This window comes from Clostridium sp. RTP31139st1_H3_RTP31139_211217, from assembly GCF_040227035.1.
GTDB classification, from domain to species: Bacteria; Bacillota; Clostridia; order Clostridiales; family Clostridiaceae; genus Clostridium; species Clostridium saudiense.
In genome coordinates this window covers 1-50,074 of record NZ_JBCOAB010000029.1, presented here as the reverse complement: position 1 = coordinate 50,074, position 50,074 = coordinate 1, and the positions used below count along the sequence as shown (strand labels likewise).

At 28.6% G+C, this 50,074-nt stretch carries 46 protein-coding genes, 1 tRNA gene and 1 other annotated feature; of the genes, 15 read left to right on the top strand and 32 right to left on the bottom strand.

Features of this window, described 5'->3' with window-relative positions; genetic code table 11:
• Positions 1-373 precede the first annotated feature (373 nt).
• The 10 genes from ABUA17_RS12440 to ABUA17_RS12395 all read right to left on the bottom strand — a co-directional run bounded on the left by ABUA17_RS12440 (position 374) and on the right by ABUA17_RS12395 (position 10,233).
• Positions 374-1,315 (bottom strand): glycoside hydrolase family 25 protein, encoded by a 942-nt coding sequence (locus ABUA17_RS12440; protein WP_349818023.1) that lies wholly within the window; start codon positions 1,313-1,315, stop codon positions 374-376.
• A 327-nt stretch (positions 1,316-1,642) separates the two neighbouring features.
• Positions 1,643-2,554: a D-alanine--D-alanine ligase gene (locus ABUA17_RS12435; protein ID WP_042398460.1), complete on the bottom strand. Its 912-nt coding sequence runs from the start codon at positions 2,552-2,554 to the stop codon at positions 1,643-1,645.
• Positions 2,555-2,750: 196 nt separating this feature from the next.
• Positions 2,751-3,392 (bottom strand): endonuclease III, encoded by a 642-nt coding sequence (gene nth, locus ABUA17_RS12430; protein WP_042398463.1) that lies wholly within the window; start codon positions 3,390-3,392, stop codon positions 2,751-2,753.
• A gap of 64 nt (positions 3,393-3,456) precedes the next feature.
• Positions 3,457-4,161, bottom strand: a complete 705-nt coding sequence (locus ABUA17_RS12425) for a lysophospholipid acyltransferase family protein (RefSeq protein WP_055291861.1) — start codon at positions 4,159-4,161, stop codon at positions 3,457-3,459.
• Between the two features lie 64 nt (positions 4,162-4,225).
• Entirely contained in the window at positions 4,226-5,200 is a 975-nt protein-coding gene (queG, locus tag ABUA17_RS12420) for a tRNA epoxyqueuosine(34) reductase QueG (protein WP_055291863.1), read from the bottom strand.
• A complete protein-coding gene (epsC, locus tag ABUA17_RS12415; RefSeq protein ID WP_042398473.1) occupies positions 5,201-5,794 on the bottom strand; it encodes a serine O-acetyltransferase EpsC in 594 nt (197 codons plus the stop codon).
• Positions 5,795-5,847: 53 nt separating this feature from the next.
• Positions 5,848-6,756 (bottom strand): cysteine synthase A, encoded by a 909-nt coding sequence (cysK, locus tag ABUA17_RS12410; protein ID WP_042398477.1) that lies wholly within the window; start codon positions 6,754-6,756, stop codon positions 5,848-5,850.
• Positions 6,757-6,810: 54 nt separating this feature from the next.
• Positions 6,811-7,052, bottom strand: a binding site (T-box leader).
• A gap of 76 nt (positions 7,053-7,128) precedes the next feature.
• Positions 7,129-8,382: a magnesium transporter gene (locus ABUA17_RS12405; RefSeq protein ID WP_042398480.1), complete on the bottom strand. Its 1,254-nt coding sequence runs from the start codon at positions 8,380-8,382 to the stop codon at positions 7,129-7,131.
• A gap of 252 nt (positions 8,383-8,634) precedes the next feature.
• Complete coding sequence (locus ABUA17_RS12400) at positions 8,635-9,054, bottom strand: hypothetical protein (RefSeq protein WP_052330668.1); 420 nt, start codon at positions 9,052-9,054, stop codon at positions 8,635-8,637.
• A 288-nt stretch (positions 9,055-9,342) separates the two neighbouring features.
• Positions 9,343-10,233: a YegS/Rv2252/BmrU family lipid kinase gene (locus tag ABUA17_RS12395; protein ID WP_042398483.1), complete on the bottom strand. Its 891-nt coding sequence runs from the start codon at positions 10,231-10,233 to the stop codon at positions 9,343-9,345.
• Between the two features lie 219 nt (positions 10,234-10,452).
• Here ABUA17_RS12395 and pssA point away from each other — a divergent pair, with 219 nt between their 5' ends.
• Entirely contained in the window at positions 10,453-10,974 is a 522-nt protein-coding gene (pssA, locus tag ABUA17_RS12390; protein WP_042398486.1) for a CDP-diacylglycerol--serine O-phosphatidyltransferase, read from the top strand.
• 50 nt (positions 10,975-11,024) lie between these two features.
• On the opposite strand, the gene ABUA17_RS12385 is transcribed toward pssA, so the two are convergent.
• The 7 genes from ABUA17_RS12385 to recQ all read right to left on the bottom strand — a co-directional run bounded on the left by ABUA17_RS12385 (position 11,025) and on the right by recQ (position 19,098).
• Positions 11,025-11,423 carry a hypothetical protein gene (locus ABUA17_RS12385; protein WP_042398488.1) on the bottom strand — a complete coding sequence of 133 codons (399 nt, stop codon included), beginning with the start codon at positions 11,421-11,423 and terminating at the stop codon, positions 11,025-11,027.
• A 167-nt stretch (positions 11,424-11,590) separates the two neighbouring features.
• The gene (locus tag ABUA17_RS12380; RefSeq protein WP_042398490.1) at positions 11,591-11,983 is read right to left on the bottom strand and encodes a hypothetical protein; all 393 of its coding nucleotides are present in this window, start codon (positions 11,981-11,983) and stop codon (positions 11,591-11,593) included.
• A gap of 13 nt (positions 11,984-11,996) precedes the next feature.
• Positions 11,997-12,539: a rubrerythrin family protein gene (locus ABUA17_RS12375; protein WP_042398491.1), complete on the bottom strand. Its 543-nt coding sequence runs from the start codon at positions 12,537-12,539 to the stop codon at positions 11,997-11,999.
• A gap of 116 nt (positions 12,540-12,655) precedes the next feature.
• On the bottom strand, positions 12,656-14,026 hold the full coding sequence (locus tag ABUA17_RS12370) for a SpoVR family protein (protein WP_042398494.1): 1,371 nt from the start codon (positions 14,024-14,026) through the stop codon (positions 12,656-12,658).
• Positions 14,026-15,201 carry a sporulation protein YhbH gene (yhbH, locus tag ABUA17_RS12365; RefSeq protein ID WP_042398497.1) on the bottom strand — a complete coding sequence of 392 codons (1,176 nt, stop codon included), beginning with the start codon at positions 15,199-15,201 and terminating at the stop codon, positions 14,026-14,028. The genes ABUA17_RS12370 and yhbH overlap by 1 nt, the downstream gene beginning before the upstream one ends.
• A 5-nt stretch (positions 15,202-15,206) precedes the next feature.
• Positions 15,207-17,129 carry a PrkA family serine protein kinase gene (locus ABUA17_RS12360; protein WP_042398500.1) on the bottom strand — a complete coding sequence of 641 codons (1,923 nt, stop codon included), beginning with the start codon at positions 17,127-17,129 and terminating at the stop codon, positions 15,207-15,209.
• Positions 17,130-17,343: 214 nt separating this feature from the next.
• Positions 17,344-19,098 (bottom strand): DNA helicase RecQ, encoded by a 1,755-nt coding sequence (gene recQ / locus ABUA17_RS12355; protein WP_042398504.1) that lies wholly within the window; start codon positions 19,096-19,098, stop codon positions 17,344-17,346.
• A gap of 126 nt (positions 19,099-19,224) precedes the next feature.
• On the opposite strand from recQ, the gene ABUA17_RS12350 reads away from it, so the two are divergent.
• Positions 19,225-19,311, top strand: a tRNA-Leu gene (locus tag ABUA17_RS12350).
• 27 nt (positions 19,312-19,338) lie between these two features.
• Here ABUA17_RS12350 and ABUA17_RS12345 read toward each other — a convergent pair.
• Positions 19,339-21,297: a sensor histidine kinase gene (locus tag ABUA17_RS12345; RefSeq protein WP_195951398.1), complete on the bottom strand. Its 1,959-nt coding sequence runs from the start codon at positions 21,295-21,297 to the stop codon at positions 19,339-19,341.
• A gap of 100 nt (positions 21,298-21,397) precedes the next feature.
• Positions 21,398-22,234: a PHP domain-containing protein gene (locus ABUA17_RS12340; RefSeq protein WP_195951397.1), complete on the bottom strand. Its 837-nt coding sequence runs from the start codon at positions 22,232-22,234 to the stop codon at positions 21,398-21,400.
• Between the two features lie 253 nt (positions 22,235-22,487).
• On the opposite strand from ABUA17_RS12340, the gene fba reads away from it, so the two are divergent.
• A complete protein-coding gene (fba, locus tag ABUA17_RS12335; RefSeq protein WP_042398511.1) occupies positions 22,488-23,351 on the top strand; it encodes a class II fructose-1,6-bisphosphate aldolase in 864 nt (287 codons plus the stop codon).
• 42 nt (positions 23,352-23,393) lie between these two features.
• Here the strand turns inward: fba and ABUA17_RS12330 are convergent, their stop codons facing one another.
• The 4 genes from ABUA17_RS12330 to ABUA17_RS12315 all read right to left on the bottom strand — a co-directional run bounded on the left by ABUA17_RS12330 (position 23,394) and on the right by ABUA17_RS12315 (position 28,097).
• Positions 23,394-24,212, bottom strand: a complete 819-nt coding sequence (locus tag ABUA17_RS12330; protein WP_042398514.1) for a hydroxyethylthiazole kinase — start codon at positions 24,210-24,212, stop codon at positions 23,394-23,396.
• Positions 24,213-24,849: 637 nt separating this feature from the next.
• On the bottom strand, positions 24,850-25,728 hold the full coding sequence (sdaAA, locus tag ABUA17_RS12325) for an L-serine ammonia-lyase, iron-sulfur-dependent, subunit alpha (RefSeq protein WP_288161177.1): 879 nt from the start codon (positions 25,726-25,728) through the stop codon (positions 24,850-24,852).
• 1 nt (position 25,729) lies between these two features.
• A complete protein-coding gene (gene sdaAB / locus ABUA17_RS12320) occupies positions 25,730-26,407 on the bottom strand; it encodes an L-serine ammonia-lyase, iron-sulfur-dependent subunit beta (protein ID WP_042398521.1) in 678 nt (225 codons plus the stop codon).
• A gap of 193 nt (positions 26,408-26,600) precedes the next feature.
• A complete protein-coding gene (locus tag ABUA17_RS12315; protein WP_042398524.1) occupies positions 26,601-28,097 on the bottom strand; it encodes a nucleoside kinase in 1,497 nt (498 codons plus the stop codon).
• A gap of 316 nt (positions 28,098-28,413) precedes the next feature.
• Between ABUA17_RS12315 and ABUA17_RS18825 the strand changes: the two genes are divergently transcribed.
• The 9 genes from ABUA17_RS18825 to argF all read left to right on the top strand — a co-directional run bounded on the left by ABUA17_RS18825 (position 28,414) and on the right by argF (position 38,118).
• On the top strand, positions 28,414-29,322 hold the full coding sequence (locus ABUA17_RS18825) for a YetF domain-containing protein (protein ID WP_042398527.1): 909 nt from the start codon (positions 28,414-28,416) through the stop codon (positions 29,320-29,322).
• Positions 29,319-29,699 (top strand): DUF4363 family protein, encoded by a 381-nt coding sequence (locus tag ABUA17_RS12300; protein WP_042398531.1) that lies wholly within the window; start codon positions 29,319-29,321, stop codon positions 29,697-29,699. Before ABUA17_RS18825 ends, ABUA17_RS12300 begins: the two co-directional genes overlap by 4 nt.
• A gap of 341 nt (positions 29,700-30,040) precedes the next feature.
• On the top strand, positions 30,041-31,264 hold the full coding sequence (locus tag ABUA17_RS12295) for an argininosuccinate synthase (protein WP_288161178.1): 1,224 nt from the start codon (positions 30,041-30,043) through the stop codon (positions 31,262-31,264).
• A gap of 1 nt (position 31,265) precedes the next feature.
• On the top strand, positions 31,266-32,666 hold the full coding sequence (argH, locus tag ABUA17_RS12290; RefSeq protein ID WP_221697907.1) for an argininosuccinate lyase: 1,401 nt from the start codon (positions 31,266-31,268) through the stop codon (positions 32,664-32,666).
• Positions 32,654-33,688: an N-acetyl-gamma-glutamyl-phosphate reductase gene (gene argC, locus ABUA17_RS12285; protein WP_288161179.1), complete on the top strand. Its 1,035-nt coding sequence runs from the start codon at positions 32,654-32,656 to the stop codon at positions 33,686-33,688. The genes argH and argC overlap by 13 nt, the downstream gene beginning before the upstream one ends.
• Positions 33,689-33,707: 19 nt before the next feature.
• Positions 33,708-34,937, top strand: a complete 1,230-nt coding sequence (gene argJ / locus ABUA17_RS12280; protein ID WP_042398542.1) for a bifunctional ornithine acetyltransferase/N-acetylglutamate synthase — start codon at positions 33,708-33,710, stop codon at positions 34,935-34,937.
• 107 nt (positions 34,938-35,044) lie between these two features.
• The gene (gene argB, locus ABUA17_RS12275) at positions 35,045-35,899 is read left to right on the top strand and encodes an acetylglutamate kinase (RefSeq protein WP_042398544.1); all 855 of its coding nucleotides are present in this window, start codon (positions 35,045-35,047) and stop codon (positions 35,897-35,899) included.
• A 49-nt stretch (positions 35,900-35,948) separates the two neighbouring features.
• Positions 35,949-37,085 carry an aspartate aminotransferase family protein gene (locus ABUA17_RS12270; RefSeq protein ID WP_042398603.1) on the top strand — a complete coding sequence of 379 codons (1,137 nt, stop codon included), beginning with the start codon at positions 35,949-35,951 and terminating at the stop codon, positions 37,083-37,085.
• A 112-nt stretch (positions 37,086-37,197) separates the two neighbouring features.
• Complete coding sequence (argF, locus tag ABUA17_RS12265) at positions 37,198-38,118, top strand: ornithine carbamoyltransferase (protein ID WP_042398547.1); 921 nt, start codon at positions 37,198-37,200, stop codon at positions 38,116-38,118.
• A gap of 26 nt (positions 38,119-38,144) precedes the next feature.
• On the opposite strand, the gene ABUA17_RS12260 is transcribed toward argF, so the two are convergent.
• Complete coding sequence (locus ABUA17_RS12260; protein ID WP_042398551.1) at positions 38,145-39,185, bottom strand: nucleoid-associated protein; 1,041 nt, start codon at positions 39,183-39,185, stop codon at positions 38,145-38,147.
• 68 nt (positions 39,186-39,253) lie between these two features.
• Positions 39,254-40,153 (bottom strand): LysR family transcriptional regulator, encoded by a 900-nt coding sequence (locus ABUA17_RS12255; RefSeq protein ID WP_042398555.1) that lies wholly within the window; start codon positions 40,151-40,153, stop codon positions 39,254-39,256.
• 234 nt (positions 40,154-40,387) lie between these two features.
• Here ABUA17_RS12255 and ABUA17_RS12250 point away from each other — a divergent pair, with 234 nt between their 5' ends.
• Positions 40,388-41,617, top strand: coding sequence for an MFS transporter (locus tag ABUA17_RS12250; RefSeq protein ID WP_042398557.1), 1,230 nt, complete (start codon positions 40,388-40,390; stop codon positions 41,615-41,617).
• 210 nt (positions 41,618-41,827) lie between these two features.
• Positions 41,828-42,076 (top strand): hypothetical protein, encoded by a 249-nt coding sequence (locus tag ABUA17_RS12245; RefSeq protein ID WP_042398560.1) that lies wholly within the window; start codon positions 41,828-41,830, stop codon positions 42,074-42,076.
• A 162-nt stretch (positions 42,077-42,238) separates the two neighbouring features.
• Here the strand turns inward: ABUA17_RS12245 and ABUA17_RS12240 are convergent, their stop codons facing one another.
• The 6 genes from ABUA17_RS12240 to ABUA17_RS12215 all read right to left on the bottom strand — a co-directional run bounded on the left by ABUA17_RS12240 (position 42,239) and on the right by ABUA17_RS12215 (position 47,933).
• Positions 42,239-42,763 (bottom strand): DUF308 domain-containing protein, encoded by a 525-nt coding sequence (locus tag ABUA17_RS12240; RefSeq protein ID WP_055276316.1) that lies wholly within the window; start codon positions 42,761-42,763, stop codon positions 42,239-42,241.
• A 166-nt stretch (positions 42,764-42,929) separates the two neighbouring features.
• Positions 42,930-44,204: an MFS transporter gene (locus ABUA17_RS12235; protein ID WP_042398567.1), complete on the bottom strand. Its 1,275-nt coding sequence runs from the start codon at positions 44,202-44,204 to the stop codon at positions 42,930-42,932.
• Positions 44,194-44,994, bottom strand: coding sequence for an ABC transporter ATP-binding protein (locus ABUA17_RS12230; RefSeq protein WP_055276320.1), 801 nt, complete (start codon positions 44,992-44,994; stop codon positions 44,194-44,196). Before ABUA17_RS12230 ends, ABUA17_RS12235 begins: the two co-directional genes overlap by 11 nt.
• Positions 44,995-44,996: 2 nt before the next feature.
• Entirely contained in the window at positions 44,997-46,004 is a 1,008-nt protein-coding gene (locus ABUA17_RS12225) for a FecCD family ABC transporter permease (RefSeq protein WP_042398573.1), read from the bottom strand.
• Positions 46,004-46,996, bottom strand: a complete 993-nt coding sequence (locus ABUA17_RS12220; protein ID WP_042398576.1) for a FecCD family ABC transporter permease — start codon at positions 46,994-46,996, stop codon at positions 46,004-46,006. Before ABUA17_RS12220 ends, ABUA17_RS12225 begins: the two co-directional genes overlap by 1 nt.
• Positions 46,983-47,933, bottom strand: coding sequence for an iron-hydroxamate ABC transporter substrate-binding protein (locus ABUA17_RS12215; RefSeq protein ID WP_055276325.1), 951 nt, complete (start codon positions 47,931-47,933; stop codon positions 46,983-46,985). The genes ABUA17_RS12220 and ABUA17_RS12215 overlap by 14 nt, the downstream gene beginning before the upstream one ends.
• Positions 47,934-48,208: 275 nt before the next feature.
• Between ABUA17_RS12215 and ABUA17_RS12210 the strand changes: the two genes are divergently transcribed.
• Positions 48,209-49,213 (top strand): helix-turn-helix domain-containing protein, encoded by a 1,005-nt coding sequence (locus tag ABUA17_RS12210; RefSeq protein WP_042398582.1) that lies wholly within the window; start codon positions 48,209-48,211, stop codon positions 49,211-49,213.
• A gap of 33 nt (positions 49,214-49,246) precedes the next feature.
• Here ABUA17_RS12210 and ABUA17_RS12205 read toward each other — a convergent pair whose 3' ends face one another.
• Positions 49,247-49,786: a flavodoxin family protein gene (locus tag ABUA17_RS12205; protein ID WP_195951392.1), complete on the bottom strand. Its 540-nt coding sequence runs from the start codon at positions 49,784-49,786 to the stop codon at positions 49,247-49,249.
• Positions 49,787-50,074 lie beyond the last annotated feature (288 nt).

Sequence of the window (50,074 nt, the reverse complement as noted above, 5' to 3'; positions counted from 1 at the left end):
ATGAACGTACCCGTATGGGTTATTTTTTTTGCAATTAATTAGTGTTGCACTTGATATTGTAATTTATCATATAATAAAAAACAACAATAAAAATGGCTTTCTTTATCGTTTTACATTCATTTATTATTTGTAAATTCTATTTTTATATGCAAAACAATGTGAAAGCCATTCTTTTTTTTAAGGGAAGCTCCTCCTTAACCGTCGGATGAGTACACTAAAGTGTACTTTCAGCTGGCCAAATTGAAAATTTGGAGCTTCAAGCAAGTTCGCTTAACTAAATCGAAGATTTAGAAGCATTTTTCAAATGAAACTCCTCCTCCTAACCGTCGGATGAGTAAGTTCGCTTAACTAAATCGAAGATTTAGAAGCTCACTTATATTATAAAACTGCTTCTATTTTTTGATGTTTCACCATCTTTATCAAAGGCTTCAATACTTATTTTTATTGTTCCTTTTACGGTAAATGGTAATTGATTTATATTAATTGAAAAACTAGTATCCTTTGCATCTACTGTTCCTATCCAGTAATTATTTGCAAAAATATTATATCCAACTAAATCAGCGTCAGTATTCTTTTTCCAACTAACATTTAAAATATTTCCTTTTCTACTAACAGTAAGTCCTGCAACATTTCTAGGCTGAGTTAATAAATCTATACTATCTGGTCCCCAATTGGCATCTACTTTACTAGTAACTCCTCCTACTGTAGCTGATTCACTATATTGCCATACTCTCCATCTTGTCCATCCCCCTACATCAGGTGGAACTGGTGCATTGCCAGGAATTGCAGTATAATGAGCAATCCATAAAATCATATTCTTTAATGGATATCCTTCATTAGGTATATAAAAATTATTATACATTTCCACAAAGAATACACCTGTATAAAGCATCAATCTTCTTCTAGTCTTTTTCTCGAATCTTTTTCTAAATCTATCAATCCAATTTATCAATGCTGATGTAGAAATTGAGTTATCAGTAGGTGTTTCAACATCTAGTACTGGAAATAAATCTCCATAATCTTTTTCTCCAAATCCCTCTTGAAGTATATTTATAAAATCATCACATTGAGAATCAGCTGTAGTTAGATCATAACTAGGTACTCCAAAGTGGTATGCTCCAACTGGTATTTTAAAATTTCTAGCTTTACCTGCAAATTCCAAAAATTTCTTATCAACTCTAAACCGTCCTGAGGCTGACCCTGAAGATCTTAGGTATAAAAAGTCTATAGTTGTTGCAAGAACAGAAAAATCCACCCCTTGTGAATATTCATTAATATCTATACCAAATAGACTTTTATCAGTTCTATTTTGCATAAGCCCTCCAATAAATAAAATTCCTTAGTATTATACTATTTTAAAATTTATTTATTGTTACAAAGTTTTGATAGTTAACAGTTAATAGTGAATAATTAATAGTTAAGGTATAAACTCCTAATGGAGTTTTTAAAATATATATTTTTTAATTCAACTTATCTAAATTTACTCATTAACTACTAATTTAAAACCCATCTACCTTGGCCGCTAGAATCTTTCCGGAACCACAGGTCTGACCTGTGGTATTCTAAATACAATAAAAAAACTAGAATCATAAAAATATGATTCTAGTTTTTTTACTTAATTAACTCAAAACTATTAACTATCTTAATGACTTCTTTTTACTTTCATAGATGTTTCTATAATCTTATCTAATAATCCAGAATAACTAATATTTATTGCTGCAGCACTCTTAGGGAAAAGACTTGCTGGAGTCATTCCTGGTAAAGTATTGACTTCTAATATATATGGTATTCCATTTTTATCTACTATCATATCAACTCTAGCATAAACTTGACATTTTAATGCCTTATAAGTATCTAATGCCATTTTCTCAACTTCTTTATGAAGATTTTCTTCTAGTTGAACAACAATTTCATCTGCTCCATCTGCTGCGTATTTTTGAGTATAATCAAAGAAATCTGAATGTGGTTTTATTGCTATAACAGGCCACATTTCACCATCAAATACAGGACAAGTTATTTCTTCTCCTTCAACAAACTCTTCAATCATTACTTCACAATCCCATTTTAAGCCTTCTTCAACTGCTGCTCTTATTTCACTTTTTTCTTTTACTTTAAATGTTGCAACACTTGATCCTCCATTAGTAGGCTTAACAAATACAGGATATCCCATTTCCTCAATCTTATCATAATCAATTTCATCAACAGACGAAACATTTATCCATCTAGCTGTTCTAATATCATTTGCTTTTAAAACTCTCTTTGTAAAATCTTTATCCATACATACGCCTGAACTAATTGGTCCACATCCTGAATATGGTATATCTAAAGTTTGAAGTACAGATTGAACAGTTCCATCTTCTCCAAATTTTCCATGAAGAGCTAATAAAGCAAAATCAAGGCCTTTAACTTTTGTTATTATATCTTCTTTATTATCTATTACTACAGGTATTACCTCATATTTAGTTTTATCTATTTTTTCTACTATAGAATTACCGCTTTTAAGTGAAATTTCTCTTTCTGATGAAATTCCTCCCATTATTACTCCAACCTTCATTCATTTCCTCCTACAATTGCATTTAATTTAATAATTATCTCTTTTAGAGCAAAATATATCTTTCTGAGTTTATATAAAATTTTATATATTATAAAACATATTTTTGAATTCTAAAAAGAAAATAATTCTTTAATAATTATATCATATAAAACTTTTTATAATTACAAAGCTTGTAATCAATATATGCTTATAACATTTAATGTTTTTTTGCTTTTTGCTCTTTAAAATATTTGCATCTATTAGTAAATGGACACTCTCCACACTTTGGATTTCTTGCTATACACATTCTTCTACCATGAAATATCAACAGATGATGCGTAAGACTCCATTCCTTTTTAGGCAATTCTGCTTGTAATTGCTTTTCAACTTCAAGTACATTATCTGAATCTGCAAGTCCTAATCTATTAGACACTCTAAACACATGAGTATCAACAGCAATTGAAGGAACTCCAAATGCATTTGATAAAACTACATTAGCTGTTTTTCTTCCTGCACCTGCTAAACTCGTTATTTCATCCATAGTTCTTGGAACTTCCCCATTAAACTTACTTTTTAACTGATTGCACATAATTAATATATTTTTTGCCTTACTTCTATAAAGGCCTATTTGTTTGATTTTATTTTCTAACTCATCTATCGATAAAGTTAAAAATGCATCCACGTCTGGATACTCCTTGAATAAATCTTCAGTAACCTCATTTACCTTCTTATCAGTTGTTTGAGCTGATAAAATAGTTGCAACTAATAATTGAAATGGAGTTTCATGATTTAATTCACACTTTGCATCAGGATACATTTTTTTCAACTCTTCTAATATTATTTTAGTCCTTTGTTTCACCTTTCATTTCCTCCATTAATCTATAAATTTCTAGACTTAATGATCCACATATTAATATCTATAATTATTTATAAACGCCTCTATATTTCTCTGGAAGACCTTTTGCTATAGCCTTCATTAAATAATTCAAGCATCTCTCATCATAATCATGCTTAGATTCTTCCTTATCTTTTTTAGGAATAATTACAGGCTCACCTATATTTACATTTACAACGGCATTATTCCATTTTTCTTGAGACATATCACCCTCTTTATTAATAGGTAATAATTTTTCCGTCCCACTTAATGAAATCGGAATTATGTTAGCTTTACTCATTCTAGCAACAAGTATAACTCCTTTTTTGGCTTCGATCATACTTCCAGTCCTACTTCTTGTTCCTTCTGGAAATAATACTAAATTCTCGCCATCTTTAAGAATTTTTATCATTCCCATTATTGCATCTTTATCTGCTGTATTAGGTTTTATTGATATATGTTTAACTACTTTTGTCCCTAAATTTGTTACAGGATCATTACTTAGCTTTACTCCAGCTACAAATGTTGGATCATAATCTTCCTTCAATACCTTTTCTAATATAAATCCATCTGAATTACTTAAGTGATTACAAATAAATATTTTAGCCCCATCTACTTTTTTAATATTTTCATATCCATTAACTTTTATCTCTGCATATTTATCTAAATATCCATCTATAGCTTTTCTAGCTATTTTAAACACTACTTTGTCTGGTAAAAATCTCATTAATTTTGCAGAATTTTTAGAAATCACATTTATTCCCCCTCACATAATCACTACTTATATTATATTTTATATACTAAAACTAAACAATTCTTTACTTATTTAATCTTTCAATATAATCATTTAAATAAGGTGAATCCCCTTTATATTTCTTTATATCTCTACCCTCATTATGTAATCTTATTATAGCATTTCTTTTAATTATATTTTTCCCCCTCCATCCACAGGAAGTAATTAATATATTTTCCTTAAATGCTTTATTATTAATTCCTGCATATATCTCACAATTTGATTCTTCCATAAAATCTAAAGGCTTAAATTCACCTATATTAGAAAACTTTACATCTTCATTATATGGACATTTATTTTGACACATGTCACATCCAAATATTTTTCCTTTTAAAAGCTTTATTTCTATATCTGAAAGATCCTTCTTTTGAGTTATATAAGATGAGCAAATATTTGGATTCTTTTTTATTTCATTTATAGATTTAGTTGGACATTCCTTATAACACATATCACATTGCCCACATTCCTTAAATTTTTCTATTTCATTAAAAACTCTTTTGTCTTTATCAAACAAAGTTAAATCTGTTATTATTTCTCCTAAAAAAACATAAGATCCATAGTCCTTAGTTATTATCATATTATTTTTTCCAATAAATCCAATACCAGCTAAATATGCAATATATCTTTCTGGTAATGTATTACTATCAACAAATGAAATTGCTTTCCCACCATTTTCACTTATCAACCTGCAAATTTCATCTAAATATTTTTTTACAACCCTATGATAATCAAGACCCTTTGTATATTTAGAAAATCCATTTTCAATATAGTTATCAACCCAAAGATAGGGAAAAGCTATTGAAATAATAGTTTTCCCCTCACTCATATACCACTTTGGATTTATTCTTTTTTCTATATCACTTTCTTCAAATTCATTTTCAAGCTTGTTATTTTTTCTATAATCGTAGAAATCATATAATTCATCAAATCTTCTACACTCAATAAATCCTATATTTTCTATTCCTATAGAATTACAATATCTTTTGATTTGTTCTTTCACCTATATCACCATATCATTATATATTTCTTTTTTTCTTCCTCTATAATCTTTGATTTCTATTATTTCTGATTTTTCTTCTTTAATTTTGATAATATTTTTAGCTGGAATACCTACTGCTGTTGCTCCTTCAGGCACATCCTTTAGTACTACAGAATTTGCCCCTACCTTAGAGTTACTTCCAATATAAATTGGTCCTAACACTTTTGCTCCAGCCCCAATAACAACATTATTACCAAGAGTAGGATGTCTCTTTCCTTTATCTTTTCCAGTGCCACCTAATGTTACTCCATGATATAAAAGAACATCATCTCCTATTTCTGCAGTTTCTCCTATTACTACTCCCATACCATGATCTATTACTAATCCTCTACCTATTTTGGCCCCTGGATGAATTTCTATACCAGTAAAAAATCTTGATATTTGGGATATAAGCCTAGCTAGGAAAAATAGTTTTTTAGTATAAAAATAATGTGCTATCCTATATGCAATCAGTGCATGTATTGTTGGATAAAGCAAGAAAACTTCAATTTTACTCCTAGCTGCTGGATCATTTTCCATTACTTTATTTAAATCATATTTTAAGTTTTTAAACAATATTTGCACTCCTTTCTTTCGTTAAAAATATTTGCAAAGCCTCTTTTAAAATATTAATCATAAATTCCCATAGAAATATACTTTTCTCCTCCATCTGGAGATAAAGCTAAAACTTTTTTTCCTTTTCCTAACTTTTTAGCAATTTCTATTGCTGTATATATTGCTGCACCTGAAGATATTCCAACTAATATTCCTTCTTTTTTAGCAAATTCTACTGCTGTTCTTATCGCATCTTCATCTGTAACAGGAACTACATTATCTACATACTCGGCTTTGTAATTTTGTGGTATAAACCCAGCTCCTATTCCTTGTATCTTATGAGCTCCTGGCTTCTTTCCTGCAATCACTTGTGAATTACTTGGTTCTACAGCAACTACTTGTATACCATTTATTTTTTCCTTTAATCTTTTTCCAACACCAGTTGCTGTACCACCAGTTCCAACTCCTGCAACAAATACATCTAAATCATTAATATCATTAAATATTTCATCAGCAGTTGTTTCATAGTGCTTTTCTGGATTAGCTATATTTTCGAATTGTTGTGGCATAAAATATCCTTTGTTTTTAACTAATTCATTTGCCTTCTCTATGGCTCCTTTCATTCCTTTTGACCCTTCAGTTAATACTAATTCTGCTCCATAAGCTTTTATTAAATCTCTTCTTTCTTTACTCATAGTTTCTGGCATTACAATTACTACCTTATAACCTTTAAGTCTTCCTATCATTGCTAAACCAATACCTGTATTTCCACTTGTAGGTTCAACAATTACTGAACCTTCTTTTAATATTCCTTCTTTTTCAGCTTTTTCTATCATTCCTAAAGCAGCTCTATCTTTAACACTTCCACCTGGATTAAATTTCTCTAATTTTACATACACATCTGCACAATTTTCATCTACCATGCTTTTCACCTTTAATATTGGTGTGTTTCCTATTAATTCAATTGCTCCATTATAAATCATTTCTCTACCTCCTAGAATTTAATTTTTAATAAATAAAAAAACTCCGTCTCTATATATAGAGACGAAGTATATTCGCGGTTCCACTCTAATTAAACCATCATAATAACAATGATTTCACTCATTCTACGGTACAATTAATACCTGAGCGCTATAACGGGCGCTACCGTAAAACCTTACTATTATTTCAGGCCTAAACTCCAAAGGGCACTTCATATAAATTACCGGTGAAAAGATCCCAGCTTCCTTTTCTCTCTGTAACCATCCTTTATACTACTTTCCTTTTTCATAGTTTTAATTCCGAGTATTTAACTAAACTTTATAATATAATTATATGCTTATCCCTTAAAATGTCAACAGATAATTTGAAATTTTTTACTTATTTTTCTTTTTCCACATTGGATATAGTACTTCATCTATTAAGTCGTGAGTATTTACAACTCCTATTAATACATCACTATTATCAACAACAGGAATAGCCATCAAATCGTATTTTGATGCTATTTCAACAGCCTCATTAATAGATTCATTATGCTTAAGTATATTTATATTTTCATTCATTACTTCTTTAGCTTTAACATTTGCTGAATTTAAAATAAGATCTTTTAATTCTATAATTCCAATTACCTTTTCATCTTCATCCTTAATAAAAATCGAATTTAATTCTTCATCTTCCGGATTACTTTCTCTTAATATATCTATTATTTCACCAATTGTTATATCTAAGTTAAAAGAAATAAAATCTTTACTCATTATACTTCCAACTGTTTCGTTTTCATATTTAAGAAGTTCTTTAACCTCTTCAGCATCTTCTGTTTCTAAGTTAACTAATATTTTTTCTCTTTCTTCATCATCTAACTCATCTAAAATATCAGCAATTTCATCATTAGGCATATTCTCTAATACCTCAACAGCCTTTGCTTCACTTAAATCTTTAATGATACTACTTTTATACTCTGGTTCAATTTCCTCTAAAGTATCTGCAGCTAAATCCTCATCTAAAGACTCAAAAATTTGTTTTCTAGAGCTTGCATCCAAGTTTTCTAATATATCCGCTAAGTCTGCTGGATGCAATGTTGATAATTTTTTATATGGTACTGAAATTTGAAGATTTTTATTAACCATTTCTAATGACTCAACATCATCCCACATTAATACTTTATCTTCATAATCCTTATTTATAATTTTATAAAAGAACTTACCTAATCCTTGACAATTCATCCTTCTAAATTTAGCAAGTGGTCCAGTTTCAACTGCTATTACTCTGTATTCACCTGCTATTTCAGCTATTCTTAAATCATCAACTCTAACAACTTGCTTACCATTAATATCAACAATTTTCTTATCTAATAAATTTCTTGATAATAAATACGAGTAAGTTCTTGGTAGTATTTCTTTGCTTCCTCTAGTCATAATCTTAACTTTATTATCATCACTATAAAAGCCTATACTCCTAAATTCATAGTGAAAAGTAACTCCATCCCTCTTGACTTTATAACCAATTACCCTTGGATAACCTTGCTCTGTTGTTACATAAATGTCTTTTAATTCCCCTAGTACATCATCGAATTCATCATATATCTTCTTTCCTAATATACTAGTAAACAAAAACACTGATAATCTTTGCATAAAAATCCTCCTCAACTAATAGAGGAGATTTAAAATATTAAATGTGTGTTTCCCCTCTATTACTTCTTATATTCAATTTTCTTAATTTAATACTCTGAGGGACACCCTCCATTTAATCTCACCACCATTTTTTGTATAAATTATAACTTTTTATTCGCAATAAAAAAGCCCTTCTTCGGGCATTATTATATATACTAATATTATATTAATCTCCCTCTAAAAGGCAATACTTTATATGATTATTATTTAATTTTATTTCTTAAAAGTTGATATAGCTTTATATGAACAACCAATCATTGCAAATTCACCCAATACTGGGTAAGGGAAAAGCTTTATTCCGCCCAAAAATAGTATAAATTCTACCACTGTTATCGCTAAAGAAATTAATAAAAATACCATTCCACTTTTATTACTATACGGCTTATCTAAAAATAATAGTGTCACAACCACCATTGATGACATTATTATTAAGTAAATCAAACTTGGAATTAACATATCTTTATAACTTACTATAAACCCAAATGTATTATCTACTCTTATATCTAACTTATAAAATAAATTAATTACTATATAAGTAAAGAATAAAATAATCATAAAGCTATAATTATAATCGAATTTTCTATTCTCATCTCTTAAAAATATATAAAAACTTGCTAATGCTAGCAACGGCATTCCAACAAATGTTAATTGCGTTAACTCCTTAATTATATATATGATTCGTTGATGCTGTACTATCCATAATGATAGCAATGACAAATATCTAATAACAATTATAGATAAGGTTATAAAATAAAACCTCTGTATCTTTACTGGACATTTTTTAGAATTTATTGATATTAAATACAAAGAAAAAATAATTATAAATAACAATATACATAAATAAATAAAGGCAATCACATCTTCTCTCCTTTACAAAAATACTATTATTTATAATTATTAATTGAATTTTATATTTATTCTTTAATTTTCTATATTAACACCTAAAATTTTCACTCCACCTTTTATACATTTTATATCAAGTGGAAAATCTGGTCCCTTTTCTCCATCAATATCAGTAACTATATCTTCGTTACATTCAACATATAAGTGTTTTGTTTTAAAATATATTACCTTATCAGAATCTAAATGCTCACCTTTTAATACCTTAATAAATAGAGGTATTAACTCATAAATTTGTACTGCTTTAAATACTATAACATCTAACATTCCATCTGTTGCATCTGCTCTAGATGCTAAATTAAAGTTTCCTGCAGTTTTACCATTAAACACTAACATAAGATACATATTACCTTCAAAATTAACTTCATCAGATTTTATGTTAACCTTAAGTGGTCTAAAATTAGGTAATTCTTCTATTCCTTTTAAGTAATAAGCTAACTTTCCTATAGTATTTTTTAAATTTACGTCTGTTTTTTGTGAAACGTCAGTAAAAAGCCCTGTACTAGCAACATTAACAAAGTATTTATCATTAATACTTCCTAAATCCACACTAGTTATACTAGAATTTATTATTTGCTTGCAAGCTTCTTCTACATCAAATGGTATTCCTAAAAATTTTGCAAAATCATTTGCTGTTCCTACTGGCAAGATACCTATTGGTAATGAAACTCCCTTTCTAGCCATAGCATTTACAACTGAATCTACAGTTCCATCTCCACCAGCAACTAAAATATATTCATATTCACTTGGTATAATGTCATCAAAAGCTGCATCTATGCCACATTCTTTTCTAATTCTATATGGTACTATAGTCATACCAGCTTCCTGATGTATATTAATTATTTCATCTAACTTAGATAAAATAACATTTTCTCCAGAATACGGATTATAAATTAATTTTACCTTTTTCATTGTACCCCTCCTAATTATATAAAAAAATTATACCACATAGTTTTAAATTAACCACCACCCGATATATCTTAGTTTTCTATATATAAAACCTGTTTATACCTTAAATATATAAGTATATCTCTCTTAATCTCTAGTTTTCTCTTTTCAATACAGTATTGTTAATTTTTTATAAAATTTATGCTATAATGATGATGTTAAGATTAACTTAGGAGTGATTATATGAGAAAAAGCAGTATTCCTAACATCTTTACTTTTATTAATTTATCATTTGGTATTTTATCACTATTAGCTACCTTTGAAAGTAACTACCAACTTGCTTGCATTTTTATATTACTTGCAGCTTTAGTTGACAGATACGATGGTAGAATAGCACGTTACTTACAGGTTTCAAGTGATTTAGGAAAAGAACTAGATTCTTTAGCTGATTTAGTTTCATTTGGTGTAGCACCATCTATATTAATATTTTTATTATTTGATTTTTATACACTAGGTCCTTCTAAAATATTTGGAATAATTCCACTATTATTATTCCCAATCTGTGGTGCTTTTAGGTTAGCTCGATATAATGCAAGTGAATTTAATGGAGTGTTTACTGGTGTTCCAATTACTGTTACTGGAAGCTTCTTAGCTTTATTTTGTTTATTTACTATTAATAAAAACATATCTGCACTTATTCCTTTTTTATTATTGTTATTAGGTTCTTATTTAATGGTAAGTACTTTAAAGCTAAAGAAATTTTAATTATTAAAAATATGGGCTATAGTTTTCTAATGAACTATAGCCCATAACTTTTAATCTTCAAACTCTTTTTGATGCTCTTCTTTATATTTTTTTAAAGCTTCATATTCTTCTCTTACAGATGCATCTTGAAAAAGTAATTCGTTGTCAACTTCAGTTAAAATCACACTACTATCTGTATTTTTTAATATATGATCTCCTACAAGAGCAATATATTTAAAATAGCTCTCCCCACATTCATCTAGTAATTCTATTACATTATCTATTATTTCACCTAAATTATCAGCTCTTTTTACTGCTACCTTAACATAGCTACTTCTTGCTTCATTAATATTATTTAGTTCAGCTGCCCCAGCAATTAATAATCTATATGAATTGACCATAGATTGTAATAATTGATTTAAATTACTTAAATCACCATAATACTGTTTCATTAATTGTTGGTATTTCATTTAATACCTCCATATATAAATTCATTAATACTCTATGGTTGTAACACTTCCCTACATTTAGGTAGGAATGTTACAACGGACATGCTCCTATACTAGGTCCCCTTTGGACATAACGAATTCTAACCTTAAGGTGAAATTAAAACTCCAGCTTAAGATAAAGATTCCATTTATTTTTCTTCGCACCCCTTAATAACTATATTATCTATAAATTCATCATCTATCTCTGAAAATATCTTTCCATTTTCTTTACACATTTTATATTCATCTTCTTCTTTTTTTAATGACATATAAATAGTGTTGTCTTTTTTTTCAATAGGCTTAATAACCTCTTCATTATTTCCACATTCACCCTTGCTCATTTCCACTTGTAGTATATCTTGTTTTTCATTTGCAGATTTACTATTTTCCAAAGTTTTACTCATGCTTTCACCTTTTGTTTTGCCTGTACTTTCTCTATATGAATTTGTGTCAAATTCTAAGTGATTATTCTCTTTATTTAGTATAAAACTATCACTAAATACTACTGGTACAAAAAACTCTTTAGGTATTGATATAAACATTTTTCTCCTCCTCTTATAAATCCTCTATTTCACAATAAGGTTTAAAATAAGCTCTAGGATATCCACATAATGGACATTTTTCTGGAGCTTCACTTCCTTCATGTATATATCCACAATTCATACAAACCCACTTTGATTCCCTTGGCCCAGCAAACATTGTTCCATCATCTAATTTGTCATACAACTCTTTAAATCTTTTTGCATGATCTTCCTCAACTTCTCTTAGTTCTTTAAAAAAATTAGCAATATCTATAAAACCTTCTTCTCTTGCTTCTTGTTCAAATTTTGCATAAATATTTTTAAATTCATCTGTTTCACCACATATAGCATCAACTAAATTTTCTTTTGTATTACAAACTAACTTTAAATAATCCTTATATACTCTTCTAGCATGAGCTAATTCGTTTAATGCTGTTAAATCAAAAATATTACCAACCCATTGATATCCTTCTTGTCTTGCTTTTTCTGCATATAAACTATATTTATTTCTCGCCCTGCTTTCCCCTGCAAATGCTCTATATAAGTTTTTCTCAGTTTTACTTCCCTTTAAATCCATGATTTTCTCCTTAAAAATATTCCTTATACTAAACTATTCAAAACATATAAAAATGATGAATTAAATCTGATAGTAATTCCTACTCCTCATCATTAATTCATCATTTTTTACACTTTTTAATTTACTGTAACTCTTCTGTCATTATCGCATACTATTTCTATACTTCTACCTTCTTTAGTTTTAGTATTCAATATTACTTTATGACCCCAAAGATCAAATAAATATTTAATTGTTTCCTTAGCATAAAGTAATTCTAATTCTCTTCCATCAAAAACATGCTCTAATGTTAAAGTTCCATCTCTTTTATTTAAGTCAGTTATTCTTATATAAGGTATAGATCCAACTCCACATGAATCAGACATAGTATCCCTAATACTCTTCCATCCTTGCTCATCTGATACTTCATCAACAACAAATTCAAAGCTCTTTTTAGCATATTGGAACAATCCTAATTCCTCGCATAATTCTTGTGTTAAGTACTTACGTAAAAATGAATTGTCTCTTTCAATATATCTAACTTCAAAAATCTTATCTCTTCCATATCTCTTTTCTATATCCTCAAACACCTTAAAACCAACATAATATGGATTTAATCCACCTAAAGCTGGAGCAATTACATCATTATGACGTTTTATAAACTCAAAATGTAAACTTTGTGGTAATTCTAAGCTCTTTAAAATATTATAATGACAATAGCTTGCCCAACCTTCATTCATTATCTTAGTTTCTATTTGCGGAATAAAGTATTGCGTTTCCCTTCTTACTATTTTAAGAATTGATTTCTCCCATTCTTCTAAAGAACCATATTTAATGATAAATCCAATAACATCATCACAAGGCTCAATTGGAGTTTTACTTAAATCTGGCAATTTTATTTCTTCATCCTCATTTAAAGCATCCCTATTTTCAATTTTCCTATTATATTCATCTATTAAATTTGATTTTATCTCCTCATCACTTAACTCTTTAACTCCAACAACTCTTGGAATTTGGTATCTAAGTGCATGAGCAGCATCAAGTATTTTTTCTACCTTAGCATATCCTATACTTGGATCGTTAATATATCCTCTTATTATATCTGCATCTAATTTAAACATCTCTAAAGTATAATAAGCCTTAGTACCTTCTCTAAATAACCTATTATTCTTAAAGAAATCATTATGTCCATAAACATGAGCCATAGTTAATATCTGCAATAATAAGGTATTCTCATTCATTAAATATGCTAAAGATGGATTTGAATTTATAACCATTTCATAAGGTAATCCAGTTAAATTTAATGAATATAATGTTTTACTCTTTTCATATGCCTTACCATAACTCCAATGTGGATACTTTGAAGGCATTCCAACATATGCTTCATAAGCTAACATTTCATTAAATCCAACTATTTCAAATTCCTGAGGATAATAATCAAGCCCAAATTCTGTAGCTTTCTTTTCAATCTTCTCATTCCACTCTTCTAAATCTTTTAATGTGTACTCCATTATTCATCCTCCCTTAACTCCTTGCTAAGCATTAACTTAAGAGCATCCCATAAATTCTTCTTTTCCTTTACAATAACAGAGACAAATTTCTTATCTACTATTTCCTTATTGAATCTATAATACATTGTTGTTGAATAAGTTGATGGTAAAAGTTCAGCATAACCAAACATATTACTTACTTCACAAAGCTTTTTAACTGATTGAATTGCCTTTTCATTATCCTCAGACCAGTTATCTCCATCACTAGCGTATATAGGATATATATTCCATACTTCTGGTGAATACTTTTCTTCAATAAGTTTTAACGCTAAATTTAAACCACTTGATATATATGTTCCTCCTGATTCTGCTTTGTGGAAAAATTCATATTCGTTAACTTCTTTAGCAACTGTTGTATGAGAAATAAATTCAAAAGCAATATTGTTATACTTTCTTTTTATAAAAGTTGATAAAACAAAGAAAAATGATCTTGCTAAATACTTTTTAGTACTATCCATTGAACCTGATACATCCATTATAAAGAGCATAACAGCATTACTTTCTTTCTTAGGCTTTGTTTTTACTCTATAATATCTAATATCATCTTCTCTAAATGGAAATCTTTCTAATTCAGTATCTAATCCTGCTTCTTTTAAAGCTCTTATCTTCCCCTGCTTACGTGCAGTCTTTGCCATAACAGTCTTTTTCTTTGCAAGCCTTGGATTAATTCCATGCTTTTGATATCCTCTTTTTCTACTTGCACTTTCACTAATAATTTCAGAATACTTCTTTTTATCTAAATTAGGTAAATCCAAATCTTCAACTATATAATCCATCAATTCTTCTAACGTAATTTCTGTTTCATATACATCGTCACCTTCAGAGTTACCTGCACCTTTATTTCCTTTTTTACCACTAGATTCAGCTGAACCTAATTTATCTCCACGTTTTTCTTCACCAGTACCGGTAGCAACACCTTTATTGTTGCTACCAAATACAAATTGATATTCCTTTATTCCTCTAATAGGAATTTTAAACTTTTTATTTTTAGTTTCACCTACTATACTTTCTTCTGAAAGTATATCTCCTAAGTTTTCTTTAATGGATTTCTCTACCAACTGCCTATGTCTTCTTCTATCTTCTATGCTTCTATCATGCTCAACAGGATTTGTTGTATTATCTCTAAATATAGCCATCCTTATCAATCCTTCCACAAATTGTTTGCTGCATATTTAAGAATTACATCACAGCAGTGTTGGCAATATCCATTCCTTTTCATTTCTTCAACCATTGCATTGTATTTTTCTGTTTGTTCTTTATCTCTAACTCTTGATTTAGTAACAATTCTAGATAAATCTTTAACTGATGCTATAAGTTTCTTTTCTATAGCCTCTTTTAATGGTTCATAAGACTTATAATCAATCTTAGATCCATTTCTTACTAAGTAGAACATATATGAAGTAACATCAGCTCTAAATCCCTTGCTTGATGCTTCAGATACTCCTATTTGTTCTTCTATACTTCTCATAAATTCTTCATCAGGATTTAATTCCTCACCTGTTTGTTCATCTTTTATTCTAGTCTTATTCACAAAAGCTTCTGCATTATCTATATAATTATTAAATAAGCTTTCAGCTTGTTCTCTAAATGAATGAATAAATGCCTTTGTAATTTCTTTTTCAAGTATCTTATTATACTCTTTACGTATTGTATCTTGAATAAAGCCTAAATATTTCTTCTTATCATCAGATGAAATATCCATATCTTTAACTGATTTGATAATACTTTCCATTATGCTTAAAGGATTAATACAATCAAACTCTGAATTAGAAAGAGCATTATCAATTGCTTTAATAATAAATCTTGTACTAATTCCCTTCATACCTTCATATGGGCCAGCCTCTTCTCTAAGCTCAACAATATCAACCTTCTTAGTTGTTCCCTTTTCAACTAAATCTTCACCATTATAAATCTTAAGCTTAGTAATAGGATCAACCTTAGCTGATGGTGTTAATCTAGAAAGTATTGCAAACATAGCTGCAACTTCAATAGTATGAGGTGCAATATGTGCACCAAAGTTACTCTTCTTTAAAATCTTTTCATAAATTTTTATTTCTTCTTCAAGCTCTAAACAATAAGGTACTTCTACCTTAACAATTCTGTCTAAGATTGCTTCATTTGTATGGTCTGATTTAAATTTATTCCATTCAGCTTCATTTGAGTGAGCTATTATAAGACCATCAAAATAAATCATTGAACCTTTACCTGGTGATGGTATAGATTTTTCTTGTGTAGCAGTTATTATTGTATGCAAATACTCAACATCATTTTTAAATACTTCGATAAATTCTACTAAACCTCTATTACCAACATTAAATGCACCATTTAATGAGAATATTCTTGGGTCATCTTCTGGATACATATCCATCTTTGAAATATCAACAGAACCAGTTAATATTGATGTATCTTGGTTATTTGGATCAACTGGTGGAACAACACCAATTCCTTTTCTTGATCTTATAGAAAATCCCTTTCTCTCAACTGGGAAATTTTCATATTCACCATTAAACTCATGAAGTAATCTATACTTACAAACTGGACATAAGTCACCTTCTATTTGTGTTCCTAACATTTTATTAAATTCATCTCTTAAATGATTTGGAACTAAATGTAAAGGTTCTTCATGCATAGGGCATCCTTTAATTGAATATATAGGTTCACAATGAACTAATGCACTTTTTAGTGATTCAACTAAAGAAGATTTACCTGCACCAACTGGCCCTACTAAGTATAAAACTTGTCTTGCTTCTTCACCCTTCATAGATGCAGAATGTAAGTAATTTACTATTTTCATTATAACTTTGTCTATTCCAAAGAAATCATCTTTGAAATATCCATATTTTTTAATAGTTTCATTACCATATATCTTTCTTACTCTTGGGTTTTCATCTGCTTTTAATACCTCAACACCTTTACTCATAATAAAATCATATAATCTCTTATGAGAAAGTTTTGCTACGTCTGGGTTTTTCTTCACTATCTCTAAGTAATCTAAAAATGTTCCTTCGAATTTTTCACTATTTCTATTTTCTCTATCTGTAATTATAAAGTCCTTGAAGTCCATAAACTCATCCCTCCCCTTAATTTAATATATTAATGACTTAAATAGTTATATTCCTATTTTTTAAAATTTACATTTCTCTATATTTTATATGTTTAAATTTCATAATTATTATTAAATTTAAGTATTTTTATTATTTTATTTATCTTACATAATAAATAAAAGCTCATGTAAATTTTTTAAATTTACACAAGCTTTTACATCTTTTATTAACTAATTATTTATTTAATAGATTTAATAAATCGCATCCATACTTTTTAAACTTCTTTTCTCCCATTCCCCTTATATCTAAAAGTTCATCTTCATTTTTAGGGTTTTTATTACATAATTCAATTAACGTTGCATCTGAAAAAATAATATATGGTTTTACCCCTTCCTTTATAGCCATTTCTCTTCTCCATCCTCTTAACCTATTAAACAATTCACTATTAATTACCTTTTCTTCACTTTCAGATGTTAATTTTAACATTACCTTCAATTGAGACTTTAAAATTTTATATGACTTCTCATTTAATTTAAGCATTGAATAAGTCCCATCTTTCAAACTTACATATCCATATTCAATTAGAATCTTTATAAAATCTCTTATAAATTTACTACTATAATCCTTCATTATTCCATATGTAGTTAATTCATTTAATTTATCATTTATTATTTTAGGTCCAGTCATCCCGCGAAGGATATCTATTAAAACTGATATTCCATACCTTTCTTTTGTTCTATATACGCAAGATAATACCTTTTGTGCTTCTATTGTATAATCTCTAAGTTCATCATTATTTAAACAATTACTACAATTAGTACAATACTCTCTAACATTTCCTTCCCCAAAATACTTTAATATAAAACTTCTTAAGCACTCCTTGCTTTCACAAAAATCTATCATTTTTTGCAACTTTTTAATTTCAATTTCTTTCCTATTTAGTTGGACTGTTGTGTGAATTAAATATTCTAAAGTTCTTATATCTCCCCTATTAAATAACAAGTGACATTCTGATGTTAATCCATCTCTTCCTGCTCTTCCTATTTCTTGATAGTAACTTTCAATATTTTTAGGAATTGTAAAATGAATTATATATCTTACATTTGATTTATCTATTCCCATTCCAAAAGCATTTGTTGCTATCATTACATTTGAATTTTCATTTAAAAATTCATCTTGATAATATTCTTTTTCACTATCTTTTAACCCACCATGATATTTTAATACATTATATCCTAAATCTTTTAAGTAATAATATAAGCCATCAACCTCTTTTCTTGTGGCACAATAAATTATACCTGCCTCATTTTCCTTTTCTCTTATAATATCCTTTACTAACTCAAGCTTATCTTCCTCAATATGTAATTTAATTTCTAAATTTTCTCTATCAAAGCTGCCAATATATATGTATGGATTTCTTAAGCCTAGAAGTTTAATTACATCTTCTCTTACTACTTCAGTTGCTGTTGCAGTAAAAGCTGTTATTATTGGTCTTACTCTTAAACTATTTATAAATTCAGCTATTAAACTATAGCTTTTTCTAAAATCATGTCCCCACATTGATACACAATGTGCTTCATCTATAGCTATTTGACTTATATTGAGAGCTCTTAATTTTCGTTTAAAAAACTCATTTTCTAACTTTTCTGGAGCTATATATAAAAGCTTAACCTCTCCTCTTTTGCAAAGTTCTATTATTTCATCACTTAATTCTAATCTTTGAGTACTATTTATATATCTTGCATTTATACCATTTGAATTTAAATTATCCACTTGATCCTTCATTAAAGAAATTAATGGTGAAATCACTATTGTAATACCTTTAAATAATAAAGCTGGTATTTGATAACAAATAGATTTTCCTCCCCCTGTAGGTAAAATACAAAAACTATCTCTACCTCTTAAAATATTGCTTATAATTTCATATTGACCTTTTCTAAAGGTATTATATCCATAATATTTATTAAGTACTTTAAAAACTTCATTCATTTAACTTCACCAGCTTTCTTAAATATATTAAAATACTATCACTTTTTATTAATACTAACATAAATTTTATTATTTTTAAATTTTCTATTGACATATTTATAAAATAATATTACAATAATCTTGCTTGCTGAAGTGGCGGAACAGGCAGACGCACAGGACTTAAAATCCTGCGGTAGCGATACCGTACCGGTTCGATTCCGGTCTTCAGCACCAAAAAAGACTGTACTTAAGCACAGTCTTTTATTTTTTATCTATATCTGAAAATTCCATTTCAAATAAATATTCTAATGACGAATCTACAATAAATTCATCATTTTCTTTCTCATTAACAAGCCTTATTGGAAGTGTAATAATTATTTTTGTTCCCTCATTTAATTTACTTATTATATCAATAGTTCCATTATGTAACTCTATTAATCCTTTTACTATAAATAATCCTAAACCACTGCCTTCATTTTGTCTTTTTAACCCCTCATTTACATCTCCTCTTTTAAACTTTTCAAACAAATGTGTCTTAAACTCTTCACTCATTCCCATTCCTTCATCAGATATTTCTATAATTACACTTTCTTCTTTTTTCTTCATATTTACAAATATACGTCTGCCATTCTTGCTAAACTTAATAGAATTAGATAAAAGATTTAATATTACTCGTTCTATTTTTAAAGTATCAATAGCTGTTATTATTTCCTCTTCCTCAGTATCAAAGATTACATCTATATCAAATTTTTTAGCCAAATCTACTATAGCTAATGTTACCTCTTCAACTATATTAACTATATTTTGATTTTTTAATTTCACGTCCATATATCCCATTTCTAATTTACTTACATCAATTAAATTATTTATATATCTTCGTAATCTATTTGAATTTTTCATTATATATGTTAATCGTTCTTGAAAATACTTAACATCAATATTATCTTCCTTTAACTTAATCATCAATAAATTAGTTGCATTTATAATAATATTAAGAGGAGTTCTTAATTCATGTGATATTGTAACTATAAAGTCTGTTTTTATTTTTTCTCTTTCCATAGATTCAAGTAGCAACATTTTGTTTTTTCTTGCTACTTTTTTATTTACGATTGAAATATAAATTAATGAGCATACACCTAAAATAATAATAAATCCAACAAACCATACCACAGCAATCCACTTTTTTGGCAATAGCAAATCATAAGGTTTCTTATTAATATATACTGTATTTTTAGGCAATTTTAATGGATTTATATCATACTTACTCATAGCTTTATAATTAAAAATAGGTATACTAAATGTATCATGTGCTGGAATTGCAGAAAATATATTACTACCAATTATAAGATTGTCTATAAGTGAACACAGCACCTCTCCTAACTTATAACCATCATTAACAATCCCTCCTATAGCCCCATCGTAAATATACTCTTCAAGCTTAGTGTAAATAGGCATTGAAGTTATTTCTTGCAACTCATCAATTAAACTTTTTGATGATACGACTCCATCGCCTACATCTTTTTTGTATGTTCCACATAAAAATATTGCTGCATTTTCTGGACTGATACCTTCAATTTGTTTCTTTATATCATCCAAATATGCCCCCTGGATAATATGATAATTAAAAGGTACTACTGCAACATCCTTTAAATTTTCAAAATTTTCTTTTACTGTTTTACAAAATATACTTTCATCTAAAAGTAAATAAATATCATTTACTTTGTTACCTGCCGTTAAAATAGTATTTATCATTTCTAAATTATCTTGAATTTCTAATATTCCTTTTATATACTTACTTTCCTCATTAGAAAGAGTTACATAATTATTTACTCCCGCAAAAATGATATTCTTTTCATAAATAAATGACTGATTATCAAACAATTTACTTCTAATTAATTGAAAAGCTTCATCATCCAATGTAACTATGTAATCAATATTACTGTCTTTATACTTTACATTCAAAAAATTTATAAAACTTTCTTCATATCCTTCTTCTTCAAAGCTTTCACTATCTAAAAATTCAGCCTTAACTGTATATCTATCTTTTCCAGCATCCCCAAACCCTTTAGTTATAGAAACCTCCCATTTATTTTTCGGTGAATATGATCCAATTATAAGAATCTTTTTATTATTATCATTTGCATAACATAAAATAGGATTTATAAATATAAAAATAACAGTACTTAAAATTAAAAAAATTAATATTATCTTTTTATACATAGCTTTTACTCCAATTTAATCTATTTGTTTATATACTGTGTATTTTTTCTTAAAAATATGAAAAAAGTTATGGAATCATCAATTCCATAACTTTTGAATTTTATAATAATTTATCTATTTTTAACTCTTCACTATCCTTATTTATAGCTCCAATATAATACTCTATTCCCTTACTTACGGCACCAAAATCCCCATGACCATCTGAACCAGCTGTTATTAATAAATCATTGTTTTCACAAAACTCAACACAGGTTTCTGTCATTAATTCTGAATTTGCTGGATAATAGCACTCTACTCCATCAATTCCTAATCCTTTTAATATTTCTAACTTTTCTAATATTTCTTCTTTGCTTTTATTGCTATAATAATTGCAAGGATGAGCTAAAACCACATATCCTCCAGCCTCATGAGTTATATTACAAACTTCCTCAACACTTGGAAATGCAAATTTTTCATGTCCACATTCATATTTTCCATAAAGCCTCATTCCGTCAAATAATCCTTCTGTCACCTTTCTATCATGAAGATAGTGTATTCCCTTCCAACCACCTTTTCTTCTTTCATATTCATAAGAATTATAATCATCTAATGATATATTTTCATAATCCTTTTCCATTCTTCTTATAAGTTCTACACTTGTTTCTAATAATTGTTCCTTTGCCTTATCAACTAATTTAAAGAAATTTTCATTATCCTCAAATTTATATGCTAATAAATGAACTAAATGTCCTTCAAATATTGAATCTATTTCTACTCCTCTTATAGCAATGATTCCTGCTTTTTCAGCTTCTTTTTTTAATTCTTCATAAGAATCTAATACATCATGATCTGTTATTGCTATAATACCTAAATTTTTCTTTTTAGCTTCTTCTATGACTTCTTTAGGAGACATAGTTCCATCTGAATAATATGTATGTATATGTAAGTCAACTAACATTTTCTCTTCTCCTTAATGTAAATTAATTTTTTCTTTTACTATTTTACATCAATTCTTAAAACTTTTCACATCTATTTTTTACTATTATTTTCATTTCCTTCTGCATATTATAGCATTTTTTTGTTTTCATTCTTATAAATTTGGGGTATAATAACCAATAGAGAATAAATTGATATACATATTTGTTAATTTTATAACACTGAATGTTTTTTTATTTCTCTTATAAAAAATTGAAATATACGGAGGTATTGCCATGTTAGTTTCAGCTAAAGAAATGTTAAACAAAGCAAGAGAAGGAAAATATGCTGTTGGTCAATTCAACATCAACAACTTAGAATGGACAAAAGCTGTTCTATTAACTGCTCAAGAAAACAACTCACCAGTAATCTTAGGAGTATCTGAAGGTGCTGGAAAATATATGTGTGGATACAAAACTATCGTTGGAATGGTTAACGGTATGTTAGAAGAGTTAAACATCACTGTACCAGTTGCTCTACACTTAGACCACGGTAGCTACGAAGGATGCTACAAAGCTATGGAAGCTGGATTCTCATCAGTTATGTTTGATGGATCTCACTACCCAATAGCTGAAAACATCGAAAAGACTACTGAATTAGTTAAAGTTACTGCTGAAAGAGGATTATCTTTAGAAGCAGAAGTTGGATCAATCGGTGGAGAAGAAGACGGAGTTGTTGGTAAAGGTGAAGTTGCTGATGCTCAAGAATGTAAATCAATTGCTGATTTAGGAGTTACTATGTTAGCTGCTGGTATCGGAAACATTCACGGAAAATACCCAGCAAACTGGCAAGGACTTGCTTTCGACGCTTTAGAAGAAATCAATACAGCTTGTGGAAACATGCCATTAGTATTACACGGTGGAACTGGAATCCCAGAAGATATGATCAAGAAAGCTATATCTTTAGGAGTTTCTAAGATCAACGTTAACACTGAATGTCAATTAGCATTCCAAGAAGCTACAAGAGCTTACATCGAAGCTGGAAAAGACTTAGAAGGAAAAGGATTTGACCCAAGAAAATTATTAAATCCTGGATTCGAAGCTATCAAAGCTACAGTTAAAGAAAAAATGGAATTATTCGGATCAATAAACAAAGCTTAATTCCTTTTAATATAAAAAGAGCACTTTTGTGCTCTTTTTATTTTATCTTTTAAAATAATATTCTATATCGCCATATTCCTTAATTTTTTTAGCATCTATTTTTGATATTTCTTCTAATAGATATTCATTTATTAATTTAATATTATTTTCATAGTTACTATTATCAAGCTGTTTCTTAATCATACCTATAGAATTTTTTTGTGCTATATAAAAAGATAAAGTTGAAATTAATATAGCTTGTACAATTTCACTTTTATTATTACATATTCCAATGCTACTAGCTATCATACCTGTATAAACATTATCTATAAATTCTTCATCTGTAAAATATTTATTTTTATTCTTTATATAAAATTCATTGTATCCATCAGTTATATAATATTTTTCACCTTCAATAATTAAAACACAATTATTTCTTTTGGCAAATCCTCTATAATTAAAGTTAATATTTTCTTCTTTATTTTGAAGTGCTATTAGTGTATTTATTTCTTCCTTAGTTCCCTTTATTACATTAATATTGTACCTATTAATTAAACTAAATGCTAAATTTCTTTTGTGAATTATTGAATCTATTCCTTTGGCTTCTAATAATACTACCTCTTTTTTATTCATGGATATTAATTGTTTTTCTATATCCATAATATTTTCATCTTTTATTTCATCTAAAAAAATTAGTAATGTATTTACTAGACTACTATCATCATTACTTTCATCCAATTTAGATTTTACTTTTCCATTGTAGTATATAATTCCTCTACTTAAATCTTTTAATCTCTCAATACTAGAGCAACAATATACTCGAGGCAGTTTTTTCTTTTGCAAGTCTAAAACATAATTAATAGACTCCCCACTAAGCCTCATAAATTTTTCCTCACTTTATTATCCAATAGTGCAGTTTTGCCTAATAACATCTTATTCGACAAAATCTACTTTGTGCATCATAGTAGCTGGAAAAATAAAGGGATTATCTCCAGGAATTAATATAATTTTCGTTAAGAATTTATATTATTCTCTCCAGAAAATTACCTAAAGCTTCGAATGTCGTTTTACTCCCTCAGCTTTTTAACGGTAATTTTCTTACGAGAATAATTAAATTCTAAAACTCAATTATAATATTCCTTACAATAATCCCTTCATTTTTTTCTTTATTACTAGATGTACTTCCTTAACCCCAATTTAATTTGGATTAGTTAATGTTTTTGGTAGAAGTAGTGGCAAGTTAGTTATTGATATTATTTAGTTTTCTATATTTATACATAAAAAAGAAATATTATATTAAAGAGAATATTGAAATTGAGCCGTAGAATTTAATAATTTACGGATAAAAATTTGCGTAAAAAAGATTATACTGTTTGAGCCTATAGGCGAGTTTTTAATCTTCAGCAAATTTTTAGGAGTAAATTATATAAATTTAAAGCTAGATTTCACTAATTCCCAGAAAGATAATATTTCTTTTTTTCGTTATTACACAGGATAACTAAACTACCACACAATAGCTCTATTCTTCGCCGAATACCTTTTTACGAAGTTCAAGTCCTGCTTTTGTTATTGCAACTCCCCCCATTGCTGTTTCTCTTAGAGATGCTGGAAGACTTTTTCCTACCTTGTACATAGCTGAAACTGTATCATCAAATGGGATTTTACTTTCTACTCCAGCCATAACCATATCAGCTGTACAAAGTGCACTTATTGCACCTGCTGCATTTCTCTTTGCACAAGGAATTTCAACTAAACCTGCAACTGGATCACAAACTAATCCTAAAATATTCTTAATAACTATAGCCGCTGCATCTAAGCTCATTTTAGGTGTTCCACCCATCATTTCTACTACAGCTGCTGCTCCCATAGCTGCTGCTGAACCACATTCAGCTTGACATCCACCTTCTGCACCAGAAAGTGTAGCATTCATTCCAATTATCATTCCTACAGCTGCTGATGCAAATAAAGCATCTATAAGCTCTTCATCAGTTTTAGCAAGCTTTTCTCCTGCTGATAAAATTACTGCTGGTAAAATTCCGCATGAGCCAGCCGTTGGACATGCTACTATTCTTCCCATTGCTGCATTTACTTCAGATGAAGATAACGCCATTGCCATTGCTTTTACTGTAACATCTCCAGTTAACGTATTTCCTTTTTCTAAATATTTTTGAACTCTATATCCATCTCCACCAATAAGACCACTTAAGGAATTAACTTTCTTTTCTCTTCCTTCTGTAGCTCCTTCTTTCATAACTTTAAGGTTTTTAGCCATCTTTTCATATACTTCTTCTCTAGATAGCTCTTTATCTCTCATTTCTATTCTTATAGCATATTCGCTTAATGATATATTTTCTTCTTCACAAATCTTTAATAATTCTTCTCCTGATCTTGCTAGCATATTATTCACCGTCCTTAATTGGATTAATCATTATTACTTTATTTATTCCTTCTATTGCCTTAAGATTTCCTATAATTTCAGATGTAACTTCATGATCAACTTCAAATACCATAGTTGCATCCTTACCTTTTTGATTTCTAAAAACTTTCATAAAAGCAATATTTATATCATTATCATAAAGAATTGATGTTACCTTAGATACTACTCCTGGAACATCTTTATTAGAAACAATTATTGTTGGATAAGCTCCAGTAAAATTAACTGTATTTCTATTAACAGATGTAACTTCTATACTTCCTCCACCAATTGAAGATCCAATTAATTCATAAGTTCCTTCTTTTCCTTTAATAACAAACTCAACTGTATTTGGATGTACATCTCCTAAATCAGCTTCTTTAAAATGTATTTTAAGTCCCATTTCTTTAGCTATATCTAACGAATCCCTAAGTCTTAAATCACTTGGTTCCATTCCTAAAATTCCAGCTACTAATGCTCTATCAGTCCCATGCCCTTTATATGTCTTAGCAAATGAACCATGTAAATAAAATGTTACTTCTTCAATATCTCCTCCAGCAACTGCTCTAGCTACTTTCCCTAATCTTGCTGCTCCTGCTGTATGAGAAGAAGATGGACCAACCATTACAGGCCCTAATATATCAAAAACTCCTACGCTCTTCATATGTTACCTCCATTTATTATGTAGTTTTACTAGTTGTTAGTTTTGAGTTAATAGTTAAGAGTTTAGGGCTAAACTCCTAAAGGAGTTTCTTATATTTTTCTAAATTCAACTCCGTTGAATTTATTCCCTAACTATTAACTATTAACTATTAACTATTAACTATTAACTATTAACTATTAACTATTAACTATTCTTAGTATTTGTAAAAAATGCTTCCTCCAATAAATTCTCTTAATATAGAATTTGGTGGTACTATATTTTTATCAACCTCTCTAAAGAATCCTAAAAATTCTTTTAATCTTTTGGCCTCTTCATAAACAATACTATCTTCTTTAATTTTTTCAAGCTCTTGAAGTGCATATTTCTTTAAAACACACAACTCATATACTAAAGTTGAATTAAACATTACATCTGCTTCTTCTTGGTAAACAAAAATATTCTTTTGCTCTCCTCTTTTAATCTTATGCCACATCTTCAACGTATCTTCTGCTCCATGACCTCTAGATAATTGATCTCTAACTATTCTTCTTACTCTTCTTACATCTGTTGTTGTAATCCTATTATGATTATCTAAATTTAATTGAGTTAGAGCAGAAATATAAATTTTAAACTTATATTTTTCATCAATATGTGACGTTAATGTTGGATTTAAAGCATGAATTCCTTCCACTATAATAACTCCATTTTTAGGAAGTTTCATCTTTTTACCTACCCATTCTCTTTCACCTTTTATAAAGTTAAACTCTGGTATTTCAACTTCTTCACCTTGTAAAAGTAAGTTTAAATGCTTATTAAATAACTCTGTATCTACTGACTCTATTGTTTCAAAATCATATTCACCATTTTCATCTATTGGTGTTTGATCTCTGTTTACAAAATAATCGTCTAAAGAAATAGGAACTGGAATTACCCCATTTACCCTTAATTGAATTCCTAGCCTATTTGCAAAAGTTGTTTTACCTGAAGAACTTGGCCCTGCTATTAAGACTAATTTAATATCTTCTTTTGAACAAATTTTATCTGCAATTTCTGCAATTTTCTTTTCATGAAGCGCTTCTGATATCATTATTAAATTTACTAATTCACCTTGATCAATTTTTTTATTTAATGCACCAACGTTACCAACACCTAAAATATCTAGCCATTTTTCAGTCTCTCTAAATATACTACTCATTTTTCTTTGCTCAACAAATTCTGCTAAAGTAAACTTTTCATAATCATTTGGTCTTCTTAGTATAAATCCATTATCATAATACATCAAATCAAAAACTTTTATATCACTAGTTCTTTCAGTCATAGGACCATAAAAATAATCATATCTTCCATCTAACTCATATAACTTAACTTCTTTAAAATCTACTTGTTCAAGTAAAAGAACCTTATCATACATATTATAAGAGTTAAAAATATCTATTGCCTTCTCTTTAGTAACTTTTATCTTATTTATAGGTAAATCTCTATCTATTAATTCTTGCATTTTATCTTTTATATCTTTTACATCTTTCTCATTCAAAGGTTCATCTTTAAAAATCTCTCCAAAAATCCCCCTGCCAACACTATGTTCAATTGTAATTTTAGATTTCGGGAATAAATCTAAAGTTGCCTTTATAAATATAAATTGCAATGTTTTAGTATATTTTTTTTCTATTTCTTCATTAGCCCTTACTTGTAAATTAATGTCTTTTTTCATACCTAATCCACCCTTCTAAACCATTATAATATCATTACTTAATTAAAAATCCATATTATAAAATTTAGTTAGAACCTTTATCCTTAAGTGAGATTCTAAATTTTAATTTAGTTAATTTAACTTACTCAACTACTGAAGTAAGTAAAGTTTTCATCTATTAGTTTTTTAATTAAAGTCTATATACTCTTATTATATACTGCTAAAAAAAATATTCTATTATTTTTATATATAAACTCCTTTTTATTTTTAAATTCTAACTTTATTAAAGAATAAAAGCATTTTATTTACAAATACTTTAATTAGAGGTGATTTTACTATGTTCATTGTCCTAATTAGAACAATTTTTTTATATTTTTTAGTAATACTTGTAATGAGATTAATGGGTAAAAGGCAAATTGGAGAACTACAGCCATATGAATTTGTAATAACAATAATGATATCAGACCTTGCAGCTTTACCTATGCAAGATACTAGATTACCTTTAATTCTTGGAATTATTCCAATTTTAACTTTGTTATTTATAAAAACAATATTAACTCAATTGCAGTTAAAAAGTCAGTTTACTAGAAAAATACTAGAAGGTGAACCTTGCATTTTAGTTTGTAAAGGTAAAATAAATTATCAAGCTTTAAAAAGACAACAAATTAATTTAGATGAGCTTATGGAAGAATTACGATTAGCAGGTTATTTTGATTTAAACGAAATTCAATATGCTATTTTAGAAAATAATGGTCAACTATCTTTTTTAACTTCTCAAAGCAGTTCTTCTGGCGGAGGTGGATGTAATACTTCTTGCAGTACTAATACTCAGCCATTATCATCTGGAAGCCAAAATAGTTCATCTGCCCAAAGTAGTTCTAGTAATTCTCCAAACTCTAATAGCAATACTTCTGGAAGCGAAAGTTCTTCTAAAAACAATAAAAAAAGTAATCCTACTAATTCTAGCGGAACTAGTAGTTCACAATCTTCCGGAAGTTCAAGTAATTCTGGAAACAGTAGTGCTACTCAACCACCTAGTTTACCTATAATTTATGTATTAGATGGTCATGTTAATAAAAACGCTTTAACAACTAGTGGTAAAAATAAGGTATGGATCGAGCAGGAATTAAAAAAACGTCATATAGATTCAATTAAAGATGTATTAATAGCTATGATTGATACTCAAGGAAAATTTTATTATCAACTTTATGATAAAAATGAAAAAGAGAAAGGAGCTAAAAAATGAAAAACTCATTATTTTCTATTTTTCTCTTTATAATATTATTAGGATTTTTAACCTATACAGATATTAGCTTTAAAAACCTTTGTTCAGAAGTAATAGATATGTGTGAAGAAATGGAAACTACTATGAAATCATCATCAAAAGAAGAAAATTTTAAAAATGCAATGGATATATATGATTTAATCCAAGATAAAGGTAAATTTGCTGCTATATATATAAACCATGTCGATTATGATGTAATGTTAAATGAAGCATTAAAATTAACTGTATATATTGAAAATGATGATCCTAGTGAAAGTGAAGCTTCTCTTCACCTCTTAAAGTCTAGCACAGAACATATGAAAAAATTACAAGTTCCAAATATAGAAAACATATTTTAACTAATAATTAGAAGGTATTCTCTATTTACCTTCTAATTTTTTCGCTTAGCAATATCTTAAATCATATAAATTAACTCTTTAAGCAATATCCATATATATTAATATTCATGAATATTCTCGGCATATAAATCATATTATTCTTATTATATTTATGCATAATTCTTTCTTATTTTCATGCATAAATATATTTTTTATGCAAATTTAAAAATAACCATTGCATAATTATACATAGATGTGTATAATTATAAACATCAAGTTTATACCCATTCAATGGATTTAAATACAATGATTGGTTTATAGTAAATGATAACTATTAACTAAATTAAAGGGGGCTTTTATATATGAAAAAATTTAATAAAGTTGTTTTAGCTTATTCAGGAGGGCTTGACACATCAATAATAATATCTTGGCTTAAAGAAATTTATGGTTGTGAAGTTATAGCAGTTGTTGGTAATGTGGGACAAGCAGATGAGCTAGAAGGACTAGAAGAAAAAGCATTAAAAACTGGGGCATCAAAAATATATATTGAAGATTTAACAAAGGAATTTGTTTACGATTATATCTTCCCTACACTTCAAGCTGGGGCAGTGTATGAAGGAAAATATTTATTAGGAACTTCTTTTGCTAGACCTTTAATTGGAAAGAGACTTGTAGAAATTGCAGAAAAGGAAGGTGCAGATGCAATTTGTCACGGTTGTACAGGAAAAGGAAATGATCAAGTTCGTTTTGAACTTGCAGTTAAAAACTTTGCCCCTGAAATGCCAATTATAGCACCTTGGAGAATTTGGGATATAAAATCTCGTGAAGAAGAGATTCAATATGCTTTAGATAGAGAAATTCCAATAAAAATTACTTACGAAACTAATTATAGTAAAGATAAAAACCTGTGGCATTTAAGCCATGAAGGTTTAGATTTAGAATTTCCTGAAAATGAACCTAAATATGATAAGATTTTAGAAATGTGTAACACCATAGAATCTGCACCTGATAAAGCAACTTATATTACTTTAACTTTTGAAAAGGGCATTCCCGTTGCACTTAATGGTATAAAAATGGATGGTGTTTCATTAATAGAAGAATTAAATAAAATCGGTGGAGAAAATGCTATAGGTATTATGGATATGGTAGAAAATAGGCTTGTTGGTATGAAATCAAGAGGTGTTTACGAAACTCCAGGTGGAACTATTCTTTACAAAGCACATGCTGACTTAGAAGAACTTTGCTTAGATAAAGCTACTCACCACTTTAAACAATCAATTGCATTAAAATTTGCAGATTTAGTTTACAATGGCGAATGGTTTACTCCACTAAGAGAAAGTCTTTCAGCTTTTGTTTCTAAAACTCAAGAAACAGTTACTGGTGATGTTAAGCTTAAACTATATAAAGGCAATATTGTTAATGCCGGAATGAACTCTCCTTATTCATTATACAGCGAAGAATATGCTACTTTCGGTGAAGATGGCGTATACAATCAAAAAGACTCTGAAGGATTTATAAATCTTTATGGTTTACCAACAGTTGTAAATTCAAAGATGAAAGATTCTTTAAAGAAGAAGGATAAATAAAATGAAGCTTTGGGGTGGAAGATTTACAGAGGGAGTTAATGAGTTAGTTAATACCTTTAACTCCTCTATTTCAATTGATTCAAGAATGTATAAGGAAGATATCGAGGGTAGTCTTGCTCACGTTAAAATGTTAGGTAAGCAAGGAATTATTCCTCTTAAGGATAGTGGAAAAATAATTGAAGGCTTAAAAGAAATATTAATTAGAATTGATAATGGAACTATACAAATAGATAATGATTCAGAAGATATTCATAGCTTTATTGAAAGTATTTTAACCTATTATATTGGTGATGAAGGTAAAAAGCTTCATACTGGTAGAAGTAGAAATGACCAAGTTACTTTGGATACAAAACTATATTTAAAGAAATATTTAAAAACAATTATTGATGAAGTATTAAATCTTCATACTACACTGTTAGAAAAGGCAAAAAAAAATATAAATACAATAATGCCTGGTTATACTCATATGCAGAAAGCTCAGCCAATTACATTTGCACATCATTTATTGGCATATTGCGAAATGTTTAAAAGAGATATAGGCAGACTTTTTGACTGCTATAAGAGACTTGATGAAATGCCTCTTGGAAGTGGAGCCTTAGCAACCTCTACATACCCTATTGACAGGGAGTTTGTAGCATCACAGCTTGGCTTTTCTAAAATCACTCTTAACAGTTTAGACTCTGTTTCTGATAGAGATTATGCAATTGAATCTCTTTCTGCACTTTCATTAATAATGATGCACCTATCAAGGTTTTCTGAAGAAATTATACTTTGGTGCACTGGTGAATTTAATTTTATAGAGCTAGATGATGGTTATAGTACTGGAAGCAGTATAATGCCTCAAAAGAAAAATCCTGATGTTGCAGAATTAGTTAGAGGTAAGTGTCCTAGGGTTTATGGTGATTTAATGACATTACTTACTGTAATGAAAGGAATCCCCCTTGCATATAACAAAGATATGCAAGAAGATAAAGAAGCTTTATTTGATGGCTTAGATACTGCTCTTCTTTCACTTCAAACGTTTAATGGAATGATAAAAACTATGAAGGTAAAAAAGGATAATATGAAAAAATCAGCTTCTGGTGGATTTACTAATGCTACTGATGTTGCAGATTATCTTGTTAAAAAAGGAATGGCATTTAGAAGTGCTCATGAAGTTGTTGGTAGAATAGTCCTTTATTGCATTGATAAAGATATTGCTATAGATGATTTAACTCTAAAAGAATTTAAAGAATTTTCTCCTATTTTTGAAGAAGATATATATAAAGCAATTGATTTATTAACTTGTGTTGAAGAAAGAAGTGTCATTGGGGGCCCTAGTTCTTCATCAGTAAAAATGCAAATTGAATTTTTAGAAAAATTTATTAAAACAAATAAGGAGAATTTATCATGTTTAAAGTAGGAATAATTGGGGCCACAGGATATGTTGGAGTTGAATTATTAAGGCTTTTACTTAATCATGATGATGTTATAGTTACAGCTATCTCCTCTTCTACTTTTAAAGATGAGGAGATAAGCTCTGTATACAGAAGCTTTTTTAATAAAACAACTTTGGTATGTGAAGATAAAAGTGAAGTTATCAATAAATGTGATGTAATATTTACTGCTCTTCCTCATGGTTTAAGTGAAGAAATTGCAGCAGAAGTAATAAGCAAAAATAAGAAGGTAATAGATTTAGGGGCTGATTTTAGATTAAATTCTGAAGAATCTTATGAAGAATGGTATGGAAAGAAATTTGCTTGCAAATCTCTTCATCCTCAAAGCATTTATGGATTGCCAGAATTTAATGGTTCTAAAATTAAAGAATATAATATAGTTGCTAATCCAGGTTGTTATCCAACAAGTATTTCACTTGGACTTATGCCACTACTAAAAAATAATTTAATTAATACTACAAATATAATTTGTGATTCAAAATCTGGAATTACTGGAGCTGGAAGAGGTCTTTCACTAAAGACGCATTTTGCAGAAGCAAATGAAAATTTTACAGCTTACGGAATTGGAAGTCATAGACATACTCCTGAAATAGAAGAAACATTGTCCTATATAGCAAATGAATGTGTAGAAGTAACATTTACACCTCATCTATTACCAATCAATCGCGGAATATTATCTACAATTTACTGCGAAACTAAAGATAATCTTACCTTAGAAAAGATCCATGAAATATATACGAAACAATACGAAAATGAAGAATTTGTACATGTATTACCATTAGGTAACACTGCCGAGATAAAACATGTAAAATATACTAACAACTGTCATATATCTCTTCATCAAAATTATAGAAAAGATAAGTTAATTATAGTTAGTGTTATCGACAATATGGTTAAAGGAGCTGCTGGACAAGCTATTCAAAATATGAATATTATATTAGGTTTACCTCAAAATACTGGACTTAAACTAATAGCTCCAAGCTTTTAATTAAAGGATGTGTAATTTTATGATTAATATAGATGAAAATTTAACTGTAACTTCTCCTGTTGGTTTCAAAGCTTCAGGAATTCATTGTGGATTAAAAAAAAGTTTATTAAAAAAAGATTTAGCTTTAATATACTCTGATGTTGTTGCTACTTCTTGTGGAGTATATACCAAAAATAAAGTTAAGGGTGCTCCTCTTACTATAACCAAGCAGCACTTAGTTAATAAAAAGGCTCAAGCAATAATAGTTAATAGTGGAAATGCCAACACTTGTAATGGTGATGATGGCTTAGCTAAAGCAAAAAAAATGGCTACTCTTTGTGCTAAAGAATTAAGTATAAAAAATGATGATGTTCTTGTTGCTTCTACTGGTGTAATCGGTGTTCCTTTGAATATAGATGCAATAAAAGATGGAATTCCTCAACTAGTTGGAAGTTTATCATCTAATATTGAATCTGCTAAAAATGCATCTATGGCTATTATGACTACAGATACTATTGAAAAGCAAGCAGGAGTAGAAATTGAGCTTAATGGTAAAAAAGTTACTATAGCTGCAATGGCTAAAGGATCTGGAATGATTCATCCAAACATGGCTACTATGCTTTCTTTTATAACAACAGACCTTTCTATATCCCCTTCTCTACTTAAAGAAGCCTTAAAACAAAGTGTTAATGTTTCTTACAATAGAATAAGTGTTGATGGTGATTCCAGCACTAATGATATGGTGTTAATTATGGCAAATGGTCTTGCCCATAATGAAACTATAACTGAAAAAAATGATGATTATAATTTATTTTTAGAAGCATTAACAGCTTTAAATATTTATATATCAAAGAAAATAGCCAAGGATGGTGAAGGTGCCACCAAACTTATAGAATGTACTGTAAAAAATGCATTATCAATAGAAGATGCAGAAACTCTTTCTAAAAGTGTAGTTACGTCAAGCCTTGTTAAAGCAGCTATGTTTGGTAGTGATGCTAACTGGGGAAGAATTCTTTGTGCTTTAGGATACTCTAATATAGATTTCGATCCTGAAAAAGTAGATGTTTCTTTTGCTAGTGAAACTGGAACAATATTAGTTTGTAAAGCTGGTTCTCCAGTAAACTTTGATGAAAAAAAAGCAAAGGAAATTCTATTACAAAATGAAGTCAAAATTTTAGTTAATATGAATTTAGGCTCTTCTGAAGTAACAACTTGGGGCTGTGATTTAACTTATGATTACGTAAAAATAAACGGGGATTACCGTAGTTAAGAATACTTTATTATGTTTTAGAGTTAAATTTTATTAATGATTTAACTCCTGAATGACACAGTAAATTTAGATAATTTCTAAAAACGAATATCTAGGAGGGAAAGTAATTGAATTACACTCAACATGCAAATATATTAGTTCAAGCATTACCTTATATTCAAGAATACTATGGTAAAACCATTGTCATAAAGTATGGCGGAAATGCTATGATTAACGATAATCTTACTCAAACTGTAATTAATGATATTATCTTAATGAAATGTATTGGTATTAATCCAATAATAGTTCATGGTGGAGGCCCTGATATTAGTAATACATTAACTAAAATGAATCACGAAAGTAAATTTATAAATGGATTAAGATATACTGACGAAACTACAATAAACGTTGCTCAAATGGTTTTAGCTGGAAAGGTTAATAAGGATTTAGTAAAACTTATAGAAAAAGATGGTGGAAAAGCTATTGGTTTATCTGGAATTGATGGTTCATTGATTAAAGCTAAAAAATTAAAAATCGGAGTTGATTTGGGATATGTTGGCGAAATAACTTCTGTAAATACAGAACTTTTATATTTAGCTATGAACTCTGGCTTTATCCCTGTAGTTTCTTCTATCGCTATTGGTGAAAATGATAATAATAGCTATAACATTAATGCAGATACTTGTGCTTCTAAGATCGCATCTGCATTAAAAGCTGAAAAATTAATTTTACTAACCGATGTTCCTGGTGTAATGACTGACCCTAGTGATTCATCCACTTTAATTTCAACATTAAGATTACATCAAATTCCTAAATTAACTGTAGATAAAGTAATTAATGGTGGTATGATTCCTAAAATAAGCTGCTGTGTTGAATCTGTTCGAATGGGAGTTAAAAAAGCCCATATAATCGATGGAAGAATCGAGCACTCCCTACTACTTGAACTTTTATCCGAAAAAGGAATTGGAACGGAAATTTATTAAAAAGGAGGAAGTAAAATTGACATTGCTTGAACAACAAAAAGAATACTTGATGAATACTTATGCAACACTTCCAATTGAAATATCACATGGTGAAGGTTCATATTTATATGACATTAATGATAAAAAATATATAGATTTTACTAGTGGAATTGGTGTTAATTCCTTAGGATATAATAACGCCCTCTGGAAAGAAGCAATTACTTCTCAATTAAATTCTTTCCAACATCTATCTAATATTTTTTCAAATGGTTCTACAATTGCTTTAGCTAAAAAACTTACTGAACTTTCTGGAATGAGTAAGGCTTTCTTTGCTAACTCTGGTGCTGAAGCAAATGAATGTGCTATTAAACTTGCTAGAAAATATAGCTTTAACAAATATGGACAAGGTAGAGGTACTATTCTTTCACTAAAGCAATCCTTTCATGGAAGAACTTTAGCTACATTAACTGCTACTGGCCAAGATAAATTCCATAATTACTTCTTCCCTTTTCCAGAAGGATTTGACTATGTAATTGCAAATTCAATATCTGACTTAAAAGAAAAACTTACTTCAGATGTTTGCGCAATAATGATGGAAGCTATTCAAGGAGAAGGTGGAGTTCATCCTTTAGATAAAGATTTTATTTTAGAAGCTTGTAAATTAGCTAAGGATAATGATGTATTAGTTATATTCGATGAGGTTCAATGCGGTATTGCAAGAACAGGTAATTTATTTGGATATAATAGCTTTAATATTACTCCAGATATAGTTACTTGTGCAAAGGGACTTGGAGCTGGACTTCCTATAGGTGCTGTTTTATGTAATGAAAATCTTTCAACTACCTTTGTGCCTGGAGATCATGGTTCTACTTTTGGTGGTAATCCAGTAGTTTGCGCAGGTGGATTATCTGTTTTAAATCAGCTTTGCAACACAGACTCCTACAATGAAATTATATATAAAGGCGAATATATAAAACAATCTATTTTAAATGAAAATATTAAAATTGTTAAAGATGTTAGAGGCTTAGGGTTAATGCTTGGTATCGAAATTTATGGTGATTCTTCTATTATTCAAAATAAGGCACTTGAAAAGGGACTGCTTGTATTAACTGCCGGTAAAAATGTAATTAGACTATTACCACCACTAAACATCACTATGGAAGATGTAAAAACTGGAGTAGACACGCTAGTATCAGTTTTGAGTTAATAGTTTTTAGTTAATAATATTTTTCAAATTCAGCCAATTTGAATTTATTCCTTAACTATTAACCATAATTCTTAACTACTAACTCTTAACTATAAAAAAGGGGGCATTTTTTATGAATAAAGACTTATTACGTATGGATAATCTTTCTAAAGAGGAAATTTTAGATATATTAAATCTTGCTGATCAATTAAAATATGAAAGAAAACATGGTATCGACCATCCTTTACTTAAAGGTAAATCATTAGGTATGATATTCGAAAAAGCTTCAACTCGTACAAGAGTGTCTTTTGAAGTTGGAATGTATCAACTTGGTGGGCATCCTCTATTTTTAAGCTCAAAAGATCTTCAAATAGGTCGTGGGGAACCTATTCAAGATACAGCCAGAGTTTTATCTAGATATTTAGATGGAATTATGATTAGAACTTTTTCACAGAAAGGAATTGAAACTTTAGCTGAGTGTTCTTCTATTCCAATAATTAATGGATTAACAGATGAAGAACATCCATGTCAAGTATTGGCGGATTTAATGACTATTAGGGAGAAAAAGCTTATATTAGAAGGTTTAAAAGTTGCTTACATCGGTGATGGAAATAACATGTGTAACTCTTTGATAGTAGGTTGCTTAACCATTGGAATGCACTTATCAATAGCAAATCCAATAGGATATAAACCTCCACAATATTATACAGATAAGGGTCTAGAGTTAGCAAAAGAAAACAATGTTTCTTTTATAATGACAGAAAATCCTGAAGATGCTGTAGTTGATGCTGATGTTATAATTACTGATGTTTGGGCTAGTATGGGACAAGAAGATGAAGCTAAAAAAAGACAAATTGCATTTAAAGGCTATCAAGTAAATAGTGATTTAATGAAACTTGCTAAAGCTGATGCAATAGTTCTTCACTGCCTTCCTGCTCATAGAGAAGAAGAAATTACTGAAGATGTTCTTGAAGCTAATTCTGATGTTATATTTGAAGAAGCTGAAAACAGACTTCATGCACAAAAAGCAGTTTTAGTAAAATTATTATCATAAAAGGCAGGACTATTAAGTCCCGCCTTTTATTTTTCTATGTAATTTATGACATGTTTAATTATCATATTGATACTTCCATCACCATTACGTTGAATTTCAAACTTAGAATCATCATGGTAAGCTTCTTCATTTATATATAAATCAATATCCTTATCAATCTTAAGTCTTACTCTCTTAAGTTTCTTTTCTACCCATGCCTTATCTACAGACACTTCATTTTCTAATCCATTGCCCTTCATAAATATTTCAAAATCCTGTTTTTGAGTAGGATTATCTTTAAATAATTCTTTAGAAACTTCTTCTATGTTAATAGAATCCTCTTCTTTAAGCTTACTTTTTATTGTTGTTCTTATTTTCTCTGCTTGTTCAGCATTTTCACTAACATTACTTCTAGTCCAAGCTTCTGAAGCTTTTAAGAATGTCTTTGTCATATCTCTTTTATTTGCTACAATGCTACATCCTAAAAAACTATTCATAAAATAATTTGCACCATATTCATCATCATCATTAGACTTCTTTTGCTTATCAATAACATATAAATCAAATACGTTATCTTCTCTTATTGGTTTAATAAATGCTGCTTTTTGAATTCTTTGACTACTTGCTGGAAGACCAGCTGCTTGAGGTACTATTCCTATCCCTATCTTGTCATTAACAAATTCAACTGAATGAGTAAAATTCTTTACGTAATCCATCTTTAGTATCCCTATCATAGGTCCAACATCTGTAACTAATGAAACTATTATTAAATCACATGATGGAATATTAACATTCCCCTTCATTATCAAAAATAATTGTCTTGCAAGCTCCTTAGATAATCCTAAAATATCTGAATCTACACCATTCAAATAATCCTGTACTATTTCTTTAACTATGTTTCTTTCAGAATTAAATACTGCTGTTTTTAACTCTTCATCTTTTAAACACTTTTCAATATGCTTATGTAAAAATTTATAAATATCTTCGGTTAGTTCTAATGTATATTCATTTAATACTGGTTCTGATGAATTATTATCAAGAATATGTATTACTGCTTCCTGAATATTTATATCATTAATATATTCCAAAATATCACCTCTAAAAATATACTACAATCAATTTTTTCTTTCAAAATATTATATCATTAAACTTCATCTTATTTATTTAAAAAATTGTTTTTACCATATTCTATACTATACTTTTTAAATAAATTTACAGATGGTGTTAAATATCTATTTTTTAATGTTGCTAAATATATAAACCTTTCATGCTTTGGATTTATTATAGGTAATACTTTTACATTATAATACTTTAATGATGATATTTTAGGAACTACTGCTATTCCATAATTTATTTCAACTAATCCAGCAACAGCATTATCTTCTTCAACTTCACAAATTATATTAGGATTAATATCAACTTCTTTAAATAAATCCGATATTAATGATCTAATTCCACTTTTTTCACTAAATCCTATAAAAGGATAATTACCTACTTCACTTAAATCTATAAATTCATTTTTTGCCAAAGGATGCTCATTTGATACTATTACAACTAACTCTTCGTTTGCAATTGGTATAAATTCAATATCCGGTTCATCATCTACTAATGAACAAAAGACCATATCATATTTTTCTTCTTTCAAATCTTTGATTAGTGATTGGGTTGTTCCTTGACCAAATAAAAATTTTATATTCTTATTTTCATCTGCATTAGTAAAGTTTTTTATTAACTTTGGTACAAAATTAGGTCCTAATGTATAAATATAACCTAATTCAATTGTACCTGTAGATACATTAGTAAGTTCCTTTAATTTTTTCTCTCCTCTTTCTAATTCACTTAGTGCTTTATCTACATATTCATAATAAATTTTTCCATACTTAGTTAATTTAATGTTTCTACCTTGTTTTTCAAAAAGATAAGTCCCCAAATCTTTTTCGAGTGCAGACATAGCATGACTTAAACTTGGTTGGGTTATAGATAATTCTTCTGCTGCTTGAGTATAATGCTCTAACTTTGCTAGTACTCTAAAATAACTTAAATGATTTAAATTCATAAATATACTCCTTTCCATTTTTGATATTGTTGTTTGTTAATATACAAACTTATTTAAAATTATGCTTTCTTACTTAATTCTAAATTATTATATCATATCTATAGATATTTTCTATAAATATTCAAAAAAATATGTATTAGAATAATTGAAAATATTATATTAAAATTTATCTTGTAAAATAAATATGGAACTTATACATAACAACGTTAAATTTTTATCAAAAGGAGTATTAAAATGCAAAATACACTTACAAAAAACAAGTATTTGCCTACGGCATTATCTATGTATATTAACTACTTTATACATGGTATGGGTTGTATAATATTAGCCCAAAATATTGATTTCTTAATGGAACAATTTAACACTAATAACGCTGGAGTATCTTATGTTATCTCAGCACTTGGATTAGGTAGATTAATTGTTTTATTTGTCTCTGGTATATTATCAGATAAATATGGTAGAAAACCATTCGTACTTTTAGGTATGGGAACTTATGTATTATTCATGGGTGGTATATTAATTAGTAATAATGTTACAATGGCATTCTTCTTTGCTTTATTAGCTGGTATGGCTAACTCATTCATGGATGCTGGTACTTATCCTGCATTAACTGAATGTTTCCCTGAAGCATCAGGAAGTGCTAACGTTGCAATAAAAGCATTTATCTCAGCTGGTCAATTCGTATTACCGTGGATAATAAGCTTCTTAATTGCTAACAATCTTTACTTTGGATGGTCATTCATCTTCTGTATCGTAGTATTCTTAATAAACGGATTATTTATATTCAAACTTAAATTCCCTGAATTTAAGGCTGTTGAAAAAAGCGAAGCTACTACAGAAGAAAAAGTTGAATCTACTGTTAAGGCTAACTTCTGGATTGAAGGTATCTGCTTAATCTTAATTGGATTTACTGCTACTGCAACATTCCAAATAATCGCAAACTGGTTACCATCATTCGCAAGAGAAGTTGCTGGTGTTGAGCAAACAGTTTCATTAAAATTAATAAGTATCTACAGTACTGGTTCAATAGTATCTGTATTTGTTACTTCAATATTAGTTGCTAAATGGATCAAACAAGTTAGATTTACATTTGTTTACCCATTAATATCTTTAATAATGTTAACAGTACTTTGGATGTTCCCAAGCACTATTACTTGCGTAGTTGCAGCATTCGTAATTGGATTCTCTGCTGCAGGTGGAGTTTTACAACTTGCTTTAACTTCAATGTCAGAATTATTCCCATCAAGCAAGGGTAAAATTACTGGTATAGTGTTTACAGCTTCAAGTATAGCTTCTACTGTAGTTCCAAGTATCACTGGTATATTAGCAGATATAAACTTAAGTCACGTAATATTATTTGATATCGGAGTAACTGCTTTAGGTGTTGTATTAGCACTTATCGTTAACATAAGATATAATATAGTTAAAAAAAATGAATTAGAAGCTGCTAATAAAGCTGCTTAATATATTTAAAAGAGATTGTATAAAAATGTACAATCTCTTTTTTGATTAACTAAATACCTATCTTATTATTACTACTTGAATTACTAAAACTATAAACTTTAAAAATAAATATAATTTATACACTAAAAAATTTATTTTACTTTTTAACATTCTAAAACATCATAAATATAATAAATATATAATGTATTAATGAATTTAGGAGTCAAAATAATGTATAAAGTTGAAATTAAAGAATTAGGTGAAAGCAAGGTTTCCCTCTGTAAAATAATACCTCATATAGACTATAAGGATTTATATAATTTAGTTAAACCATATACAAATCAAGTACACCTATCTTTCTCCCTTCCGAATAATTGCCCTAACGGCAAAGAATGGGGAAATATATATGCATCTCAACAAGTCATTGGCCAAATAAAAATGACTTATATTGAAGAAGAACATGATTCTTCATCTAATTAATTACTTAAATAAAAAAACTATAGAGTAAATATTACAAACATATTACCCTATAGTTATTTTTTAGTTTAAATAACATCTATTCTATATTTTTTTGTCATCCACATAATACTGCGTACTTTGTAACTACAGTAAATTACTCTAATGTCTTTTTGAAATTAGAATTTAATCCATAATCTCTTCTTTTCCATTATGAATACTTATCATTTCAAACACACCTTCAATAATCAATTCAAATCCTAATATTAATATATGCTCTGTTGCCTTTCCTAATGGATCAAAAATCAATAAAATTGATAATGTAAATTCAATTATTGCTTTTATTAATGGTAAAAATCCACCCTTCCTTTTAGAAAAATAATATAATGCTTCATTTAAATAATTTGCTGATTTATTCAAACCTGATAATCCCCAAAAGATAACTACCACAACTAATGCATTCTCTCTTTGAATAAGTATAGCTATAGCAACTGCTATTATTACAATCGATCTTTCTAATTTTTTCTCTTCTAAACTTGCATAGTCCTTTTCCTTAATTCCCTCTATCATTTTTATAGTTCCTTTTATAAGCAATACTATAGCACAAATACTCGGTAACCATCCAATCATTTCTTCATGATAAATAATACAAATGATACCATTTATAATTATTAATATCGTTGATATATAATCCCAAATTTGTTTTTTCATATTATCTCTACCTTCCAATCTAATTAATTAATAATTATACATAAGTTTACCAAAATATATTATTTTTTCAAAGCAATATTAATTAGTATATATTTAATTTACCCTATTTATCTTTTTATATAAAAAACCACATAGGTATATTCCCTACATGGTTTATTTATAAAATTTAAGTTTCTTTTAAACCTCTTACGTTCCTCTTAATAAATAGCATAAGCCCTATATTAAATATTGCAGAAACTAATAATATAACTCCTATTGGTATTCCCATATCTATAACTTGTCCAAATAATAACTGACCTGGTGCAACACTTATAGTTGCTACTGCCGTTGAAAATGCAGATACTCGTCCAAGCATTTCTCCCGGTACTTGCTTTTGTATAAATGTTAAAGTTAATACATTTGATAATGATAAAGATAACATTATTGCAAGTCCACCAATTGCAAATATTCCAGCTAAAGCATAATTATTTAACTTTATAAATCCTAAAGTCGACATTACAATAACTCCTGCTATCATTGGGAAATATGTGTAATGTACCTTTTTCATAGAAAACATATTAGGTTTTACACTAATCCAAAATCCGCCTAATATCATTCCTAAAACACAAACACCTTCTACTAGCCCGTATATTTCTGAAGAAAGTCCTAAGAACACATTTATAAAATATGGTGCAACTATTGATAATATTGGAACTAAGAAAATATTACATAAAGCATAAGATGCTATAATTCCAAGTACAATTTTCTTTTCATTTTTTAAGTAAATAAAACTTTCTTTCATATCTGCGAAAGACTTTTTAATAAAGTTCATAGATAATATTTTTTCTTCATCCTTTGATACAGCTATCTCATTATCAGTAACTATATTTGTCTTTACTACATCTGGAATATCTAAGAACATTTCCATTATTGCAGAAATTAAAAAGCTTACTGCATTTATTATTACAATTATTTTTATACCTAAAAATCCATAAAGTAATCCTGCAAGTATTGGTCCTGCAAAGTTAACAATAGATCCAACTTGATTTATTATTCCATTTGCAGAAGTCAGCCTTTCTTCCTCTACTATTTGTGGTATTGAAGATGTCACTGCTGGTCCATATAAAGTGGCACATATCGATAACATAAACATAACAGTTCCAACTATTAATGCACTATCATTTCCTCTAAGTAATATGAATGCATAACTTCCAATTAATATGAAGCAAAATAAATCTAGCCATACCATTATCTTTTTTCTATTTATATTATCAGATAACCTACCTGAAATTGGTGCAAAGACTATATAAGGTATAGTAGATATTGCTAATATTGTTGAAAAGGTAGCTGTACTCCCTGTAAACTCCAACAAATATAGTGACATACTAAATCTTTGAATTGCATTTCCAAATAAAGAAATAATCTGTCCTATAACTATTATTATAAAATTCTTATTTTTCATTTATCCCCCTGAATAAGTCATATTCCATACATATTGGATACTTACCATCTTCACTTATTGTAAGGTTCGCATCTATTCCATATATAGTGTTTAAGTTTTCTTTATTAATTACATCTAACGGTCTTCCCTCACAAATAATCTTTCCTTTTTTAAGACCAATAATATTATCTGCAAACCTACAAGCATTATTAAGCTCATGAAGAACTATAACTACTGTTATCTTCTTTTCTTTATTAAGTTTTTGAAGCACTTCTAACACTTCAAGTTGATAAGACATATCTAAGTAAGTTGTTGGCTCATCAAGCATTATTATTTCAGTTTCTTGAGCTAACGTCATGGCAATCCACGCTCTTTGTCTTTGCCCTCCAGATAAGTTTTCAACTCCCCTATCAGCAAATTCACTAAGACCTGTTTCTTCTATTGCCCAATCAATAAGTTCCTTATCATGACTAGTAAGTCCACCAATCATTTTTTGATGAGGAAATCTACCAAAAGCAACAAGTTCTCTTACTGTAAGTCCATCTGGACAAACTGGTCCTTGAGGTAAGAATGCAACTTCTTTTGCTATATTCTTTTCTTTTACCTTTTTTATATTTTTATTATTAATGAAGATATCACCACTTTTAGGCTTATTAATTCTTGCTATAGTCTTAAGTAAAGTTGATTTACCGCATCCATTTGCTCCAATTATTATGCTTATTTTTTCCTTTGGTATTGATAAACTCATATCTTCAATTATAGTATTATTTTCATATGCCACGCTTAAATTCTTTACACTAATAGCTTCCATAATTATTTCTCCTTCATCATTAAATAAATAAAATATGGTACTCCAAATATTGATACTGTTATTCCTACTGGAATTTCAATTGGAGAGAATAAATTTCTTGAAACTGCATCTGCAAGAATAACTATAATAATACTTATCATTGCTGAAACTGTAATAAACTTTTTATGATAAGGTCCAACTAACTTTCTTGCAATATGAGGAGATATAAGTCCTAAAAATCCTATATTACCTGCAAAAGCTGTTGCTGTCCCTGCCAAAATCACTGCAAAAGTTAAGAATTTTTTTCTTTCCTTTTCTAAATTTAAACCTAATGATATAGCAAGTTCATCTGAAAGATTTAAAACATCTAACTTTTTATGATTTAATAAAACTACTATAAACATTATTGCTACTATTGGGATTATTACCTTTGCATAGCTCCATCCTGATCCCCAAAGGCTTCCCGATGTCCAAACTAATACTCTATTATAATCTCCAACACCACCTCTAAAAGTGAAGAATGTTATAAATGCATTAAGACCGGCATTTAATCCAATCCCAATTAATAAAAGTCTTTTTGGTTTTATTCCCTTTCTACTAGACATCATATATATTATGAATGCCGTAACTGCTGCACCTATTATAGCCATAGCTGGTAGTACAAATATTGATAATTGTCCAAGCTCACTATAATATGCTCCAGTTGAATATGTAATAAATAATACTGCTGCAACTGCTGCCCCAGCATTTATCCCTATTATTCCTGTATCTGCTAAATCATTTTTAGTTACAGTTTGAAGAATTGCTCCTGCTGTTGATAATGCAACTGCTACAAACATACCAACTAAAAGTCTTGGAAGTCTAATAGTTAATATTGCTGTATTTTGAAGCTTAGTCCCATTTCCTAAAAGAGTATTTATAACTTCTGAAGGTGAAATCTTATATGTTCCCCAACATAATGTAACCATAAAAGAGACTACTAATAAGACAAGTAAAATTGCTATAACTAATTTAAAATTTTTCTTATTCATTATCCTCTCTCCTTTCTAGCTACTGATATAAAGAATGGTATTCCTATTAATGCTGTAAATACTCCAATTGGTGTTTCATAAGGATTAAATATCATTCTTGCTGCAACATCTGCAAATGTTAAAAGAACTGCTCCAAGTAAAAATGAACATGGAATATTTCTTCTATAATCTTCACCTAATAATTTTCTAACTATTTGAGGTACTATTAACCCTACAAATGCTATATTTTTACCTACTGCAACTGCCGCTGCACACATTGGTATCATAACCATAAGGGTTACGAATCTTATTTTTTCTGGATTTTCTCCAAGTCCAATTGCAACGTCATCACCTAAATTTAATATGTTTATCTTTGGTGATAAAAATACTGCTATAATAAGTCCTATAACTCCTACTACAAAAATTAATTTGAAATCTGCCCAACTTGCATTTCTAAAACCTCCAGATACCCAAAATCCTATCATTTGAGATTGATTTGATAAAAGACCAATTACTGTAGTTAAAGAAATGAAAAATGTACTCATAGCTGTTCCTGCTAAAAGTATCTTTGCAATTGAGTTATTATTTGCTTTTTTCGATATAAATCCTAAAACTATAATTCCCGTTATTAATGCTCCTATAAAAGAAGCTATCATTACATTTCGAGTAGTTATTCCTATTCCTGCTGCATAAAAAATAGCTATTACTAAAGTTGCTCCTTGGCTTATACCTAAGATAGATGGTTCAGCTATTGGATTTCTAGTAACACCTTGAATCATTGCCCCTGTTACTCCTAATACCCCACCTGTAAATAATACAGCTAAAGCCCTTGGAATACGTACATCTCTAACTAACATAAGTTCTAATGTTTCATTATAATTAAATATACTATTCCAAATATCCTTAAACGTAATATGGACTGACCCTAGCCTAATGGCTAAAGTCAATCCTCCTATTAAGAGTAACAAACTACAAATTACAAATATTATTGTACGTTTATTACTTTGTTTCATTTAACATGTCACCTATTTCATCTACTAATATTTCTCTTCCGATTGAGCTATATCCTTGGTTAAAGTATGGTGATGATTCTAATACTACTACATTACCATTTTTAACTGCAGGTAAGTTGTTCCAAATGCTATTTGCTTCTAATTGAGCTAAATCTTCATCCGTTGCAATTACGAATATATAATCAGATTGAATTGCTGCTAAACCTTCATAAGTTACAACTGGTAAGCTAATGTCTGTTTGTTCTGGCATTCCTGCTGGTTTAGCTAATCCCATATCGTTATATAATACATCACCAAATCCTGCACCATCAAATATGAAGAATTGTCCACCACTTGCTAAGAATGAAAGATAAGTTGTGTCTTCACCATATTCAGCTTTGATTTTATCTCCAGCTTCTTTAGCTTTATTTTCGTAATTAGCTATCCATTCATTAGCAACATCTTCTTTATTAAATACTTTTGCTAAAGCTCTAACATCATCTTTCCAATTTAAAGCTTCTAATTGAATCATAACTGTTGGAGCAATTTCACTTAATGCATCATACATTTTTTCTTGAACTGTTGATATAACTATTAAATCTGGATTTAAGTTCATAACCGCTTCTACATCCATAGTATCTTGCATGCTATATCCTAAAATTTCAGCACCTTTTAATGTTTCTTCTAAATATGAAGGGAATTTAGTGTAATCATAAGCATCACTATTTGCAGTACCTACAACATCATATCCTAAGATTGATAATATATCACTGTTCCCACTTAAATCTACTATTCTTTGTGGATCTGCTGGTATTTCAACATCTCCTCTTACATCTGTAACTGTTACAGTATTTTCAGTTGTTTTGTCTTCATTTGCTGTCCCGTTGCTAGCACATCCAACAAACATCATAGCTGTCATACAAGTTGCCACTATTGCTTTTAAAACTTTATTCTTCATTTTGTACCTCCATTTATTTTATAATTAACTTCTGTTTTTTCTCGTCGACTGTAAGTTGATTGTATATGAGAGTCATTCTCATTTCAATCCTTACATCTAATTTAATAATTTTATCATCTATTATAATAATTTATTTTGTATTTAACTAAATTTATTTTATCCAAATTACTTATAAATAATTTCTATAATCTATTAAACTAATTATTTATTTTTTATTGTAAATACTTATAATTATAATATATTTACTTTAATTATTATTAATATAGAGGTATATCATGATTTCTAAAACAACAAAAGATTTTCAAGCTACCGTTTTAAATAAAATGACTTTTAAACCATATGAAACTAAAAATTATACTATATATAAAAATGAAAATAATCCTGAACTTGGGCATTTTATTAAATATTCACGTGAAGAATATTATGACTTTGGCATAGGTGATTACACTATCCCTGCAGATTTTTCTATTTCTTTTGATCATAATGAAGAAATAATGAGGTTTGGTACTGTTTATACTGGTGAAACTTCTTTTGAAATAGAAGATAATCCTGTTTCTTCTTTCACTCCATCCTCATTTTTTGTAGTGGAAAAAACAATTCAAGGGAAACAGTTTTGGAAGAAAGGTCAACACTTTCATGGAGCTGAAATAACAATTTACAAAAAATACTTTGATGAAGTAATCAGACCAAACTTTCCCAATACTTTAGACTTTGATAACTTTATTAGTAATTATACATATAGATATCTTCCACTTGAAATCTCTACGATTATTCAAAGACTAAGAAGTATGTCTGAAGTCAATGAACTTACCCCTATATATTTAGAAAGCAAAATTTTAGAATCTATAGCTTTACTTTCCAAGGAGTTGAATTCTTCACCAGAAAATGTTTTTACTAATCAATTAAACTATGGAAAAATTAAGATAGGAAAAGATAGATATATTACATTAACTGCATCAGATGCACATGCAATACAAAAAGCTCATGATATATTAACGGAAGAAGCCTGTAATCCTCCCACTATAAAGGCTTTAAGTAAAATTGTATTTTTAAATGAACAAAAATTAAAGGCAGGATTTTCTGCAAAATATCATATGTCTATTAGTGAATATACTAATTCTATTAGAATGACAATGGCAGAAAATTTATTATCTACAACTGAGTTAAGTATTGATGAAATCTCTAAACAACTTGGCTATAATTATAGTGGTAATTTCGTTAAAATGTTTAAAAAAACTCATGGTAAAACCCCTTTAGCATTTAGAAAACTTAAAATCTAATTATCTATTATAAAGCATATGATATGGGAAAATCTATAATATAGATTTTCCCATATCATATGCTTCTTTTATTACATCTTTTCCTTTTAAAAAGTCTTTTTCAATTGCCCCACAGCCATAGATTATCCCCCTTAACTCAATGTTTTCAAAACAATCAATGTATTTTTCAAAAGATTCTACAATTGTATTCATATAATTTTTAGTAGGTGCTGCTCCACTTATAATAAGATAAGCTTCCTTATCTTTTATACTTTCTAACTTAGCATAAGTTCTGTCCATAATTGCTTTCATTTGTGCATTAAAGCTATAAAAGTATACTGGTGATGCAAAAACTATTATATTTGAGCTTATTATTTTATCTAAAATTTCCGTCATATCATCCTTATGAATACATATTCCTTTATTTAATTTGCAAGCTCTACAACCTAAACAGTAATTAATATTTTTATTATTTACTAATATTTTTTCTACATAATTTCCTGATTCCTTAGCTCCATTAATAAATTCATCACATAATACATTTGTACTACCATCATTTCTCCCAGACAAAAATACTAATATTCTTTTCCCCATAATCTTTATACTCTCCTATTATTTCCGCTAACATTTAACTTATTATCCTTAGTCTACCACTTAAAGTGCACTCCAAGGCAAGATTTAATTCCATAATTGATATATTTATTTCATATATTTTTTATTAAATTAATTATTATTGATATATCCTTTTCAATATTCCATTCCTATATTAATTTCATAGTAAACCCCTTGTATAATTAAGAAAAAAGAATCTGTTAAGCTGATATGAAAAAATAGCTTGATTTTTCATAGAATTGCTCGCTCTTTGAAAATTATATAAGTTTA

Coding starts and splice junctions, on each gene's coding strand:
- ABUA17_RS12440 (WP_349818023.1), bottom strand. CDS start 1,315: ATGCAAAATAGAACTGATAAAAGTCTATTTGGTATAGATATTAATGAA.
- ABUA17_RS12435 (WP_042398460.1), bottom strand. CDS start 2,554: ATGAAGGTTGGAGTAATAATGGGAGGAATTTCATCAGAAAGAGAAATT.
- cysK (WP_042398477.1), bottom strand. CDS start 6,756: ATGATTTATAATGGAGCAATTGAATTAATAGGAAACACACCAATATTA.
- ABUA17_RS12405 (WP_042398480.1), bottom strand. CDS start 8,382: ATGCAAAGATTATCAGTGTTTTTGTTTACTAGTATATTAGGAAAGAAG.
- ABUA17_RS12400 (WP_052330668.1), bottom strand. CDS start 9,054: ATGCCGTTGCTAGCATTAGCAAGTTTTTATATATTTTTAAGAGATGAG.
- ABUA17_RS12395 (WP_042398483.1), bottom strand. CDS start 10,233: ATGAAAAAGGTAAAATTAATTTATAATCCGTATTCTGGAGAAAATGTT.
- pssA (WP_042398486.1), top strand. CDS start 10,453: ATGAGAAAAAGCAGTATTCCTAACATCTTTACTTTTATTAATTTATCA.
- ABUA17_RS12385 (WP_042398488.1), bottom strand. CDS start 11,423: ATGAAATACCAACAATTAATGAAACAGTATTATGGTGATTTAAGTAAT.
- ABUA17_RS12380 (WP_042398490.1), bottom strand. CDS start 11,983: ATGTTTATATCAATACCTAAAGAGTTTTTTGTACCAGTAGTATTTAGT.
- ABUA17_RS12375 (WP_042398491.1), bottom strand. CDS start 12,539: ATGGATTTAAAGGGAAGTAAAACTGAGAAAAACTTATATAGAGCATTT.
- ABUA17_RS12370 (WP_042398494.1), bottom strand. CDS start 14,026: ATGGAGTACACATTAAAAGATTTAGAAGAGTGGAATGAGAAGATTGAA.
- yhbH (WP_042398497.1), bottom strand. CDS start 15,201: ATGGCTATATTTAGAGATAATACAACAAATCCTGTTGAGCATGATAGA.
- ABUA17_RS12360 (WP_042398500.1), bottom strand. CDS start 17,129: ATGGACTTCAAGGACTTTATAATTACAGATAGAGAAAATAGAAATAGT.
- recQ (WP_042398504.1), bottom strand. CDS start 19,098: ATGAATGAAGTTTTTAAAGTACTTAATAAATATTATGGATATAATACC.
- ABUA17_RS12345 (WP_195951398.1), bottom strand. CDS start 21,297: ATGTATAAAAAGATAATATTAATTTTTTTAATTTTAAGTACTGTTATT.
- ABUA17_RS12340 (WP_195951397.1), bottom strand. CDS start 22,234: ATGTTAGTTGACTTACATATACATACATATTATTCAGATGGAACTATG.
- fba (WP_042398511.1), top strand. CDS start 22,488: ATGTTAGTTTCAGCTAAAGAAATGTTAAACAAAGCAAGAGAAGGAAAA.
- ABUA17_RS12330 (WP_042398514.1), bottom strand. CDS start 24,212: ATGAGGCTTAGTGGGGAGTCTATTAATTATGTTTTAGACTTGCAAAAG.
- sdaAA (WP_288161177.1), bottom strand. CDS start 25,728: ATGCTAGCAAGATCAGGAGAAGAATTATTAAAGATTTGTGAAGAAGAA.
- sdaAB (WP_042398521.1), bottom strand. CDS start 26,407: ATGAAGAGCGTAGGAGTTTTTGATATATTAGGGCCTGTAATGGTTGGT.
- ABUA17_RS12315 (WP_042398524.1), bottom strand. CDS start 28,097: ATGAAAAAAGACATTAATTTACAAGTAAGGGCTAATGAAGAAATAGAA.
- ABUA17_RS18825 (WP_042398527.1), top strand. CDS start 28,414: ATGTTCATTGTCCTAATTAGAACAATTTTTTTATATTTTTTAGTAATA.
- ABUA17_RS12300 (WP_042398531.1), top strand. CDS start 29,319: ATGAAAAACTCATTATTTTCTATTTTTCTCTTTATAATATTATTAGGA.
- ABUA17_RS12295 (WP_288161178.1), top strand. CDS start 30,041: ATGAAAAAATTTAATAAAGTTGTTTTAGCTTATTCAGGAGGGCTTGAC.
- argH (WP_221697907.1), top strand. CDS start 31,266: ATGAAGCTTTGGGGTGGAAGATTTACAGAGGGAGTTAATGAGTTAGTT.
- argC (WP_288161179.1), top strand. CDS start 32,654: ATGTTTAAAGTAGGAATAATTGGGGCCACAGGATATGTTGGAGTTGAA.
- argJ (WP_042398542.1), top strand. CDS start 33,708: ATGATTAATATAGATGAAAATTTAACTGTAACTTCTCCTGTTGGTTTC.
- ABUA17_RS12270 (WP_042398603.1), top strand. CDS start 35,949: ATGAATACTTATGCAACACTTCCAATTGAAATATCACATGGTGAAGGT.
- argF (WP_042398547.1), top strand. CDS start 37,198: ATGAATAAAGACTTATTACGTATGGATAATCTTTCTAAAGAGGAAATT.
- ABUA17_RS12255 (WP_042398555.1), bottom strand. CDS start 40,153: ATGAATTTAAATCATTTAAGTTATTTTAGAGTACTAGCAAAGTTAGAG.
- ABUA17_RS12250 (WP_042398557.1), top strand. CDS start 40,388: ATGCAAAATACACTTACAAAAAACAAGTATTTGCCTACGGCATTATCT.
- ABUA17_RS12245 (WP_042398560.1), top strand. CDS start 41,828: ATGTATAAAGTTGAAATTAAAGAATTAGGTGAAAGCAAGGTTTCCCTC.
- ABUA17_RS12240 (WP_055276316.1), bottom strand. CDS start 42,763: ATGAAAAAACAAATTTGGGATTATATATCAACGATATTAATAATTATA.
- ABUA17_RS12235 (WP_042398567.1), bottom strand. CDS start 44,204: ATGAAAAATAAGAATTTTATAATAATAGTTATAGGACAGATTATTTCT.
- ABUA17_RS12230 (WP_055276320.1), bottom strand. CDS start 44,994: ATGGAAGCTATTAGTGTAAAGAATTTAAGCGTGGCATATGAAAATAAT.
- ABUA17_RS12225 (WP_042398573.1), bottom strand. CDS start 46,004: ATGAATAAGAAAAATTTTAAATTAGTTATAGCAATTTTACTTGTCTTA.
- ABUA17_RS12220 (WP_042398576.1), bottom strand. CDS start 46,996: ATGAAACAAAGTAATAAACGTACAATAATATTTGTAATTTGTAGTTTG.
- ABUA17_RS12215 (WP_055276325.1), bottom strand. CDS start 47,933: ATGAAGAATAAAGTTTTAAAAGCAATAGTGGCAACTTGTATGACAGCT.
- ABUA17_RS12210 (WP_042398582.1), top strand. CDS start 48,209: ATGATTTCTAAAACAACAAAAGATTTTCAAGCTACCGTTTTAAATAAA.
- ABUA17_RS12205 (WP_195951392.1), bottom strand. CDS start 49,786: ATGGGGAAAAGAATATTAGTATTTTTGTCTGGGAGAAATGATGGTAGT.